General features: G+C 46.4%; 41 protein-coding genes and 1 tRNA gene. 19 read left to right on the top strand and 23 right to left on the bottom strand.

Annotated features, from left to right (window positions below; genetic code table 11):
- Positions 1-783 precede the first annotated feature (783 nt).
- The 3 genes from dnaK to groL all read left to right on the top strand — a co-directional run bounded on the left by dnaK (position 784) and on the right by groL (position 4,815).
- Positions 784-2,721 (top strand): molecular chaperone DnaK, encoded by a 1,938-nt coding sequence (gene dnaK, locus SGI98_06825; protein ID MDZ4743117.1) that lies wholly within the window; start codon positions 784-786, stop codon positions 2,719-2,721.
- Positions 2,722-2,838: 117 nt separating this feature from the next.
- Complete coding sequence (groES, locus tag SGI98_06820; protein MDZ4743116.1) at positions 2,839-3,126, top strand: co-chaperone GroES; 288 nt, start codon at positions 2,839-2,841, stop codon at positions 3,124-3,126.
- Positions 3,127-3,168: 42 nt separating this feature from the next.
- Complete coding sequence (gene groL / locus SGI98_06815; protein ID MDZ4743115.1) at positions 3,169-4,815, top strand: chaperonin GroEL; 1,647 nt, start codon at positions 3,169-3,171, stop codon at positions 4,813-4,815.
- 104 nt (positions 4,816-4,919) lie between these two features.
- Here groL and SGI98_06810 read toward each other — a convergent pair whose 3' ends face one another.
- From SGI98_06810 to SGI98_06795, 4 genes are read right to left on the bottom strand one after another with little or no spacing between them, the layout of a single operon-like run.
- The gene (locus tag SGI98_06810) at positions 4,920-6,149 is read right to left on the bottom strand and encodes a competence/damage-inducible protein A (GenBank protein ID MDZ4743114.1); all 1,230 of its coding nucleotides are present in this window, start codon (positions 6,147-6,149) and stop codon (positions 4,920-4,922) included.
- A gap of 52 nt (positions 6,150-6,201) precedes the next feature.
- Complete coding sequence (gene lepB, locus SGI98_06805) at positions 6,202-7,383, bottom strand: signal peptidase I (protein ID MDZ4743113.1); 1,182 nt, start codon at positions 7,381-7,383, stop codon at positions 6,202-6,204.
- Between the two features lie 15 nt (positions 7,384-7,398).
- Positions 7,399-9,195 carry a translation elongation factor 4 gene (gene lepA / locus SGI98_06800; GenBank protein MDZ4743112.1) on the bottom strand — a complete coding sequence of 599 codons (1,797 nt, stop codon included), beginning with the start codon at positions 9,193-9,195 and terminating at the stop codon, positions 7,399-7,401.
- 44 nt (positions 9,196-9,239) lie between these two features.
- Positions 9,240-9,980 carry a pyridoxine 5'-phosphate synthase gene (locus SGI98_06795; GenBank protein MDZ4743111.1) on the bottom strand — a complete coding sequence of 247 codons (741 nt, stop codon included), beginning with the start codon at positions 9,978-9,980 and terminating at the stop codon, positions 9,240-9,242.
- Between the two features lie 23 nt (positions 9,981-10,003).
- Between SGI98_06795 and SGI98_06790 the strand changes: the two genes are divergently transcribed.
- The 3 genes from SGI98_06790 to SGI98_06780 are packed head-to-tail and all read left to right on the top strand — an operon-like array spanning position 10,004 to position 11,577.
- Positions 10,004-10,732, top strand: a complete 729-nt coding sequence (locus SGI98_06790) for a hypothetical protein (GenBank protein MDZ4743110.1) — start codon at positions 10,004-10,006, stop codon at positions 10,730-10,732.
- Positions 10,733-10,772: 40 nt separating this feature from the next.
- The gene (locus SGI98_06785; GenBank protein MDZ4743109.1) at positions 10,773-11,075 is read left to right on the top strand and encodes a YhbY family RNA-binding protein; all 303 of its coding nucleotides are present in this window, start codon (positions 10,773-10,775) and stop codon (positions 11,073-11,075) included.
- Positions 11,076-11,103: 28 nt separating this feature from the next.
- Positions 11,104-11,577 (top strand): cyclic nucleotide-binding domain-containing protein, encoded by a 474-nt coding sequence (locus SGI98_06780; GenBank protein MDZ4743108.1) that lies wholly within the window; start codon positions 11,104-11,106, stop codon positions 11,575-11,577.
- A gap of 130 nt (positions 11,578-11,707) precedes the next feature.
- On the opposite strand, the gene SGI98_06775 is transcribed toward SGI98_06780, so the two are convergent.
- Genes SGI98_06775 through SGI98_06765 form a run of 3 tightly spaced genes read right to left on the bottom strand, consistent with a single transcriptional unit; the run spans position 11,708 to position 13,902 of the window.
- Complete coding sequence (locus SGI98_06775; protein ID MDZ4743107.1) at positions 11,708-12,289, bottom strand: hypothetical protein; 582 nt, start codon at positions 12,287-12,289, stop codon at positions 11,708-11,710.
- Positions 12,290-12,303: 14 nt separating this feature from the next.
- Positions 12,304-13,086, bottom strand: a complete 783-nt coding sequence (locus SGI98_06770; protein MDZ4743106.1) for a sulfite exporter TauE/SafE family protein — start codon at positions 13,084-13,086, stop codon at positions 12,304-12,306.
- A 39-nt stretch (positions 13,087-13,125) separates the two neighbouring features.
- Positions 13,126-13,902, bottom strand: a complete 777-nt coding sequence (locus tag SGI98_06765) for an AraC family transcriptional regulator (protein ID MDZ4743105.1) — start codon at positions 13,900-13,902, stop codon at positions 13,126-13,128.
- Positions 13,903-14,042: 140 nt separating this feature from the next.
- Between SGI98_06765 and SGI98_06760 the strand changes: the two genes are divergently transcribed.
- From SGI98_06760 to SGI98_06750, 3 genes are all read left to right on the top strand, one after another.
- Positions 14,043-14,972 carry a phytanoyl-CoA dioxygenase family protein gene (locus SGI98_06760; protein MDZ4743104.1) on the top strand — a complete coding sequence of 310 codons (930 nt, stop codon included), beginning with the start codon at positions 14,043-14,045 and terminating at the stop codon, positions 14,970-14,972.
- A 191-nt stretch (positions 14,973-15,163) separates the two neighbouring features.
- Complete coding sequence (locus SGI98_06755) at positions 15,164-17,329, top strand: thioredoxin family protein (protein ID MDZ4743103.1); 2,166 nt, start codon at positions 15,164-15,166, stop codon at positions 17,327-17,329.
- Positions 17,330-17,434: 105 nt separating this feature from the next.
- Positions 17,435-18,688 carry a hypothetical protein gene (locus tag SGI98_06750; GenBank protein MDZ4743102.1) on the top strand — a complete coding sequence of 418 codons (1,254 nt, stop codon included), beginning with the start codon at positions 17,435-17,437 and terminating at the stop codon, positions 18,686-18,688.
- A gap of 948 nt (positions 18,689-19,636) precedes the next feature.
- Here SGI98_06750 and SGI98_06745 read toward each other — a convergent pair.
- Positions 19,637-19,713, bottom strand: a tRNA-Pro gene (locus SGI98_06745).
- A 96-nt stretch (positions 19,714-19,809) separates the two neighbouring features.
- On the bottom strand, positions 19,810-20,607 hold the full coding sequence (locus SGI98_06740; protein ID MDZ4743101.1) for a SprT family zinc-dependent metalloprotease: 798 nt from the start codon (positions 20,605-20,607) through the stop codon (positions 19,810-19,812).
- A 133-nt stretch (positions 20,608-20,740) separates the two neighbouring features.
- On the opposite strand from SGI98_06740, the gene SGI98_06735 reads away from it, so the two are divergent.
- Positions 20,741-22,546 (top strand): ATP-binding cassette domain-containing protein, encoded by a 1,806-nt coding sequence (locus SGI98_06735; protein ID MDZ4743100.1) that lies wholly within the window; start codon positions 20,741-20,743, stop codon positions 22,544-22,546.
- A gap of 144 nt (positions 22,547-22,690) precedes the next feature.
- Here SGI98_06735 and SGI98_06730 read toward each other — a convergent pair whose 3' ends face one another.
- Together SGI98_06730 and arsC are read right to left on the bottom strand one after the other, a co-directional pair.
- Positions 22,691-23,422 carry a YebC/PmpR family DNA-binding transcriptional regulator gene (locus SGI98_06730; GenBank protein MDZ4743099.1) on the bottom strand — a complete coding sequence of 244 codons (732 nt, stop codon included), beginning with the start codon at positions 23,420-23,422 and terminating at the stop codon, positions 22,691-22,693.
- A 123-nt stretch (positions 23,423-23,545) separates the two neighbouring features.
- Complete coding sequence (arsC, locus tag SGI98_06725; GenBank protein ID MDZ4743098.1) at positions 23,546-23,890, bottom strand: arsenate reductase (glutaredoxin); 345 nt, start codon at positions 23,888-23,890, stop codon at positions 23,546-23,548.
- A gap of 159 nt (positions 23,891-24,049) precedes the next feature.
- Here arsC and SGI98_06720 point away from each other — a divergent pair, with 159 nt between their 5' ends.
- The 3 genes from SGI98_06720 to SGI98_06710 are packed head-to-tail and all read left to right on the top strand — an operon-like array spanning position 24,050 to position 26,814.
- Positions 24,050-25,024 carry a D-2-hydroxyacid dehydrogenase gene (locus SGI98_06720; GenBank protein MDZ4743097.1) on the top strand — a complete coding sequence of 325 codons (975 nt, stop codon included), beginning with the start codon at positions 24,050-24,052 and terminating at the stop codon, positions 25,022-25,024.
- A gap of 56 nt (positions 25,025-25,080) precedes the next feature.
- Positions 25,081-25,434 carry a ribosome-associated translation inhibitor RaiA gene (gene raiA, locus SGI98_06715; protein MDZ4743096.1) on the top strand — a complete coding sequence of 118 codons (354 nt, stop codon included), beginning with the start codon at positions 25,081-25,083 and terminating at the stop codon, positions 25,432-25,434.
- Between the two features lie 27 nt (positions 25,435-25,461).
- Positions 25,462-26,814 carry a replication-associated recombination protein A gene (locus SGI98_06710; GenBank protein ID MDZ4743095.1) on the top strand — a complete coding sequence of 451 codons (1,353 nt, stop codon included), beginning with the start codon at positions 25,462-25,464 and terminating at the stop codon, positions 26,812-26,814.
- On the opposite strand, the gene SGI98_06705 is transcribed toward SGI98_06710, so the two are convergent.
- The 7 genes from SGI98_06705 to hisA form a co-directional block, all read right to left on the bottom strand.
- Entirely contained in the window at positions 26,805-27,569 is a 765-nt protein-coding gene (locus SGI98_06705; GenBank protein ID MDZ4743094.1) for an MBL fold metallo-hydrolase, read from the bottom strand. The genes SGI98_06710 and SGI98_06705 overlap by 10 nt on opposite strands.
- Before the next feature lie 54 nt (positions 27,570-27,623).
- Entirely contained in the window at positions 27,624-28,916 is a 1,293-nt protein-coding gene (locus SGI98_06700) for a pitrilysin family protein (GenBank protein MDZ4743093.1), read from the bottom strand.
- Entirely contained in the window at positions 28,870-29,562 is a 693-nt protein-coding gene (locus SGI98_06695) for a TIGR00730 family Rossman fold protein (GenBank protein MDZ4743092.1), read from the bottom strand. Before SGI98_06695 ends, SGI98_06700 begins: the two co-directional genes overlap by 47 nt.
- Before the next feature lie 14 nt (positions 29,563-29,576).
- Positions 29,577-29,969, bottom strand: coding sequence for a hypothetical protein (locus tag SGI98_06690; protein ID MDZ4743091.1), 393 nt, complete (start codon positions 29,967-29,969; stop codon positions 29,577-29,579).
- A 400-nt stretch (positions 29,970-30,369) separates the two neighbouring features.
- A complete protein-coding gene (locus SGI98_06685; GenBank protein MDZ4743090.1) occupies positions 30,370-30,591 on the bottom strand; it encodes a hypothetical protein in 222 nt (73 codons plus the stop codon).
- A gap of 5 nt (positions 30,592-30,596) precedes the next feature.
- Positions 30,597-32,651, bottom strand: a complete 2,055-nt coding sequence (locus SGI98_06680) for an ATP-dependent helicase (GenBank protein MDZ4743089.1) — start codon at positions 32,649-32,651, stop codon at positions 30,597-30,599.
- A complete protein-coding gene (hisA, locus tag SGI98_06675; protein MDZ4743088.1) occupies positions 32,648-33,373 on the bottom strand; it encodes a 1-(5-phosphoribosyl)-5-[(5-phosphoribosylamino)methylideneamino]imidazole-4-carboxamide isomerase in 726 nt (241 codons plus the stop codon). Before hisA ends, SGI98_06680 begins: the two co-directional genes overlap by 4 nt.
- 379 nt (positions 33,374-33,752) lie before the next feature.
- Between hisA and SGI98_06670 the strand changes: the two genes are divergently transcribed.
- The 4 genes from SGI98_06670 (at position 33,753) to rpe (ending at position 37,562) form a co-directional block, all read left to right on the top strand.
- Complete coding sequence (locus SGI98_06670) at positions 33,753-34,448, top strand: winged helix-turn-helix transcriptional regulator (GenBank protein ID MDZ4743087.1); 696 nt, start codon at positions 33,753-33,755, stop codon at positions 34,446-34,448.
- Between the two features lie 114 nt (positions 34,449-34,562).
- A complete protein-coding gene (gene argC / locus SGI98_06665; GenBank protein ID MDZ4743086.1) occupies positions 34,563-35,645 on the top strand; it encodes an N-acetyl-gamma-glutamyl-phosphate reductase in 1,083 nt (360 codons plus the stop codon).
- A 14-nt stretch (positions 35,646-35,659) separates the two neighbouring features.
- Positions 35,660-36,871: a bifunctional glutamate N-acetyltransferase/amino-acid acetyltransferase ArgJ gene (gene argJ, locus SGI98_06660; GenBank protein ID MDZ4743085.1), complete on the top strand. Its 1,212-nt coding sequence runs from the start codon at positions 35,660-35,662 to the stop codon at positions 36,869-36,871.
- The gene (gene rpe / locus SGI98_06655) at positions 36,846-37,562 is read left to right on the top strand and encodes a ribulose-phosphate 3-epimerase (protein ID MDZ4743084.1); all 717 of its coding nucleotides are present in this window, start codon (positions 36,846-36,848) and stop codon (positions 37,560-37,562) included. The genes argJ and rpe overlap by 26 nt, the downstream gene beginning before the upstream one ends.
- Here the strand turns inward: rpe and SGI98_06650 are convergent.
- From SGI98_06650 to SGI98_06635, 4 genes are all read right to left on the bottom strand, one after another.
- Positions 37,559-39,229 carry a hypothetical protein gene (locus SGI98_06650; GenBank protein ID MDZ4743083.1) on the bottom strand — a complete coding sequence of 557 codons (1,671 nt, stop codon included), beginning with the start codon at positions 39,227-39,229 and terminating at the stop codon, positions 37,559-37,561. The two genes, rpe and SGI98_06650, sit on opposite strands and share 4 nt — an antisense overlap.
- A complete protein-coding gene (locus SGI98_06645; GenBank protein ID MDZ4743082.1) occupies positions 39,226-39,735 on the bottom strand; it encodes a DUF1844 domain-containing protein in 510 nt (169 codons plus the stop codon). Before SGI98_06645 ends, SGI98_06650 begins: the two co-directional genes overlap by 4 nt.
- A gap of 69 nt (positions 39,736-39,804) precedes the next feature.
- Complete coding sequence (gene glf / locus SGI98_06640; GenBank protein MDZ4743081.1) at positions 39,805-40,968, bottom strand: UDP-galactopyranose mutase; 1,164 nt, start codon at positions 40,966-40,968, stop codon at positions 39,805-39,807.
- 20 nt (positions 40,969-40,988) lie between these two features.
- Positions 40,989-41,819 carry a prephenate dehydratase domain-containing protein gene (locus tag SGI98_06635; GenBank protein MDZ4743080.1) on the bottom strand — a complete coding sequence of 277 codons (831 nt, stop codon included), beginning with the start codon at positions 41,817-41,819 and terminating at the stop codon, positions 40,989-40,991.
- Positions 41,820-42,083: 264 nt separating this feature from the next.
- Here SGI98_06635 and ppdK point away from each other — a divergent pair, with 264 nt between their 5' ends.
- The gene (gene ppdK, locus SGI98_06630; GenBank protein MDZ4743079.1) at positions 42,084-44,933 is read left to right on the top strand and encodes a pyruvate, phosphate dikinase; all 2,850 of its coding nucleotides are present in this window, start codon (positions 42,084-42,086) and stop codon (positions 44,931-44,933) included.
- A gap of 294 nt (positions 44,934-45,227) precedes the next feature.
- On the opposite strand, the gene SGI98_06625 is transcribed toward ppdK, so the two are convergent.
- On the bottom strand, positions 45,228-46,313 hold the full coding sequence (locus tag SGI98_06625) for a polyprenyl synthetase family protein (GenBank protein MDZ4743078.1): 1,086 nt from the start codon (positions 46,311-46,313) through the stop codon (positions 45,228-45,230).
- A 126-nt stretch (positions 46,314-46,439) separates the two neighbouring features.
- Here SGI98_06625 and SGI98_06620 point away from each other — a divergent pair.
- The coding region (locus SGI98_06620; GenBank protein MDZ4743077.1) for a hypothetical protein at positions 46,440-47,329 on the top strand (890 nt) is incomplete at its 3' end.

The following is a 47,329-nucleotide window of genomic DNA, read 5'->3' as shown; positions in this document are numbered from 1 at the left end:
TGGAAGCAATTTGCGCCGCGCCGAATTCATCATAGCTTTTATTTTCCACGAACTGATCATAAGGCAGTGGGGAAAGGGTGAGCAACTCTTATCTCAAGGGGGTGAGGGAAGACGATGGTAATCAGAGAAAAAATGGGCAGCTCCGCTCTCTGAACTTTCTGCCGCTTCAGCCTTTCAACTTGCTCCTGATGGCTTTTCCCCTTTCTCATCGTATCCTTCAACATCCTTACGACTTTAGAAATGTGCTACAGTAATGGAACATCACGAAAACTGCGACCATCTGTGATTTAAGAGACCTCTACACAAGCTTACTGAGCGGGGGACATCGCGGTTTTGATATTCTTCAAGTTGCAGCTTCTCTCGAACTCAAAACCAAAGAGTTTCTCACCTTTGACGTAAACCAAAAGAAACTTGCTGAGGCGGAAGGTTTGGTCGTGCCTGTATGATGAAAGGCTAGGGCTAAGATGCTGCGACTTTAAAAACTCTGGTGACTTTTCTTAATTTTAGGGGACGAATGCGGAGACGAGATTCTCGAATGATTGCATATTGCTCGGGGTAATTTCGTGAAATAATCGTGACATGGAAAGAGTTTGAATCGGGACATAACTGCGACAATGTGACACGTGCGTGAGTCATAAGCACACGATATTATGATTTTATCGATTATGTCATAAATATTATAAGTTATTGATATTGAGTTATTTAACATAATTAATTTGAATAAATAATACTTGGCACCCTACTAGCGTATAAGAGTCCAAAAGAAGGAGAGGATTTTATTTTATGCCAAAAGTTTTAGGAATTGATTTAGGAACTACCAACTCATGTATGTCTGTAATGGACGGGGGTGAACCCCGCGTGTTGGAAAATTCAGAGGGCGCACGTACGACACCCTCAATCGTTGCTTTCTCGAAGAATGGGGAACGTTTGGTCGGTCAGGCAGCAAAACGCCAGGCTGTGACCAATTCCAAGAATACCATCTTTTCAGTCAAACGTTTTATGGGCCGCAAATATGCGGAAGTTAAAGATGAAATGGGTCGTGTTCCTTATAAGATTGTAGAAGGTAAAAATGGTGATGCCGCCATCGAAGTCGATGTAAATGGTGAAAAGAAGACTTATAGCCCACAGGAAGTCTCCGCCATGATTTTGAGCAAACTCAAAGCGGATGCGGAAGCCCGTTTAGGCGAAAAAATCACTCAAGCAGTTATTACTGTTCCTGCCTATTTTAATGACAGCCAACGCCAGGCCACCAAAGATGCAGGTGCGATCGCTGGACTCGAGGTCCTCCGTATTATCAATGAACCCACAGCCGCTTCACTCGCGTACGGGCTGGATAAGAAAAAAGATGAGAAAATAGCTGTTTACGATCTTGGTGGTGGAACATTTGATATTTCCGTCCTCGATATCGGTGAAGGGGTTTTTGAAGTCAAAGCGACAAATGGCGACGCACACCTCGGGGGTGATGACTGGGATAACACCATTGTTGATTGGCTTTTGAATGAATTTAAGGCTGATAGTGGGATTGATCTCCGCAGCCAGGCTGACTCTATACAACGCCTCAAAGAAGAGGCTGAAAAAGCCAAGATCGCCCTTTCATCGACCATGGAATATGAGATTAGCTTGCCCTTTATTACTGCTGATGCCAGCGGTCCCAAACATATCCAAAAGAAACTCACCCGTGCCAAACTCGAACAATTAACCGAGACCTTGAGTGAACGTACGATCAAACCGGTCGAAGCCTGTTTGCGCGATGCGGAACTGACCATGTCAAATATTGATGAACTCGTACTCGTCGGGGGTATGACCCGTATGCCAAAGATTATCGAAATCGCAAAACGTCTCGTTGGCAAAGACCCCCACCAAGGTGTTAATCCTGATGAAGTCGTCGCCATTGGGGCTGCCATCCAGGGAGGTGTGTTGAAAGGTGAAGTCAACGATGTTCTCCTTCTGGATGTGACTCCTTTGACTTTGGCGATCGAAACCGCCGGGAAAGTGGCCACACCGATGATTACCCGCAATACCACTATTCCGACGAAAAAATCACAGATTTACAGCACTTACTCTGACAATCAATCAGCCGTGGATATCGTGGTCCTCCAGGGTGAACGCCCCATGTCAGACGATAATAAGAGACTCGGGCTCTTCCGCCTTGATGGTATCTCCCCAGCAGCCCGTGGCACACCTCAGATCGAAGTCACCTTTGATATTGATGCAAACGGGATATTACACGTTTCCGCCAAAGATCTCGGAACAGGGAAAGAACAAAAGATATCGATTACCGGTTCAAGTGGGTTGTCCAAGGACGAAGTCGAGAAGATGAAAAAGGATGCCGAGCTGCATGCCGCCGAAGACGAAAAACGTAAAGAAGGCGTGGAAGTAAAAAATACCGCTGACAGCATGGCTTACCAAGCCGAGAAGATGCTCAAGGATAATGCTGATAAAGTGGGTGCAGACGATAAAAAAGAAATAGAAGATGCGCTCAGCAAAGTGCGCGAAACACTCAAAGGTGAAGACCTCGAGTCAATCAAAGCAGCACAGAAGGAACTCGAAGAGAAGCTCCATAAATTTTCAGAGCTCTTGTACAAGCAATCCGCTGAGGCTCAAGCCAAAGCGGGTGAGGCAACAGGCGGCGGTGCCGCCGAGCAATCTGCTGATGCAAAGCCTGAGGCTAAAGACGATGTCATTGACGCGGAGTTCAAGAGTGTTGACGACAAAAAATAATCAATCCATGCCGTTTTTTACCAAAAGCGGCATTTTATAATTTTCACAATATATCCATTCCCGAGTGGGAGTGGATTAATTTACAAAACACAAAAACACGATTAGGAGAAGAATACTATGGCGTTTAAACCACTCGGTGACAGGGTTCTTTTGAAACCCGTCGAAGAAAAAGAAACCAAAAAAGGTGGAATCATTATTCCTGATTCAGCCAAGGAAAAACCCCAAGAAGGGGAAATTATCGCTCTCGGTACAGGCCGTATCGATGAAGATGGTAAAAAGGTTGAATTCAGCGTGAAAAAAGGCGACCGCGTCATGTACGGAAAGTACAGTGGACAGGAAGTCAAAATCAACGGTGCTGAACATATCATCATCAAGGAAGAGGATATCCTCGGAATTATCGACTAATCGTTTCCAAAACAAAAATTTAAAAGGAGATAAATAAAAATTATGGCAGCTAAACAAATTATTTTTGATGAACAGGCTCGTCAGAGCCTCGCCCGTGGTGTCGAAAAACTCGCTAAAGCGGTTAAAGCGACCCTCGGACCTGCAGGACGCAACGTTGTCCTCGATAAAAAATTCGGTTCCCCCAATATCACCAAAGACGGTGTGACGGTGGCTAAAGAAATCGAACTCGAATGCCCTTTTGAAAACATGGGTGCACAATTGGTTCGTGAAGTCGCCAGCAAAACAAGCGACAACGCCGGTGACGGTACGACCACTGCGACTGTTCTTGCTGAAGCGATCTATCGTGAAGGTCTGAAGAATGTCACAGCTGGAGCCCATCCAATGGAAATCAAGCGCGGAATCGACAAAGCTGTTGAAGCTGTCGTTGCTGAGCTCGATAATATTAAAAAGAACGTCAAGGACTCCAAGGAAATCGCACAGGTCGCTACTGTCTCCGCAAACTGGGATAAGACTGTCGGCGAAATCATTGCTGATGCCATGGATAAAGTCGGCAAAGATGGTACGATCACAGTTGAAGAAGCCAAATCCATCGAAACCACACTCGACGTGGTCGAAGGTATGCAATTCGACAAAGGATATCTCTCTCCTTATTTCGTGACTAAACCTGACGAAATGGAAGTTGTATTTGATGATGCTTACGTCCTGATCCATGAGAAGAAAATCTCTTCACTCAAGGATTTCTTGCCGTTGCTCGAAAAGATTGCCAAAACAGGCAAACCTTTCCTCGTCATCGCTGAAGAAGTCGAAGGCGAAGCCCTCGCGACCCTCGTCGTGAATAAAATCCGTGGTACACTCCAAGTCTGCGCTGTTAAAGCTCCTGGATTTGGCGACCGCCGCAAATCCATGCTCGAAGACATCGCTGTCCTTACTGGTGGCAAAATGCTCTCCGAAGACCTCGGCATCAAACTCGAGAACGTCGGCCTTGAAGACCTCGGTCGTGCCAAACGCCTCGTTGTTGACAAAGAAAACACAACGATCGTCGAAGGTTACGGGAAACAAGCTGATATCAATGCTCGCGTGAATCAAATCCGCAAGCAGATCGAAGAAACCACAAGCGATTATGACCGCGAAAAACTCCAAGAACGCCTGGCTAAACTCGCCGGTGGTGTGGCTGTGATCAATGTCGGTGCCGCTACTGAAACCGAAATGAAAGAGAAAAAAGCCCGCGTCGAAGACGCTCTCCATGCGACACGCGCTGCCGTAGAAGAAGGCATCGTCGCTGGTGGTGGTGTAGCCCTGATTCGTTGCTTACCTGCTCTTGACAAAGTCAGAGCAAAAGGTGATGAGAAAATCGGTGTCGATATCGTCCGTCGCGCACTTGAAGCCCCTCTGCGCACCTTAGCCTACAATGCAGGTCTCGAAGGTTCACTCATCGTCAATGAAGTCAAGAATCGTAAAGGTTCTGAAGGCTTTAATGTCGCCACTGGTGAATATGTCGACCTTATCGCTGCAGGTGTCGTTGATCCGAAAAAAGTGACCCGTAGCGCATTACAAAATGCTGCTTCTATCTCTGGTCTCTTGCTGACAACCGAAGCGTTGATCTGCGAATTGCCCGAGAAGGATAAATCCCCAGCCGGAGCTCCCGGTGGTATGGGCGGAATGGGTGGTATGGGCGGAATGGATTACTAATCCGACCCTCACACACATTTCTTTATCAAAAAGAAATAATTCTAAAAAACGCATCTTGGAAACAAGGTGCGTTTTTTTGTGTGGTTATAACAAGCTAATGAAGTCTATTCCAGATCAAGTCCTGTGAGGACACGGCGGAGGCGGTCGAGGGCAAATTGCGCGACCATTTGTTTAAAGCTTTCGCGGTTAAGGAGATAATGACAACTCCAGACTTTAGTGAAATCTTTGGTCGCTAACCCGATATAAACAAGACCGACAGGCTTTTCAGGGGTGCCTCCATCGGGGCCTGCGATTCCCGTCACGGAGACAGCGATGTCTGCTCCGAGCAATTTGCGGGCACCCTCGGCCATTTGTATGACGACAGGCTCGGAAACCGCGCCATAGACATTTAAATTACTGGCGTCCACATTCAGGACATTTTGCTTCACTTCATTTGAGTATGAGACGATTGACCCTGTAAATACAGAGGAGCTACCCGGAACATTCGTCAGGCGATGGGCGATATATCCACCTGTGCAGGATTCGGCAGTGGCCAGCTTTACCCCCATTGTTTTCGCTATATGAATAACTACTTCCTCCAAAGACTCATTATCTTCTGAGAAAATCAGTTCCTTAAAAGTCTCCCGTGCAATTTGCGAGGCTTCTTGGACAACTTCCGGTTCAGGAGAGATAAAACGGAGATCGACTTCTCCAACACGGGCACAATAACCGATTTCAAGATTCTTCAAGTGGGCGAGGGGAGGTTCGATTTCTTTGGCCACAGAGGATTCAGCAATCCCAGTCATCCTCAAAATATGACAGTCGAATTTTGAATCCTGAGCAATCAAGGTATTTAAAATCGGAAGGACTACATTTTCAAACATTGGTTTGAGTTCACGGGGAGGCCCGGGCAAAAGGAAAATATGTTTCCCATTTTCCGTAATATATATACCCGGTGCGGTGCCATGTGCATTATCTAAAATTTGGGAACCTTCGGGGTAATCGGCTTGACGGTAATTCATCTGGGCCAAGGCGAGGCCGCGTTTCAAGAAGAAACCATTGAGCCATTCAACAATTCTCGCATCCCTCAGCAATTTGCGCCCGAGTTTCTCAGCGATAATATCACGGGTGATATCGTCGGAAGTGGGTCCGAGACCACCGGTAATAAAAATCACATCGGCCCTCGAAAGGGATTCCATAAAAACTTCGCCTATGTCTGAGCCGTCAGGAACCGTTACTTGACGGGAGATTTTTAAGCCCAGCGGGGCAATTTGCTGTGCCATGTAACCGATATGCGTATTCGTAACTAATCCGAGGAGAAGCTCTGAACCGGTGTTAATGACTTCGACATTCATAAAGTTGAAAGTCAATGTACTCGGACGTATTCTATTTGGCAATGCGAGTTTCTTACTTGATCAAACCCCAACGTGAACCAAAAGGATAGAATACGAGCAGGGCTTTGCCGACGACATTTTCGGCAGGAACAGACCCCCAACCACGGCTGTCCCAGCTATTGGGGGAATTATCACCTAATGCCAGATAACTCTGTGGGGGGAGAAGGTAGGTGTCCGAATCACGGGCTAATATATTACTATTAGGTAAATGAACATAACCGCTGTAACCGTTTTGAGGAGAATAAATACGGTCATACATGTCATTAAAGTGTGCTATTTTTCCATTCACTAAGAGATGGGGATTTGTAATCTGGACGAGGTCACCGCTCACAGCAGAAAGACGTTTAATATAGTATTCCGCCCCCATCACCCCGCGCATCCTTTGGCTCATCGTGATGTCATTAATATTATCTGTGAGAAAGACAAAAACATCGCCACGAGCCGGTTTTCTAAAATTATATATGATCTTGTCCACAAAAACAAAGTCCCCGGTTTGAACACAGGCACTCACAATCGACTCACCTGGTTGATAAGGGGCTGCACCCCTTTTCATAAATGCCTTCATAATGTAGTCGGAAGGCATCCAAACCCAATATTGGTCGTTATCAACAGTCACAGAAGAAAATTGGAGCCAATAGAGGAAAAGGAAATTATAGGGTTTTATTTGGATATTCCGGACGGAAATATTGCCATCGTGGCTGGTGAATTCCAAACGGCCGGAATTTTTTGCAGGAATATTGATATAACTTTTCCCGTATGCAAACTTTTCCCATATTCGGGTAAATACACCGGGGTACTCTGTCTTGGGAATATTCTCCGACTGCACATCAATGCCAAAGAGGGTAGGTTGCATCGAGGCGGTAGGTATCTGGAAGGGCTGGAGGAAATAGGTGCGGATCGCAAAAGCCAAGACAAATGCTACAAGCAAGACCTCGATATTTTCGCGCCATGAAGCATCAGGGCGACGGGGAAAGTATTTTTCGATTGTCTTATTCGTTGTTTCGGCGGTCTTTTGGATTTTTCCTTTATCATTGGACCGTATCACGACATCTACTTCAGCTAATACATTAAAGATATCGATTTGATCATCCGACTTTAATAAATCTTGTTCATACCGCATATTCCGATAAAGGAATTTGCGCATCTCCTTGAGCATCGACTTGGAATAGGTGGGTAGGGGGGACGTTGATGCCATGGCTGGATATAGGAGTTAATCGTTTTTAAGGACTTGAATGAATGCTTCTTGGGGAATATTAACCTTCCCGAATAGTTTCATCTTTTTCTTACCTTCTTTTTGTTTATCGAGCAATTTGCGCTTACGACTGATATCACCACCATAACATTTTGCCGTTACATTCTTCCTCAAGGCAGCAATGGTTTCACGTGCGATGATTTTCCCACCAATGGCAGCCTGGATCGGGACAGTGAACATTTGGGTAGGGATGACTTCTTTAAGTTTTGAAGCTAATGCACGTCCCCGAAACTCAGCTTTAGAACGGTGGACGATACAAGAGAATGCGTCCATGGGCTCACCATTGATGAGCATATCCATCTTCACCAGGTCGGAAGTGCGGTATTCATCATGTTCGTAATCCATCGAACCATAACCCCGTGTCATACTTTTGATTTTGTCATGGAAATCAACCAGGATTTCATTCAATGGCATATCACAATTCATCATCACACGGCGAGAATCAATGGATTCGGTGTGTTTGATATCACCACGTTTTTCCATGACGAGCTGCATCATATCCCCGATATTTTCATTTGGGCACATGATATAGGCTTTCACATACGGCTCTTGAATCTCTTCAATTACCGACGGGTCTGGCATTTGTGCGGGGTTATCGACTACGATGTCTGTACCATTTGTCCTGATTACCTTGTAAACAACACTGGGGTAGGTCGAAATGATGTCCATGTTGTATTCCCGGCGGAGGCGTTCCTGAATAATCTCCATGTGCAAGAGACCGAGAAATCCGCATCGGAATCCAAACCCGAGAGCGATGGAGTTCTCCGGCTGGAAGACAAATGAGGAGTCATTGATCGAAAGTTTCTCCATGGAGGATTTAAGTTGCTCAAAGTCCGCGGTATTGATCGGGTAGATGCCGCTAAAAACCATCGGATGGATTTTCTGGAATCCCGGTAATGGGTCGGTCGTAGGTGTATAAGCATCGGTGATGGTATCCCCGATATTAATTTCCCGGGCACTTTTAATATTTGGAATGATGTATCCTGAATATCCGGCTGACAGAACATCTGTCTTTTTCATTTTCGGCATGAAAATACCGACTTCTTTTACTTCGTACTTACGGCCTTCACTCAGGAGCATGATATTCATACCCGCTTTGATTTCTCCGGAAAATACACGGGTATAAACAACCCCCCCGCGGTAAGTATCGAAAATGGAGTCGAAAACAAGGGCGCGCATGTCCGGACGATCCCAATCTTTGGGTGGGGGGATCCGTTTAATCACAGCCTCGAGGATATCCTCGATCCCGATTCCGTTTTTTGCACTGGCCAAAACAGCGTCATCGGCAGGAATAGCTAAAATGTCTTCCAACTGTTTTTTCACCATGTCTAAGTCGGCATTGGGAAGGTCGATTTTATTAATGACGGGGATGATTTTAAGATTCTGTTTCATGGCCAGATGGGCATTGGCCACTGTCTGTGCCTCGACCCCTTGGGCTGCGTCGACAAGGAGTAATGCGCCTTCACATGATGCAAGACTGCGGGAGACCTCATAGGCAAAGTCCACATGCCCCGGGGTATCCACCAGGTTGAGACGGTATTCATGGCCGTCCTTTGCCTTATAGAACATAGTCACGGGGTGGGCTTTGATTGTAATCCCGCGTTCTCGCTCCAAATCCATCGAGTCAAGGTGTTGGTCCTGCGACTCACGTTTGGTGATGGTATTGGTCATCTCAAGCAAACGGTCGGAAAGAGTGGTCTTTCCGTGGTCGATATGCGCCACAATACAGAAATTTCTAATATATTCACAACCCATAGGGAGGCAATTTGATACGCTGAAGCAAGGCATCCTGCAAGTGCTTAATTTTTGATTAAATCTTTTAATTCTCTCACAGCTTGTTTCATCCCGACGATAAGGGCACGGGAAATAATCGTGTGGCCGATATTGAACTCATTTAAATGGGGTAATGTGAGTAGGGGAGTAATATTTCGATAATTGATCCCGTGCCCTGCATTGACAATGAGACCTCGTGAATGGGCGAATTCCGCTGCCTCCCGCAATTTGTCCAGTTCGCGGGCAATTTGCTCAGGGGCTTCAGCGGTCGCATATTGGCCAGTGTGGAATTCCACCATGTCCGCATGGAGTTCCGCAGACCGGGCAATTTGTGCGGGTTCAGCATCGATAAAGAGGCTGACTTGAATGTTGTTTTTACGGAAAGTACTGACCATATTGGCAAAATCGTCATTAAGAGCTAAAAGATTTAGTCCGCCTTCCGTGGTCACTTCTTGGCGTTTCTCTGGCACCAGACAGACGCTGTCGGGCCTGATCTCCAAGGCCAGATCGACAATCTCTGGCCAATGGGCCATTTCTAAATTCAGGCGGGTATCGACTTCTTTCCGGATATCGTAAACATCATGATCTGCAATGTGGCGGCGGTCCTCACGGAGATGAATGGTGATACCGTCAGCTCCTCCCTGGATGGCGGCGAGGGCGGCCTGAACGACGTCGGGTTCAACATAAGGCTTTGTATGCGGGATTTTACTGTAACGGGCCTGTCTAATGGTGGCCACATGGTCGATATTGACTCCGAGTTTTATCACGCTATGATTTTTTGCATCAATATATGAGATTAATCAATAGAAACTTTTTAGTCGCTGGTGTCATCGCCTGCGCCGCTCTGACTCTTTCCAGTGTGACCCATGCACAAATGCCACCGGTTAATGCTCCCGCCGTTGATCCCGTGGATAATTTACTTAAGACTCCTGAAATGCGCGTGGAGCTGACGACTCAATACGAGAAAAACCCACAATCATTCACTGGCAGCAAATTACTCGCGACGGCAATCAGTTACGCCAGCCAGAAAAAACTCCCTGAGTCCCGTGATACATTCCTTAAATACCTCGAGAAAAATACGGATAATCCCCGTGCCTACCGTGGTTTAGGAAATGTTTATCTCATGATGGGAAGCACTAGTGAGGCCATCGGTTATTATAAATTAGGATGGAAACTCAAAGATGCGGATTCCCTCGCTGCCCTTTCTGTCGCTCTCCTTTCCACTCAAAGACTTGATGAACTTGATGCCATTCAGTCGGATATGCTAGCGAATAAAACCAAAAACATCGAAGTCGTTAATGTCCTAATGGCAAACGCCATCGAAAATAAAAACGACAAAGACCTCTTTAATCAAGCGATTGCAGGAATCACGGGAGATCAGATCCTCTCCCGTGAAGATACATCACTCTTTATGTTAAAAGGATTTTATAAATTTAATATGGCTAAAGAAGCCAAACAACTCGAGGCCAAGTGTCAGGCTAAGGGATACGATATTACGAAGGCCCAATCCAAACAATAAACACTGTATTCACAAGCTCGCCCCAAAGAAAAAATACCCTATGCCCGAAAACTCCCTCACTCAAATCCAATTACGCAAATTGCGTTCAAAAGCCCAGACGATTGACCCGACGATTATGGTTGGTAAAAACGGGTTATCCGAAGATTTTTATGGGGAACTGGACCGGATGCTGGATCAGAGGGAACTCGTGAAAGGAAAATTCATCCAATTCAAGGATGAGAGGAAAACACTCGCCCCAAAAATCGCCCAAGCCATGGAGGCCCATCTCGTGACACTCGTGGGTAATGTCTTTGTTATTTTTCGGCAAAACCCTGATCAGAAGAAACGTAAGATATCCATTTGATCCTGTACCTAAAGGCAAAAATAGTATCATGTTTACACCCCTCATTGAGCATCTGGAAAACTATCCGCTATTCGGAGGGCTCTCAGATGAGGAATTAAAGTTTATGACGGGGTATTTGAAAGAAGAGTCCTTCCTGAAGGGGGAAAAGATTATCAGGGAAGGGGAAATCGGGGACCGGGTTTATTGCTTACTTACTGGAGAAGTGCAAGTCCTCAAGCAGCTCGAAGGTCTTAATGACCTCATTGAAGTCGCCAAACTCCCCGAAGGGGCCACTTTTGGTGAAATGGAGCTCATTGACACTCAATCCCGTTCCGCCACCATCAAAACCCTTACTCCATGTCGAACTGTCAGCCTATCCAATAAAGATCTCCTCCATATACTCCGCGATAACCATCATATTTTCACCGTCATCATGATGAATCTCGCCCGCGATCTCAGCCGCCGCATCCGCATCCTCGACCAAAAACTATGCGAACTGGCTAAAAAGCAGGGAATTTGTTAGGAGCCAATAGAATTTCCTCAGTCGTATGATGTACACATGATTTATCTTCGTATAGGGGAGTTTCAGGCGTTTTATGTACTTTGCTATATATAAATTGTGCATATATTAATATGCGTCGAAATACCGATTATTACAGGGTTTTATCAGTTTTTTTAATTGCCTCCGATATCTCAGCTTGTGCCTTATCCCAGCATGTATCAAAAATGATTTCCCATTCCAGCCTTAGAATTTCTTTGAGTTGTGGTTCGAGTTCCCTCTCCCCAAATTTATACATTTCCATTTCTTTAATCAGGAGATAGGGATCCCACATTGGCTGACGGGCATAGAGATCATAACGGAGAGACACTTTCTTATGGAGATCAGCATAAAAGCCAAGCTGATCGACCCGATCTTGGAATTTTCGGGCAAGGGAAAATTCACCTTCGCGGCGGTAACACATGGACTGGATATACCATGAATAAGAATCAGAAATACCTGTAATCAAGTCTCTTGCGAACTTATTACAGTCATATAGATAAAAAAGAAGAGATTTTACTATTAATGAGTAATTAGTTACCATATCAGTCTCTACACCAATTATTTCTGATATTTTGCTCTTGGTAATTCTATCTTTGGCTTCCCATTGAAAATCAGTAACAATTACTTTATCCAGTAAATCGCCAAGCTGATACTTAATCAGTAACCGGTCAGTGTGTGATGAATAAAATTTCATATGGATCGTGTTATTTATGGGGTAAAGAATTGTTTATAAAAGAGATTCAGAGTGATAATACAGCCAATCAAAACGACAAACAAGCGGACAAACTTTTGATTGACACTTTGGGCGATAACCGCCCCTAGATAACCACCTGTAAAAGCTCCACAAGCTAATAAGATGACATTCATCCAGGCAATTGGCGCAAAGAGAATAAAATACACTGCTGCGATGACATTAATAGCAAATGCGAGGATGGTTTTAACTGTATTCATCTCATGGATGTCCTGAAATCCCAGTATACTCAGAGATGCTAACATCATAATCCCGATACCGGCCCCAAAATATCCCCCATAAATAGACACCAAGAGTTGGATCCCGATTGAGATGATCCACCATTTTTTTGATTCCTCCAAATTTTTCGGGGCACACTTTGTCGGATTAAATATCTTTTGAAGGAGTCCTTGGAACCCAAAAAGTACCGTTGCACCCATGATCAAAAATGGTGCCAAAATCCCAAAAGTCTTCTCGGGCGTCTGCAAGAGGAGAACCGCGCCAAATAATCCTCCGATCACACTGACCGGAATAAAAGTCTTCAGCCATAAAGTGACAGTTCCAATCCTTTTCCGGTACCCCCCGATGCTACTAAGGATCCCTGCCAACAAGGCCACTGTGCTCGTGGCGTTCGCCTCGATCGGCGTCAATCCAGCAGCAAGAAGAGCCGGATAAGTAAGAATGGTTCCCCCACCCGCTACCGAATTCATCAGCCCGGCAGCAAATCCCGCTATGATAATGATGATTTGGCTAGAATCCATAGGTTAAATTTTTGATTTCAGTCAAGGATAGATAAAAACTCATGGTGTCGGCAAGTAAAGTCGATAAGCACGCGGGCTCATTCCCATAACAGAACGAAAACGTTTGGAAAAGTGGAATTCATCACAAAAACCAAGTTCATCCGCGATAGCCTTATTGCTTAAACGATCATGAATGATCAGGGATACTGCCTTTTCCATGAGTATACGCACATGGTAGCGGCCAGGAGATAACCCTGCCAGTCCAGTAAATCGTTTTCTGAATGTCTCATATGAGAGATTCATCCGGCGGGATATACTATTATAATCAATATCAACTTGTTGATAATTTATTATGAGGCTTTTTGCACGATCTAACCATACAGCATCTTCAGTAAGCTCATGATTTTGATAACCCTCTAAACAATCAATTTCAGAAAGTATTCCAGATAGTTTGAGCACCTCACCTAGGCCTTGACGTTCATTTGAACATTTCGGGTTTCCGATTAATTCAAAGAATCGATTACGCCAGTATGAAATCGGTTCAAGCTGTCGAACGGGATTTTGAGGATCAAGGATTCCTCGTTTTTCTAGGAAGTCGAATTGGGGACCGGAAAATATGAAATGGATCTCCTCCCAAGACTCTTCATCGATCGGTTCATAAAAATGTGAGACTTTTGGAAAAAGATAAAGGAGACTTCCTTCTTTAAAACTAATATCATGACTGAGATTATCTCCAAACCTCCCCTTTCCTTTTAAAATATAGACAACGGCATATTTTCCCAAAAGACGCATTTTTTTCTTACTTATACCCGTGGCTTTGGGGATGTAACCACTCATGGATATGCTTCCAAGCTTTGTATTATGATGATTCAGGAGTCGCTCATGAAAATTCATACTATTCATTATAATACCATTTTATACATATAGAATACCAAACAAGCCATTCATTTTTCAAGTAAACAAGATAATATTTATCGATGAATACATCTATTTTAACACAAAAGAACCATGGGGAAATCATCAATGCTTCTCCCGAGCATTTTGGTTCTTTAAGAGATTCATCAGATATTTTTAGTAATCCTTTAGAGATACGTCAGCGCATGTCAGAAGATGGTTATCTCTACTTCAAAGGTGTTTTAAACCACGATGATGTTATTGAGGCACGTCGTGAACTTTTGGAGAAAATGGCCAAGGACGGTTTTGTGCATCCCGATTTTCCGTTGATGGAGGGAATCTCTCATCCAGAGAAAAAAATCGGTTTTGCTCCTGAATATGCCATGGGCAGTGTTGCTCTTAAAAACGTCGTTTTTGGTCAGACGATGATGGCCTTTTACCAACGGTTACTTGGGGGAGAAGTGAGACATTTTGATTTTCGTTGGTTAAGGGCTGTTTCAGGCGGATTGCCTGGAATCAATCCTCATTGTGATATCGTTTATATGGGACGCGGAACAAGCAATTTATTCACAGCATGGGTGCCGTATGGCGATACCCCGATGGAGATGGGAACAATTATGGTCCTTGAAGACTCTCATAAGAAATCTCCCATGATCAAACGTTACTTGGATCGTGATGTAGATACATACTGTACGAATTTCAGTGATGCTAAAGATATCGAGTCCGGTAAAAAAAGTTGGCCGCAATTTACTTTTAGCGGCGCCTTGAGTAATAGTGCTGCAAGGCTACAAAATAAAATCGGGGGGCGTTGGCTTAGCGCTGATTTCAAAGTGGGTGATTTTCTTAGTTTTGGCATGCGTATGATCCATTCTTCGCTCGATAATCAAACGGAAAAGATACGCCTGTCTTCGGATACCCGTTATCAACTTGCTTCAGAGCCTATTGATGAACGATGGATTGGCGAAAACCCGATCGCCCATGGTGTGGCGGGAAAACGCGGACAGATTTGCTGAGTCTATTCATTTTATCTTTCCTCGTTTTAATTCACCATTTTACTCAGGTAGGAGCTATAAAATTCACCTAAGATACCCATGCTAAATCCTTGGGGGTAAAACAGGGGAATCACTGATTGGTTTAGTACAGCCGGAAAATCATGGTAATGTTTTTGAGTGGTTTTTCCTTAAATGGTGTATAATTTGGAGCTATGATTCTGTCTCTATCGAAAAGTTTTATTCGTTGTTTAAGCATCTCTGCTATCTTACTTTTTTCATTTACACAATTTGCTCCAGCCTCGAAAGCGCCGACTTCAGCGGAATTGGTTCAGGAGAATCTTCTCTCGGAGTTTGAGACTGTTTCCCCCGGCCAAGAGTTCCTCGTTGGCGTGAAATTCAATATCAGAGACCATTGGCATATATATTGGTCAAATCCCGGGGAAAGCGGGATTCCTACGGATATCCAATGGTCTTCATCGACCGCTGGAGTCACTTTCTCCCCCACTCTCTATCCGATTCCTTCATGGTTTATTTATGGGGGAATTGTTGGGTTTGGTTATGGGAAAGAAACGATCCTTATGTCCCGGGTGAAAATTCCCGATACTGCTAAGCCCGGTGAAAGAATCGAGATAAAAGCTAAAACCGAATGGCTCGTTTGTAACGAAACCTGTATTCCAGGAGGAGCCCTACTTTCCATTTCCCTTAAAGTTTCAGGACATCCATTATCCACCAAAGATGCGGTGTTGTTTCAGCAATATGGAGAAAAACCGAAGGATGGGGCAAAGCTCGGCAAATTGCTCAAGTTACCCGACGGACATTATGATGCTCTGGTGGTTATTCCCTTCGATTTAGAACATAATAACGGTAGTTTTGAAAAAATAAAATTCTTCCCCTTCACTGAAAATAACGGCCCGCAAAATGCTGAAATCATCGTGAAGGAAGATGCGCAATACTCACCTATGATGGTCGTCGCAATACCGATTACTCCTCATCAGAACGTTGCATCTTTGGACTTAAAAGGGATTCTTGGCATCGATATAAAGGATTCAAAAGGAAAAATCACCAAATACGCCTATGCCATTGATTTACCATTAGTTTTCACATCGGCAGCCATTGATCAAGATCATTTACCTCAATCCGCTGATTCAAATCAGAGTCTCCCCTACCCCATACAAATTGCATTTATGTTCCTACTCGCCTTTGCTGGTGGGATCATCCTCAATATCATGCCTTGTGTATTACCTGTCATTTCCCTGAAAATAATCAGTTTTGTCCAGCATTCACAAGATTCTAAGGGGCAAACATTCAAACTAGGTCTCTGGTTCGCTCTTGGAATACTGATCTCCATGTGGGGCCTTACTGCTGCAACACTGGCTGTACAATTTGCAGGCCATCAAATCGGATGGGGATTCCAGTTCCAAAGTCCTGCTTATGTATTAGCCATGATCACGCTTTGCCTATTAATCACGCTGAATTTATTTGGTGTTTTTGAGGTCCTATTTTTTCCTACCGCTAGTACGATGCAGCTTGCCCAAAAAAGCGGCGTTTCTGGGGCTTTCTTTAACGGGGTCTTGGCTGTGGTTTTAGCCACACCTTGTACCGCACCATTCATGGGGGCTGCACTGGGATTCGCTTTTGTCCAACCAGCTTGGGTCATTATCCTGATTTTTACGGCGATTGGCCTCGGTTTGGCCACCCCCTATGTCATCCTCTCCGCATTCCCCTCACTCCTCAAATTCCTCCCCAAACCCGGTGCGTGGATGAATACCGCCAAACAATTCCTCGGATTTCCAATGCTGGCGACTGCTATTTGGCTTATCTGGGTATTTAATGCACAACAAGGGCGCGATGCGACGACACTCGTTCTCTTTTTCCTTCTCGTAGTCTCCTTTGGATTTTGGATTTATGGGAAATTTCAAGTCACAGGGAAACAATCAGGATTTTTAATCGCCTTACTCATTACCTTGGTTGGATTTTTGACATTGGTTATTCCCGCATTAAAAACGAATCCTGAAAAGCCAGGAGAAAATACTGTCTCATCATCACTCAAGTGGAGCCCCCAAAGGGTCCAAGAAGCACTCAAAAACGGACAAGCTGTCTTTGTGGATTTCACGGCGGATTGGTGCCTGTCTTGTAAGGTAAATGAACGGGCTGTTTTAAAGACCGAAGAAATTCAAGATTTATTTAAAGATAAAGACGTCCTTTTCCTTATTGCTGATTGGACGAGTTATAACCCCCAAATTACAGCTACACTCAAGGAATTCGGGCGATCAGGGGTTCCTCTCTATCTCTATTACCCCCCCGGTCTATCCCAACCGGTCATTTTGCCAGAGGTTTTAACTAAGGAAATTTTACGTAAAACAATCTTGGAAAAATAATACCCAGAGTATTCCGCCCATTAAGATCAAAATAATCCAGAATGAGCCCATACTGGATTTGATGCAGGCTTTCCTTTTAGGATGGGTAAACCCAAAATGATACGCATGTCTCAGACTAATACTCCCGAAGTTTCGACAAAAGACCGGGAACGCCTCCGTCGACTCGCTGGCAGGGTCATGGAGTTGGCCACGACACCTCATATGGATGAGCTCCGGCGGCTTTGGAATAAGTTCAATCGCCTCGAGCCCGAGCGTCCCATGATTGTTATCGAAGCCGGATTGGCCATTACCCCCAGAGACATCCACTGTGAAGGTGAATGGGCAAAACAACAAGAACGAGGGCTACTCGACCAGATTTGCCATGTGGAACGGGCCAAGGATGATTACTTGCTCGCCCCCCGAGTTACCTATGGCAGTGTCGTTCATCAAAGCGATTTTGGTGTCGAGGTCATCAAACGTAAGGGTGATGACGGTGCTGGTCACGGCAGTGAAGTCTGGGATGCACCCATTAAGGATTTAACCAAAGACCTCGGCAAACTCAAATTCCGCGAGCTCACCTATGACCGTGATGCCACAGGATCCATGCGCCTCCTCATGGAAAGCATTTATGGCGGGGTCGCTCCGATCAAGTTACGTTCGGATTACTGGTGGACACAAGGATTGACCATTGTCGCTATTGATTTGATCGGGCTGGAGCCATTGATGTTATCGATGTATGATACCCCTGATGAATTACACCAACTCATGGCCTTTTTACGTGATGACCATATCAGGATCCAACAATGGCTCGAATCAAATGGACTCTTAACACTGAATAATGATGAAAGCTTCGTCGGCTCCGGGGGCGTCGGATATACGGATCTGCTCCCACAAAAAGACTGGCATGATGGCGATAAAGTCAGGATCAAAGACCTTTGGGGGCTCAGTGAATCCCAAGAAACCGTGGGCGTAGCCCCCGATATGTTTGAAGAGTTTATTTTCCCCTATCAACTCCCGGTGATCAGCCGATTTGGCCTCTCTTCCTACGGTTGCTGTGAAGGTCTAGATAAAAGAGTCCGGATAATCAAACAAATCCCCAACCTCCGCCGTATTTCTGTTTCTCCATGGGCTAAACCGGATATTATGGCTCAACAACTCGGGAAAGATTATATCTTCAGTGCCAAACCAAACCCCTCCTTTATCAGTGCAAACTGGGATGAAAAAGTCATCGCCCAAAATCTGCGCGACTTCCTCATCCCAAGCAAAGGCTTAGCCGTCGAACTCACCATGAAAGACCTCCACACACTCAACGGGGAACCCGACCGTATCGGACGTTGGGTCGCCCTCGCCCGCAATATTGTCGATGAGGTCTATGGTTAAGGAACTGTAAATGATGCAAACAATAGCGAGCCATATATCAGCATGCCAAGTCGGGAATAAACTTTCAAAAAGAGTCGGTGTCTCGCCCGGATGGAAGACAATCGGAGGCCTGCGGCCTCAAATATCGGTGTCCAAATTTTCTCATCAAGAAGTGGCGTAAATTCGAGATAAACCGATGCATGCTCGTTCCAGTGGAGTTCGAGTGCTTAGGCCTTTGCTAACGGTCAAAGGGAGGTGGGAAAAGTCAGGGCCTTATTTACAAAGGCACACCATAGTCCGGGTGAACTGAGAAAAGTTACAAGACACAAAGTGGCAGTTAAAAACGAAGAGGATTTTAAAAATCTTCGTGTCTTTCGGGAGCTTCGTGGTAGAAAAAGATCCTGTGATAATCTACGCTAATCTGCGGTTAAACTCTGCTCTGCCTTACACCAGCAGCACGGGCAATTTGCGCGGGGTCAGGGATTATGATCCATTCGGGGATAGGGGTCAGGATAGGGGTCATGCTGAGATTTGAGGATAGGGGTCATGCTGAGATTTGAGGATAGGGGTCATGCTGAGATTTGAGATTATTCTTTTTTTGAGTAATCAATGGTGATTTAAGGATTGCAGCGGGGAGCAAAGCTCTTTGGATTGGTGAGATTCTGATTTGTCAACGTCTCTCTACTCCGCACAATTCAGCGGTCCAGTCCTGGCCCCAGACGACAACCCTCCGTCAAACGCCGATGAATCGCTCCGTCACACATCCTGCTGATGTGGGGGGCGGAGAGCGGGCTTCGTCGGTTGATCGAAATGCCCCCGCAGGAGTCGCGACGTCGCTCGCGCCTTGGATCCGAAGGGACGGACATTATAGAACTTTAGATTAATTGTCTCCCTCAGACGGTCAATTGAAAGGCGGGAGAACGCGGGAAGGTGAAGTACCCCCCCCCACTCCTTCAGAACCTAAAAATCTGGTCGGGCTGGTGGGATTTGAACCCACGGCCTCCTCGTCCCGAACGAGGCGCTCTACCAAGCTGAGCCACAGCCCGATGCTGTGTGAAGCAGTGGTCTGACTTTCGCAAATCGCCCCAGCAAAGTCAATAGGCTGGATCATAAGACTCCCCCCGCCCGCCGGTGGGTTTCCCCTACTCAAAGGTACCTAAGACTTTATTGTCATTCAGCCATTTTTCGGCTTTGCGGTAATCAGGACAAGCCGTCTCGACTTGTTGCCAGAAGCGGCGGGAGTGATTCATCTCCCGTAGGTGCATGAGCTCATGGATCAGGATGTATTCTTGGACGAATGGAGGGGTATGGATCAGCCTCCAGTTAAGCGAAATGGTTTTACGGGTAGAGCATGATCCCCAGCGGGTGCGTTGGGCCCTGATCGTGACCCGCGAAAATTGTACGCCGAGGGTGTGGGCTAACTGCGCAAGTTGCGCGGGTAATTCCTTTGCAGCAATTTGTTTGAGATAACTTTCGATGACTGGGCGGAAATCGCCGTGTTCACTGTCCCCGCGCAATTTGATCTGGTATTGAGCAAATGCCAGCACGGGATGGCCGGATTCATCACGGGTTACGTGTAAGGGAGTGGGTTCACCCCGGAAAAGGAGGATCGAACCATTTTCCCACGTTTTCTGCGGTTTTGGAGATAAAACAACTTTATCATAGTGTTTCGTGATCCAATCTCTATTTTTCGACACAAAAGCGCGGGCTTGCCGCATGGACCCCATACGGGGTACGGTCACGCGCAGCACCCCATTATCCCTGAAACGCATGATATAATTCCGCGCTTTCGGATTGGGGACAAAGAGGATAGTGACCGTGTGTCCATTAATGACGATTTGATCGGAGGGTGGTTTTTGCACTGCTGGCGGGGGGGCTACCGGGAAAAGCCCCATTTCGGTCTGGAGATATTTCCTGAGTTTCAGCCACCGGTTATTCATTACACGGGAGATAATCCTGCACCGGCAGGAAAAACAATCCTATTTTTTATACCCCATTATCTGTCTCGAAAAGTGGAAATCACAAAAAAGCAGCTTCACAGGCGGGCTGCTTCCGCTAGAGTCCGTGGACTTTATGCCCTTGATCCAATTAAAACAAGTCACACTCCGTTACGGTTCAATCCCCCTCTTGGATGAAGCGGACCTCCAAATCGATGACCGCGAAAGGGTCTGTCTGATCGGGAGTAACGGTACGGGAAAAACGAGCCTTATGCGGTTGATTACCGGTGAGGAAAAACCCAATGGCGGGGAAATCGTCCTTTCAGCAAAGACATTTATCACGCGTCTAGACCAGAAAATCCCCGATGACCTCACAGGCCCTGTCTCCGATGTGATCCGTTCAGGCATGCGCCCGGATACACATGAAGAGGACTGGAGCATTGATCTCAAGGTCGAGAATATCATGCGCCTGACGAATATAACTGATGACACCCATTTCGAAAGTCTTTCGGGGGGGCTCAAACGCCGGGCGTTATTAGCGCGTGCGCTGGTGGATGAACCCGACCTACTCTTGCTCGATGAACCGACTAACCATCTGGATATCGAATCGATCATCTGGCTGGAAAAATTCCTCGTAGAAAAGAAGATTACCCTCTCTTTTGTCACTCACGACCGTACATTTCTGCAAAAGACAGCGACCCGGATCATCGAGCTGGACCGGGGGCACCTGACGAGCTGGGCCTGTGATTACCATACTTACCTCGAACGCAAGGCGGCCTGGCTCGAGGCTGAGGAAAAACAATGGGCCAGCTTCGATAAGAAACTCGCCCAAGAGGAAGTCTGGCTCCGGCAAGGGGTCAAGGCCCGCCGTACCCGCAACGAAGGCCGTGTGCAAGCCCTCATGAAAATGAGGAATGAACGCACCCAACGCCGGGAGCGCGACGGTAAAGCGAGGGTGGAGCTCCAGAAATCCGATCTCTCCGGGCAAAAAGTCATTGATATGGTCAATGTATCATTCAACTACGGTGAGTCCGCCATTATCTCCACATTAACAACCACCATCTGGCGCGGGGATAAAATCGGGATCATCGGTGCCAATGGCACGGGCAAGACGACCCTTCTCAAGCTTCTCCTCAAAGAAATCGACCCACAGATAGGAACAGTCAAACACGGGACAAACCTCCAGGTCGTTTATTTCGACCAGATGCGTGCCCAAATCGACGAGAGTAAAACCCTAGCCGAAAATGTCGCCGGCCACTCTGAAATGGTGACATTCCAAGGGCGCAATAAACATATTAATAGTTATCTCAAAGATTTCCTCTTTGACCCGGAAAAAGTACGCATGTCCGCAGGAATGCTTTCCGGGGGTGAACGCAACCGTCTCCTTCTGGCCAAGCTTTTTCTGAACCCTGCCAACCTCATGATCTTGGATGAACCGACTAATGATCTCGATGCGGAGACTCTCGAACTGCTTGAGGACCTGCTCGTGTCGTACGAAGGCACCCTGCTCTTGGTCAGCCATGACCGATCCTTTCTCGATGAGGTCGTGACCAATACACTTGTTTTTGAAGGTGACGGACAGGTCGGAGAATATAATGGCGGTTACGAGGATTACCTCAGACAAAGACCAAAGCTCCCGACAGAAGCAGAGGCGCTAAAAGCCTTTTCAGCCCCTAAATCAAAATCAAAAAAAGATAAACCCCGGAAATTCCTTAACCGGGAACGTCGCGAACTCGAAGAAATGCCCGTCGTGGTCGAAAAGCTGGAAAAAGAGCATATGGTCCTAAATCAAAAACTCGGTGCCCCTGAAACCTATAAGAATGAACCCCAGCTCATTCCTATTCTGGAAGGGCAAATTGCGGCATTGGACAAAAAAATCAAAGAAGCCTATGCACGCTGGGAGCATCTCGAAGTAATCCAGAAAGAATGTGAGGAAGAGTGACGTTCGACCAGCATAATCAGTCAGCCCTAAACTTTTTCCAGCGGTAAGACGATAGGTACTATGTGCGAAGTGCTAGGTTAGAAGACTGTATCTGTGGATATATATTAGGAGCAACTTCCGCACTGAGAACTGCCTCCTAACCCCCTACTTAATCGCTGCCCAGACACGGTGGACGTCATCGTGGTCGTCGAGGGCCTGGAGGAATTCACCGACTTCGGCAAGTTGTTCCTCAGTGATTGTCGGGAAATTCTTCGGGAGGTACCCCATTTCACTGGTCACCACAGTCCACCCGTTTTTGGCTAGCCACTGGGATGTATTGTGAATCTCGGCTCTTTCCGTGATGAATCGCGCCCCGCAGACACCTTCAGGAATATCATTATTCTGCGCATGTCCGATGGTTTGGAAATCGTTGGCACCTGCTTCGATAGCGGCTGACTCGATATCGGTAGCTGGATCAGGGCAGTGAGCCTCGACTAGGCCGACATGGTCAAAGAGGAATTTATTACTCCCGCTGATCCCGAGTAGACCATCACGGAAAAGAACCCTGATTTCTGGGGCTGTACGATTATGGTTATCGGTGAGGGCCTCGACAATGACTGGAACCTTGTGTGGGGCGTACCCCTCGAAAACAATGTGCTCCAGGGTGAGTTTTTCTTCACCGGTGCCGGCACCTTTTTTAATGGCGCGTTCTATGGCATCCCTAGTGACACTTTCCCTGCGGGCTTTCTCCATCGCTGCGGTTAACCGGGGATTCGTGTCCGGATCGGAGCCGCCAAGCTTCGCAGCAATCATGATTTCCCGTACAAATTTCATCGTTGCCTGTGATTTTTTCAGTGAGGCAACCGCCCGTTTCGCATGTAACCATTGTCTTCCCATGTGAGATGATATAGACAACTCCGTCCAAAAGCGCAAAGCAGAAAGATAACACGCCCGAGGGATTCAGGACTTCACACAAAAATGGTGGGGCTTCGAGGGATTTAAAGCCATTGGGCATTTCCCCTAAAGGATCAAGTCGATCTGTGAGGCCGGACGCCCAATCACGGCTTTCTGGCCATGGACGACAATAGGGCGCTGGAGGAGGATAGGATATTCCGCTATTGCCCCGATCAAATCATCATCACTGGCTTGATCTAAATCGTGTTTGGTATATTCATCCTCCCCGGTCCGGATGATGTCTTTGATCGGTAACTTGAGTTTTTTTAATAAACCCCTGATTTCATCTACGGAGGGTGGCTCCTTGAGGTATTCCCTCACTTCAAAAGCAATTTGCTTTTCTTCCAGGATTTTTAGGGCCTCACGGCTTTTACTGCATCGGGGGTTATGATAAATGATAATGGGAGCCATGATTTTAGAATATTTGAATAACCCTCTTTTAAAGAGGATACCCCCTTGTTTGCAACCTCCCTTTGTGCGATTTTCCGGGAGGTATTGCTTTTCAAAAGGGTTTGGAAGGCTTAAACTTTTGTTTGTTCACTTTTTTAAAAAAAGAATGGAGTTTTTATTATGTCCCAGAGTCTGAAACCGCTTGCCGTTGTACTCGATTCCTATCCCTTGGATAAAGGTGATGTCGCTTGGGACGGGATTGCCGGCCTCGTTAATTTGACACGCCACGATCAGACTATGCCTTCACAAGTCATTGAACGCATCCAGAATGCGGAAATCGTGCTGACAAACAAGGTCCGCATCAGGGCTGAGCATATGGCGGCTGCTACTCACCTGAAATATATCAGTGTCTTGGGCACAGGTTATGATTGTGTCGACCCGGTGGCTGCAAGGCAAAAAGGGATTCCTGTGTCGAATGTCCCATTTTACAGTAGTGCATCGACCTCACAAACTGCCATCGCATTATTGCTTGAATTAGCCCAATCGATCGGACTCCATGACCGTTTGGTGCATGAAGGAAAATGGGCCAGTTGCCCTTATTATTCATTCTGGGAAAGTCCCTTGATCGAACTTGAGGGTAAGACACTCTGCATCGTCGGGCTAGGTGCCATCGGAGGCCGGGTCGCAAAAATCGCCCAAGCCATGGGAATGGAAATTATCGTCGCCCTCACCTCGGGACGAGAACCAAAAAAGGATTGCCCCTATCGCGAGCTCCCGCTCAAAGAAGCATTTCAAGCGGCTGATTTTATTACCCTTCATTGTCCCCTCACCCCACAAACACGTTCGTTGATTAATACAGAAACGATTTCCTATATGAAAAAGTCCTGTAGGATCATTAATAATTCACGTGGCCCCCTGATTGATGAGAGTGCTTTGGCACATGCCCTTTCGACCGGGCAAATTGCTGCAGCCGCCGTTGATGTCCTCGGGACCGAACCCCCGATCGCGGCTAACCCCCTTTTAAAAGCACCAAATTGTATTATCACCCCTCATATTTCATGGGCCACAACTGAAGCGAGGCGCAAATTGCTCGAAATAACGGCGCATAATATCAGCAGTTTCCTCCAAGGCACACCGGTTAATATCGTGAATTAATGAACATTTTTTCTTAATTCAGTTGAATGTAATCCAGTAAAGATTAAATTAATGATATGCACATTCATATTACGCCTAGACACATAAAACTCACTTCTGCAATCCACTCGTTTGTGGCTGAAAAAATCGGTCATGCCGAGGATGTCGAAACTGACCTGATCGCAGCCCATGTCGTTCTCTGGGACGATGAAAAAAGTAATCCGAAGAAACGTTTTGTCGTGAAGGTCCATTTAAGCCTTCCCGGACCTGACATCCACGCAGAGGACCGCGAAGACGATCTTTATAAAGCCATCGACAAGGTCTCAGATATTATTTTACAGCAGCTACGGAAACGTAAAACTAAACTCAAACAAAACAAACGCCATAAAGTCCAGATATCCAAAGAGCGTGAAAAAAGTGGACGGAGTTAATCACCCCCCCCTCCCACGGTTGACTTCATGAGCGAGGAACTCTTCCAGTCCAAGGATACTCCTGCCCATGATCCCATGAACGGGGCCGCACCCCTGGCGACAAGGATGAGGCCGCGTTCATTGGACGAATATATTGGCCAATCCCACATTGTGGGCCCGGGCAAGTTACTCCGGCGCTCGATCCAGGCTGACCGTATAAATTCCGTAATTATTTTCGGGCCTCCGGGTACGGGCAAAACATCCTTGGCCCATGTCATTGCTTCCACGACCAAATCAAAATTTGAGTCGATCAATGCGGTCGAGGCTGGAACAGCGGAAGTCAGGAAGATACTCAGTGTCGCACTTAACCGCCTACAAACCTCGGGACAACAGACCATCGTCTTTATCGACGAGATCCACCGTTTTAATAAAGCTCAACAGGATCTCCTTTTGCCTGAGGTCGAGCGCGGGGTCATTCGATTAATCGGGGCGACCACCCTGAACCCCTATTTCGCCGTTAATGCCCCGTTAGTCTCACGTTCCCTTGTTTTTGAACTTAAATCGCTGACGGAAGACGATCTGCTCGTGGCCATGCAAAAGGCTTTAATGGATGAACGTGGATTAAAAAACCTCCCGGTAATGGTAACTGAAGAGGACCTCCGGTATCTGGCCCGCCTGTGTGAGGGAGATGCCCGAAAGGCATTAAACTCTCTGGAGATTGCCGCGCGTACGACCGAGCCTGCGTCATCAGGGGAAATCGTCCTCAACCAAATCATTTTTGAAGATTCCATCCAGCGGAAATCCCCTGTTTATGACCGGGACGGTGATCAACACTATGATACCATCTCGGCATTTATTAAGAGCATGCGTGGCAGCGACCCCGATGCGGCACTTTATTGGCTCGCAAAAATGCTGGAGGCTGGTGAAGACATCCGGTTTATCGCCCGGAGGATCGTGATTTGTGCTGCCGAAGATGTCGGTATGGCTGACCCCCAAGCACTCCTTATCGCTTCGGCAGCCCAGCAAATTACTGAGTTTGTCGGAATGCCCGAGGCACGGATTCCCCTGGCAGAAGCGGTCATTTATATATCCACAGCTCCAAAGAGTAATTCCTCCATCACTTCGATTGATGAGGCCTTATCCGTAGTGCGGAAGGAGAAAATCCAAGAAGTCCCTGATCACCTCAAGGATGGTCATTATTCCGGTGCTGAAAAACTCGGACACGGTAAGGGGTACAAATACGCCCATGACTACCAAGACGGATATGCTCCACAAGATTACATGCGTGAATCAAAAAGCTTCTATAAGCCCAGCGGACTCGGGTTTGAAAAAAAGATCCAAGAACGCCTTGATGTCTTCAAACAAAGGCGAATTGAAGCCCTTAAAAAAAATCAGGGTTGAATCAGTTCTGGAATTTTCTCAGGGGGATTTGCATACAACCAGACTTCCATCTGGGGGGGGAAATCATTTTTAGAAATGGATATTTCATTTGTCGGGAATCTTTTTACAGGCTTATTTTTGACAAAATCTTCTACCGAGTACAAGGGCACGACAGTTAAGGGGGTTTTGTAATGAATCGGGATGACGATTTTCGGTTTGATCTGGGCTAATAATTCCTCCCGGTCTGAATCCCCGATGGGGAGGATCAATACATCCACTGCACCGATTTGTTGAAGCTGTTTTTCCTTCAGACTCTTTTGCCCTAGATTACCCAGATGGCAGAACTTCACCCCGTCGAGTGAAAATGTATAAATCATGCTTTTATTACCGATTTGGGCAGTGGATGTCTCGTCTTTAATTCCTGGAGTACCTTTAAAAATAATCCCATTACCACGGTTTGTCCCCTCACCCGTGGAGCTTCTGAAAATAATAGGATTTCCGGCGATGAAATCAGTATTATTATGATCATCGTCCTCATTACTGACGAGTACGATGTCCATGGGGATATTTACGGGTAAAGGATAACGGTTTGTCTTGTTGTCAAAGGGGTCGATCGCAATACGAATCCCGACGGATGAAATCAATGTGACAAAGGATTGGCCGTACCATTTTATTTTCACAATCTTCGCAGGCGGTGGTACTGGGGCATCCTCGGCTTTTATATAGGGAGCGAGTAAGAAAAGAATAATGGTGAATAAAAAAAAGTTTTTTTTCATAGGGATTATGACGTTCATGTCAGGGGATTGATTCAATCAAAAAGAATTATTATATTAATTCAAATCAATAATCTTGTGAAGGGTCGGTTTATCAGCAGATTTCGGCCCGATAACAGCTAAAGCACATTGCTTTGGTGTGAAAAGTAAATTTGCGACTTCCTGGATGTCGCTGATGGAAACTTCTTCAAGCTTCTTCTTGATTGCCGGACATTCCTGGACACGACCATAGGCTAAATATGATTCCCCCCCCCAAATCATCTGGTCGGTGGTGCTTTCTAATCCCATGCTCATCATGCCGATGGTATAATCCTTGGCTTGGTTTAACTCTTTTAACATCACTTTTTTCGTCTTAATCCTATGAAGCTCACGCCCAATCAAAGCTAAAGCCCTCGCATATTTGTCAAAGGGAAGACCACCAAAAATAGTCAGAGCCCCGGTATCAGAAAAAAGGCTTTGGCCACTCCCGATCGAATAAGCCAGTCCGTGTTGCTCCCGGATCACTTGGAAAAGCCTGGAACTCATATTTTCCCCAAGGATAACATTTAATAACTTTGCGGCATACCGCATCGGATGAGAGCGGGACAATCCCCTGAAACCCAAGACGGCATTCACCTGTTCAATCTCCTTTTCTTCATAGAGGAAAGCAGGAGGATAATTCTTATTTGGAAATTTTTTAAAACCGGCTTTTTGTCCCGCTGGCAATTTTTTAAAAAAATCACCAAAAAGGCTTTGAGCCTCATCGACATTAAATTTTCCGGCAAGGGAGACGACCGTGTTGTTGCGGTTATAACGTGAATGGAAATACCCGATTAAATCCCGGCGTTTCAGTGATTTGACAGATTTAACCGTGCCCGCAATCGGACTACCGAGGGGATGTGCAGGCCAGAGGAGGGCTTGGAGGATCTCTTGCACTTTTTGTGAAGGTTGATCTTGGATCATGGATAACTCTTCAAGAATAACCCCCCTCTCCTTTTTAATCTCTTCAGGGGAAAATACCGACGACTGGTACATATCCGTGAGGACATCTGCCACACGGGAAAAGTGGTCTCCCGTGACGCGTGCATAATAACATGTATTTTCTTCGGTGGTGAAAGCATTCAGGTATCCCCCTATTCCTTCCACTTCTTGGGAAATCTGGTGGGATGAACGTTTTTTTGTCCCCTTAAAAATCATGTGCTCAAGAAAGTGGGATATGCCTTCCTGTCCTTTTGTTTCATGGCGGGAACCTACTCCAGCCCATATACCCATGGAGACAGTTTCCATGTGGGGCATTTCCCTGAGAATGAGGGTGCCGCCCCCTTTAAAGCTTAATATCTTGAACATCATCATTAATTTTCGCGCAACCATTAAGGTCACAGTGATAATCCATCACCGCTTTGAAGGCTTTATCCACAGAATCGGTGACGACAAATAAATTCTCGTCCCCTGGAGTGATATATTTATCCTTAAGAAGCTGGCCTTTGATCCATTTGACTAAACCACCCCAATATTTTGTACCAAATAAAACAATCGGACGCCGTCCTACCCTTTTTGTTTGGACAAGAGTTAAAAGCTCAAAGGCCTCATCCATGGTTCCGAATCCTCCCGGAAAGATCACAAAAGCCATGGAATATTTCACAAAACAGATTTTCCTGACGAAAAAATAATGGAAATTCACCGGGAAATTAATATAAGAATTTGAAGATTGCTCATGGGGTAACTCAATATTCAATCCCACGGAGATACCTTTGGCATTTGCCGCCCCACGGTTGGCAGCCTCCATGATTCCCGGCCCCCCACCGGTCACTACAGCGATATGGTTCCAGGCGAATTTGTAGGAAAGTTCAACGGCCTGTTTATAATAAATATTTGTCGGTTTTGTCCTCGCGGATCCGAAAAAACTTACGGCCGATCCGATCTGGGACATTTTTTGGAAGGCCACAACAAACTCGGCGGTAATCCGAAAAACTCGTGCTGTTTCCTCATTATCAAAATTTAAATCAACTGAATACATTTTTTGTTCAGGAGTTAAGGGATAATAAATATTTTACCGCTATAGGGGCATTTAACCTCTGTTCCACTCGGTAAACCACTCACGTCTATGGGCTCATCATACACAGCATAGGGACTAATCACATATCCAGGTTTTGCAGTTCTTAATCCTACTGCCTTACTCCCGGATTGATCCGTCGCCTTTTTCGGGCGTGATTTTGCCGGTGGAGGTGTATAAGCTTTATTGGCCGACGTCACAGGAGTTGTCTGGCCTACGTTATAAACTTCATGGGGAGCAGAATTTGTAACGGTCTGAGTAATATTAGTCGTAGTGGTCACCGTCGTTTTAGTTTTACCTGCTGTGGAAACTGCGGCGTTAGGCTCTTTGACGGAGGTACTTTCACAACCGGCAAAAAGGGATAATATCATTCCAAAAATCATCAATTGTAAGTAAGCTCTAAGTTTCATATGCTATCCTGATTAAATCTCATTATAATCCCACCCACCTGTGACATGGGATAAGAGAGGGAGTACAATTTTGTACACTATCGTGAAGCTGCCTCCTTGGCAAACGCTTTCAACAGAATAAGGATGTTTGAATAGGAAATATCCATACCAGCTCAGGTTCTTCTGTCATGAGGTTCATAGCCGCACCGGATGACTACTTGCAAATCCGAACGTGTCGGTCACATTAATATTCTTGACACGAGGGCCGGTCTACCTATTTGGCGTCATATAAATAAATTCATTATTAGCTTTTCCATAAAAGTCCAAAATTTAACTCTCCGGTAAAGAGTGTTTCGATCATTTTCAGATTATCCGCGCCTGATCAGTTTTTTAGTCGGATAATATAATCAAGATGCCGGTGCAAAAGGTATTCGAGCAAATTGCCTGAAAAATGGAGATGAAACATAATCGCGGGATGAATCTCCAACATCCCGATGACTTTCTCATCACAATTTTTATAAAACTCTTCCCATACGGCTTCAAAATCCCCCACGGTCTGAAAAAAAATCAATCCGAGAATGAGTTTTACTGGAGCCCGCGGCATACCCGTTAGCCTCCTAACCCCACATACCCGCTTTTTATCCGCCACTCATCAAAGAATCCTTTGGGAATCTCCGAAATAAAACGCGACGGCCCTTGGAGCATGTCGCTATAATTCATTGTCTGGCGGATGATCGGGTATAAGATGTAGAGTTCGTCTTTGGCCCTCGTCACAGCGACATAAAACAGCCGCCGCTCCTCTTCCTCGGCGCTGGTTTCCGAGTCGAGAGATTTTGCACTCGGGAACATCCCGTCAGCCGCCCCGATGATAAAAACGACCGGCCATTCCAGTCCTTTTGCCTGATGAACCGTGCTTAAGCGTACGTACTCATCATTTCGGAGGGGATTTGCCGATGATGACTCCATCTCGACAGAGGTCATGAGGGAGAGTTGGCCCAGGAAATCCGAGGCGGATTCGAAATTCCGGGAAAAAATGGCCAATTGATTCAAATCTTCCAAGCGTGATTGGTAATTAGTAAATTCCGCTTTTAAATAATCATCGTAATAGGCTTCGATGACGATTTTGATTTGTTGGGGAACCTTCCCACGGATATTTTCATCATTGAGTTCTCTAAGGGTTTTGACCACTTGTGACCAAGCGCGGTAAGCTTTTGCCGGGACAGACGCGCCCACTTTCCCTTTTGTAATATTGAGCCAGAATTGTTCTGAAAAATGTTTGGTGGCCAATAAATCATTTGGATCAGGAATGACTCCTGCACTGGCCAACGTCCATAATTTATCAGCCGTTTTCTGTCCGATACCCGGTAACATCTTGAGGATCCGGCGGAAGGATAACTCGTCAGAGGGGTTCACCGCCACTTTCAGAAAGGCGGCGACATCCTTGATATGAGCCTGCTCGAAAAACTGGATCCCGGAGGTGATTAAATAGGGGATCTGGCGGCGGGTGAGTTCCATCTGGAGCTCCATTGCGTGGAAATGGGAGCGATAAAGGACTGCACAATCATTCAGAGAAATCCCCTCGTCCCTGATCTCCATGAGGCGTTGGGAGATGAAGGCTGCTTGTTCCGAGGAGTTACTTGCCGGGATCACCACGGGGCGGACACTGGTTTTGCGGACAGGCCGGAGTTCCTTTTCAAATTGCTGAGTATTTCCTTTAATCACTTGATTGGCTAATGCGAGGATTTCAGGGGTACTACGGTAGTTAATCTCGATTTTGTAGACGCTGGCTCCCTGATAACGATCCGGAAACTTCAGGATATTCGTAAAATTCGCCCCCCGCCATGAATAAATACTCTGGGCATCATCCCCGACAACCATGATATTCTGGTGTGCTTTGGCTAACATCTCGATCATCTGGAATTGGACAGCATTCGTATCCTGATACTCATCGACGAGAAGGAATTGGAATTGTCTCTGGTAGAGATCAAGCACATCCGGATTTTTCTCGAATAACCCGATGATATTCAGCAGCAAGTCATCATAATCCATGCAATTTGCACGGACTTTACGTTCATGATATACGGGGTAAAGCTTTTCTATCGTAGTGGCTACATCCTCAAAATAGGCAAATTGCCGGTCAATAATGCTACGCAGGGGCGATTGAGTATTATTGGCATAACTGAATATTTCCAGGATCACATCGGCTTTTGGGAATTTCTTATCTTTCTTGTCGATTTTTAAGTCGTCAATACACAGGTTAAGCATGCTTTTTGCGTCATCCCGGTCGATAATGGTAAAGTCATTCTGGTAACCAAGCAGAGTCGCGTGGCGGCGGAGAATCCGGTTACCGACATGGTGGAATGTCCCGCCCCAAAGCTTTGAGATATTCTGGGGAACAAGTTGCTCGACGCGGTGCAGCATTTCACGTGCGGCTTTATTTGTGAATGTGAGAAGGAGGATATTCTCTGGGGCGACACCATTATCGATAAGATAGGCGACCCGGTAAGTCAGTGTGCGTGTCTTCCCACTGCCCGCCCCCGCAATCACCAGCATCGGCCCCGGCGGAGCCGTTACAGCCGTGTATTGTTGTTCATTAAGCTCCTGCTTGTAATCAATCGATAACGGCCGATGCTCATGGCGGATTTCATATTCGCGTTCACTCACGTTTTTTGGGCGAGGCTAAGGATTTCGGGCAGGTGCACATGGCCATCATAGAGGGCTTTGCCGACAATCACGCCATACAGGCCTTTGATCATCCCCAGATTTGTAATGTCTTCCTTCACACTGACGCCACCGGAGGCGATGACTTTTGCATCGACAGACTTGACCATTTCTTCCATCGCTGGGAGGTTTGGCCCCTTGAGCATTCCATCCGTCGAAATATCAGTATAGATAATGGTCTCCACTCCTGCGGTTGAAACTGCTTGGGCAAGATTGATCGGATCCCAAGTACCTGACTCTGTCCATCCTTTTACCGCTACTTTGCCGTCCTTCGCATCAATCCCGACAGCGACACGGTCCGCTCCAAACTCCTTGACCAAGGAACCGACGAATTCAACACTTTCACAGGCCTTGGTTCCCACAATGACCCGCGCGACACCGGCATCAAAAGCCTTTTTTGCCCTTTGGAGGTCCCTGATCCCCCCGCCCATCTGGCAAGGTATCTTTATAGCCCGGGTGATCTCACAGACAGCCGCTAAGTTTTTACCCTCTCCGGTGAATGCCCCATCCAAATCTACGATGTGAAGGTATTCACCCCCTTGTTCTTGCCAAAAGAGGGCTTGGGTGACCGGTGACTCCGAATAGATGGTTACGTCCTCGGCCTTCCCTTGGCGCAGCCTGACGACCTTACCGTCTTTTAAATCGATTGCAGGAAATATGATCATAGGTGGCAGAATCTATCGTGCAATAGGTAGATTGTTAATGAAAAAAACAAAAAAAGATCAGGATTCCCGTCTTTACTGACTATTGGGAACAGGATGATTTATGTCTTATTTTGATTTTGAATGTATTCCAGATGATTTTCTCGGGGGTTTTAATCGCAATTATCACCACTGAGCGGAGGGTTTTCTTTTGATGTACCCTATCATAAAACGACTATTACGTAAAAATTAAAAATAATCATTCTAATCAATAAAATCAGTATTAAAATAATACTTTTTTGAAATTTTGAAAGTTTAGTCAAATCAATTTTGATTTTTTATTTTCACTAATTTTTTAGTTTATACTTGAAATCAAGTAATGCTCAAACTAATCAATAAAACCATGAAGAGTCGTTTGCTGAAAAGAGTTGTCAAAAGTCAAAAATATCAAATCTTGACATCCATCAAGAAAAGTAATGGGGGACTGTCCGTTGCTGAACTTTGTGAAAAGATTGGTTTATCTTACATGGGGATCAAGCAGCACTGTATATCTCTTGAGAAAGACGGGTACCTTGATTGTTGGAGACGTCCAAAAGGAATGGGTCGTCCTGAGAAAGCCTACCGCCTGACGGCTCTGGCCCAAGAGTTCTTCCCGACACAATTTACCGAGCTCACACTGTCGATATTGGCAGCATCTGATAAAATGTTTGGTCCAAGCTCCGGTGACAAAGTCCTCTATTCGATTTATCAGGACGTCGCAGAAGATTACCTCAAAAAAATCAAAGCCAGCGATCCTATTAACAGGGCTCATCAATTAGCTTCACTCCGTGACGATGATGGTTATATGAGCGAGGTTATTTTTAAGGAAGAAGAGCAGACTTTTGAGATTGTCGAATACAACTCCCCTGTTATCGGGATCTCTGATCATTTTCCTATTATTCAATCCTTAGAAGAGCAACTTTTCCAAAAAGTCCTCGGAATGCCAGTGAAGCGTTCGGAACAAAGAACATCAGGATTGTATAAGTGTACCTTCCAGATTGATTCCCCGATTAAATTCCATACCCAAGACAAGATCATGCAGCAAGTCGCTGTAGCTTAAGTTTTTTACGCATTTTGCGTAAATAAAGATAAGTCTTGGTCTTAATACTTATCGGATTTTTTTCTAATTTTCTCTAGAGATTTCGACTGATTTTCTGTTGTAATCTTTAGTCTAGTGAAAAACAAAATCAAAGTTGCTGTCATCGGTGCTTCTGGGTATTCGGGGGAACAATTAGTCGCCCTCCTCGTCAATCATCCCCATGTCGAATTAACAACAGTTACTTCACGCCAGTATGCCGGCAGAAATCTCAGTGACGTTTTCCCCTCCCTACATTACCGGGGTGACCTTTGTTTTACTGAACCCGATATTGATGCTATCAGCAAAAATGCTGAAGCGGTATTCCTCGCCCTCCCCCATGGAGTCGCGTCGGATTTTGCCTGTCCTCTTGTGGAAAAGGGTTTGAAAATATTCGATCTGAGTGCTGATTTTAGGCTCAGATCAGCTGACACTTATCAGGAATTCTACCAGCACGACCATCCAGCACCGGCCCTCCTCCAAAAGGCCGTCTACGGTTCCCCTGAAATATACCGTAAAGAAATCAAGTCATCCTCCCTCATAGCTTGCCCTGGCTGTTATCCCACGAGTATATTATTGCCGACTATCCCGCTCTTGGAAAAAGGATGGATTGATCCTGAGCGGATCACAGCCGATAGTCTCAGCGGTGTGTCCGGCGCGGGGCGGAAGGCGGAGTTAGACTACCTCTTTGTGGAGTGTAATGAAAGCCTCCGGGCTTATGGTGTACCAAAGCACCGGCATTTATCCGAGATTGAGCAAGAGCTCTCACTTGCTCAAAAGAGGGCTTTCCCGGAAATAGCAAAACCTGTAGTCATTAGTTTCACCCCCCACCTGATGCCAGTGAGCCGTGGAATATTGACCACCCTTTATTTTGAAATGAGTCCGACCTTTAAGGATTTATTCCTCTCAGATAAGGCAAATGCTTCCTTAGGAATCACAAATCTCTATCAAGAAAAATACGGGAATGAACCCTTTGTATCATTTCTCGGTGACACCCGTTTACCGGACACAAAAAATGTCGTCAGGACAAATTTTATCGAAATATCATTCAAACTGGACTGGCGGATGAATCGGATATTGGCCTTTTCAGCCATTGATAACATAGTCAAAGGAGCCTCAGGCCAAGCCGTCCAGGCCTTTAATATTTCTTATCAACTACCAGAAACAACCGGACTGATTTAAAAAACTTATCTCTTATGGAAAAATTCACTGAAATCAAAGGTGGCATCACCGCCCCGCTCGGATTTACCGCCTCGGGTATTTATGCCGGAATCAAGGCCACAAATAAGACCAAGAGGGATATCGCCGTCATTTTCTCGGAGGTACCCTGTGTTGCAGCGGGAAAATTCACAACAAATCAGGTCAAAGCCGCACCGGTCAAAGTTTCAATCAAAAATGTAAAAAATAAACAGGCCTATGCCATTATCGCCAATAGCGGCAATGCGAATGCTTGTACAGGCGTCCGAGGTGTCGAAGACGCAAAGAAAATGATTTCTGCCACCGCAAAAGCTTTGGGGGTAAAGGATTCCGAGGTCTTGATCTGTTCCACAGGACGGATTGGTGTTTTTATGCCCATCCAGAAAATCGAGGAAGGAATCACCAAAGCCGTCAAAAAACTCTCCCGGAATGGGAGCAAAGATGCTGCCGAGGCGATTATGACCAGTGATTCTTGTAAAAAGGAAGTCGCCTTATCATTTCAAATCAATGGTAAACGCGTCACCATTGGTGCCATCGCCAAAGGTGCGGGAATGATCGACCCGAATATGGCGACCATGTTATGTTTTATCACGACAGATGCCTCCATTGACAAAAAATCCCTCGATAGGGCACTAGGTATAGCGGTGGAACAATCCTTTAACAGCATCACCGTGGATGGTGACATGAGCACGAATGATACGGTTTTGCTCCTCGCTAATGGTCTCGCAGAAAATGAGGCACTCACACCTGCCCATCCTGAATTTTCAAAATTCCAGAATGCACTTAATACCATCACACGCAAACTCGCCCTGATGATCGTGGCCGACGGAGAAGGAATCTCAAGGGTTGTAGAAGTCGTTGTCAAAGGGGCCAGTAGTCATCGTGATGCAAAACTCGCCGCCGAAAGTGTCGCAAACTCAAGTCTCGTCAAATGTGCTTGGTGCGGTGGCGACCCAAATTGGGGAAGGATTATGGATGCCATCGGTTATTCCTCAGCCAAGATCAAAGAGGAATGCGTGGATATTTATTATGACGGGTCATGTGCCGTGCAAAATGGTATCGTTTCAAAAACACCGGTCGAAAAACTAAGGAAAATCGTCAAAAAACCACGTTTCACCATCACCATTAACCTTCATTTGGGATCGGGCGAACATACGGTTTATGCCAGTGATATCACGGAAAAGTATGTCGAACTCAATAAATCCGAATAATCCCATGAATGATTGTAAAAAACTCCGTATAGCCCCATCCATTCTAGCCGCTGATCCCGGGCGTCTGGCTGAACAAGCCCGTGAAGCCGAAAAAGCCGGTGCCGACTACATCCATGTGGATATAATGGATGGGCATTTTGTGCCCAATCTCAGTTTCGGCCCGAATATCGTCGGGGCCCTCCGAAAGGCTGTAAAAATCCCGCTGGATGTGCATTTGATGATTACACAACCAGATCGTTATATCCGTTCCTTTATTGAGGCGGGGGCTGACATTGTCACAGTCCACCTTGAAGCGCCCCACCCCGTGTCGAAAACCTTAAAAACCATTCGTGAGATGGGCGCAAAATGTGGATTGGCCATTAATCCCCCGACCATCCAAGACAGGGTAATCCCTTTTCTTAAGGAAATTGACCTTTTGTTGTGCATGACGGTTAATCCCGGTTTTGGTGGACAACCATTTATCAAAGAGGTCATGGAAAAAGTACGCTTTTTCCGAAAGATCATTGATGCCGAGCTGATCAATTGCCAAATCGAGGTCGATGGCGGAGTCAACCAAGACACGATCAGTCTCTCGGCTGCAGCTGGGGCAAATGTTTTTGTCTGTGGTACATCCGTTTTTGCCAATGACATTGAGTCATCGATTAATAAACTCAGGAAAAACGCCGTCGAGGCCTCCCCTCAAACCCTTTAATTTTTCCGAGGCTTGTCGAGTACCCAGAATATCCTGAATTGATATTTTGTCATGGGCCCGGAATAAGCTTGCATGAATAAATGGCCGTCAAGGGATGAATAATCCTCCCTCATCTCGTCCATTAACCGGCTAATGGTCGAAAACGCGTAACCTTCCGTATCGATGACATTCTGGTCATTAATATCTTTAAAGCCTAAAATACGGAGGGAATCCGACAAAACTCTGGGGGTATCATAACCGATGACGATCTGTACATGTCGTTTATCTAATATTTCCAAGCTATCTTTGACCTTCAGAGCAGAATAAAAACGGGCGGAATCTACTATCCCGTCAATACTCTGGTGACTGCTACTGGCAACAATGGGATTACCCGTCCAGTAAAGCAAATAGGGTGACCACCACCAAGGTGCCATGATAATGAGGTTTTGATTTTTGGGGATAATCTGGGATAAATAACGGAGATCCTGCTGTTGGACGACCAGTGAATCGGGATCGGGCCTCCTCATGGATTCATTGCCTAGATACCTCACACAAGGTGAAATCAAGATCAAGAAGAATATCCATTTCCAAACTCGTCCCTTCATCGCCCCGAGTAAAGGGGGAATCGAAAGGGAGAAAAGTAACCCCGCACACGATACCCATCGGCTGTGATAAAAAGATAACAGTAGCAGTGAGAAAAAAAGGATCCCTGTGATCATCGTGTAAAAGAGTGGCAGCTCCCGTTTGCGGAATCCATGGATGAGTAAAAGGGGGCTTAACCAGATTAACCAACCAAAGTAAGTGGATAACTTCCCCGCACTTAATCCCTGAAGCTCCCCTATTGTCTGATACCAATTCATCAAGAAAGGATTTGCTGCAAAATCCGAAAACCGGATTTTCCAGCCTTCAATCGTCAGCATTAAAAAGATGATCATAACTAATGCCGCCAAGAAATAATGTTTCTGACGTAAAGGGTTTTTAATCAAAAACACAATAATAACGATCGTGAGTAAACCGATAATCAGGGGTTCGAACAAAGAGACCCAGAGGGCAGCACCCCATGATAAACCAGTGATCAAAGCGTAAACATGCGACAGATTCCGATGGTTCTGGAAATCACCATCACGTTTATTTTCCCTGATCCACAAGTAAAGCATGGTAATGAAGATAAGGATAAAAAGCAGGATCAGGCTCTGGTGATCAGGCCTCCCGAGCTGAAAGGCAAATATCAACGGTGGGGAAAAAATAAATGCGGTGATCAACATACCTCGTGCACTTCCCTGTAACACCTTTGCCGACCAGAACCATAGATAAATAAAAGCAATGAGCCCGATCACCGGGGAAACAAAGGCCCCTGCATAATCCAAGGAGGGGGTAAGATTGAAGAAAGAAAATATTTTACTTAATATCAGGATCGCATAATCCAGAAGAAGCGTCGTATGGGGGCTAATACCATAAGGGGCATTCTCAAAGGCATGTGTATGTATCACCCACTGGTTTGAATTCTCTAGCAGCAGGACACGGTACATCCTCGTGTAACAATCAGCATCAATAAAAAAGATCTGCCCTCCAAAAAAGACAAAATCCCAATTTAAACAGCAAAGGGAGAAAAAGTAGAACGAGCAGAATAGAAAAAGGAGGCCCTTGCCTCCTTCCTTGATGATATTTTTTAGTCTACCAACAATCACAGACTTCCGTAAGATTTCGAATATCTCTTTTTAGGACTGTCATCCTCTCCTTCATTGTCATTATCTTTTTGGAATGCGGAAGGAAGTGGTTTTGGATCGGTTTCCCCGGAAGGTTTTGGTTTCTGAACCGGCACTTTTTCCGTCTCGGGAAGTTCTTTTGCCTTGGGTGCTGGGGTATTCTTTTCCCCTTCACCATTGAGGGATTCACGGGCCCCGACCCCTGCGACTTCGACAAAGGCCAAACGGACAGCTTGTAATGCCTGTTTTAAAGCATCTTCTTCTTCAGGCGTGCGGTTCCCTCTGCTTTTGATCTCAATAATCTCCAGCTGGTCAATGCGCAGTTTTGCCACTTCAAGATTCACCTCCCCTTTTCCAGTCGAAGGATGGGGGATTTTTCCGAGGAAAAATAGGGTTTCTTGGGCCAGCATCATGATGAACTCAATGAAACGGGCTGTGATTTCAGAATTAGGTTGCGGATCTTCAGCGTCTTTTTTAAACCATGCCATATCCTTTGAATCTATTGGTTGCGGAAGATTTTGTAAATTTGAAAGTAAAGTAATTTACGAGGTCGCAGACTAAGCGGGATATTTTGATGCGAGTTTTTCGTATTCCGCCAGAGCCATCCCCACGACCTGATCCATATTATAATACCGGTAGGTAGCTAAGCGCCCCACAAAACTGACATTTTTCTCGGCCTCCGCTAGTAAGGCATACTTCTGGTATAATACCGCCGTTTCAGGTGCCGGGATCGGGTAATAAGGCTCTTTGCCGGGACCAAAATCTTCCGGGTATTCACGGACAATGGTCGTCGCGTCACACTCTTGCCCGGTGGCGTGTTTGATTTCCACTATCCGGGTGAAGTCCTCGTCATTTGGGTAATTTACCTGCATAGCCGGTTGCCAAAATCCGGGTTTTCCCGCAATTTGCCCACGATCGGATGCCACAAGTTCATCCTCCGTGAATGATTCATTTTCAAAACGAAGTGAGCGGTAAGGCAATTTGCCCAAGCGGCAGTCAAAGTATTCATCCACCGGGCCGGTGTAGATCATGTGTGCAAATTGCACTTCGCTGAGGACGTCACGGTAATTCGTATTTAGCCGCACCTCCACCCCGGGACTGGCGGCGAGCATGCGTTCAAACATTTTTGTATAACCTTCTTTCGGGAGGGCTTGGAATTCTTCGGTTAAATAACGGTCGTCCCGGTTTATCCTGATGGGAATCCTCCCGCAAACACTCGCGTCAAGGTCTTTGGGGTCCCGCTTCCATTGTTTGAGAGTATACCCCTTAAAAAACTTCTCATAAAGTTCCCAGCCCACTTGGGAAATGATGACTTCCTCAGAGTTTAGCGGTTTTTCTATTTTCACTTTTTTACTTTCCAAATAAGCTTGGAATTCTTCGGGAGTCGATGGGGATCCGGTTAATTGCTCAAAAGTATTCAGGTTAATCGGGAAATTCCAATACCTGCCATCTGTATAACTCAGGATTTGATAGTTAACGGCATGCCACTCGGTGAATTGTGAAAGGTACTCCCGTATACGCGGGGAATTCGTCCGGAAATAATGTGGCCCGTATTGGTGGATCAAAACCCCGGCATCATCTAGTCGGTCATAAGCATTCCCCCCGATATGATTCCTCTTATCCACAATGAGGCACTTCTTGCCATGTTGTGAAGAGAGCCTTTCGGCGAGTACCAGTCCGGAAAATCCTGCGCCCACGATCAAGTAATCATATATTTTCATGGGAAAGGTAATATCAATATCTAGACTTTGACCATGGCATAATGCCCGACAGGCTGGAGTAGGTCTGTCACCGGCCCGAGTTTCACGAGCAATTTGTCCAGAGCATTGGTTCGGGATGGGATCTTGAGCTCCACCATAAAAATATATTCATCCAGACGGTTAAAAATCGGACGGGAATAAATCCGCGTCATATTGATCTTTTCGCTTTTGAGGACTGTCAAGACATCACATAAGGCCCCGGGCTTATCCCTAGTCTCAAAAAAAAGTGTCGATAATCCGGGTTTATTCTTGGGAGTAACCGGTTTACCAATAACAAAAAACTTTGTTTGGTTTACCGCATGTTTCCCCACATCCTTCGTAATAATCTTCAGTTGATAGAGCTGGGCTGCCTCGATACTGGCGATGGCCGCCCCTTGCGGATCCTTGATGGCTTCTTGTGCGGCCACCGATGTGCTCCCACAAACTACCCGTTCAGCCTTTGGTAAATGCTTTCGTAACCAAGAGTTACAATGATCAAAGGGAGCCCGGTGTGAATAAATCCGTTTGATCGCACTGGCAGGCAATTTGCCCTTTGCCATCAGGAGTAACTCGATACGCATGAGTAACTCCTCACGGACAAGTGCCGATGCCGGATTCCACTTCGGAAAACGGATCATCTCATCGACAGTCAAGTCGATCATGCCTCCTGAACCATTCTCGATAGGGACAATAATGACATCCGCCTTTTGCCTGCGTAAAGCGTCAAAACAGTCAAAAGCGGTTTTCCCGGACTGCATCTTGGCCTTGGGAAAACGCCGGCGCGCAGCAATTTGCGAAAAACTTCCTTCTTCTCCAAAAAATGTGATATTCATAGTCAACCTTTATAGACTCTAGACACAAAGCCACTCAGGCCTACAAAACAACCCTTTTTATTCCGTTTTTCATTCTGGATATCCAAAGACTGAACTGAATAATGCCCGGTTCATACCCTGACAATATGGAATCTGACATTATTCATCCCCTCTATAGGCTAAATCCCCTCTTGCGGAGTGTTGACAGACTCCCGTGCTCTGCTATTTTCGACCTCTATTTTGGCAGTAGAAATAAAAACAACAAAACGGCTAAGTGGAAAATTTATGAGCAAAAAGGCAAAAAAAACATCAAAGTCAAAATTGGCCTCCAAGGCCAAACCCTCCAAAAAACCGTCCTCTGTAAAGAGTCCAGGTTCTAAAGCTTCTTCCAAACTCGTCTATTATTTTGGCGGTGGTAAGGCTGAAGGCGGCGGGACAATGAAATCCCTCCTCGGTGGTAAAGGTGCTAACCTCGCGGAAATGACACGCATCGGGCTTCCCGTTCCTCCGGGATTCACCATCACTACCGAAGTCTGTACTTATTATTATGACAACAAGAGGACATATCCAAAAGCCCTCAAAGCCCAAGTGCGCGAAGCCGTTGAAAAGATGGAAAAAAACCTGAATAAAAAACTAGGTAATCCTTCCAAACCCCTCTTGGTCGCTGTCCGTTCTGGTTCCCGTGAATCCATGCCCGGCATGATGGATACTATTTTGAACCTTGGCTTGAATGACGCCACTGTCGCCGGTCTAGCCAAACTCAGTAATAACGAACGTTTCGCCTACGATTGTTACCGCCGCTTTGTCCAAATGTACGGTGATGTCGTTATGGGTGTCCAAAAACGCGCTGGTGAAGAGCATGAACCCTTCGAAACAGCTATTGAAGAACTTAAAAACGAGCTTTTCCCGAATGAACACGAAGTCGAAGACACCCGTCTCGATGCAGCAGCCCTCAAAGAGCTCGTGCGCCGTTTCAAGAAACTCGTGCACGACCGCACCGGTAAAGACTTCCCTTCGAACCCTTGGGACCAACTCGACGGAGCCGTTGGCGCCGTTTTTAACTCATGGATGAATGATCGTGCTATCGTTTACCGCCGCAAATACAATATTCCTTCGGAATGGGGTACTGCCATCAATGTCCAAGCCATGGTCTTTGGAAATACCGGAAACGATTCCGGATCCGGTGTGGCCTTCACACGTGACCCAGCCAACGGTGAAAAAGTCTTCTACGGTGAATTCCTCATTAATGCCCAAGGTGAAGACGTCGTCGCAGGTGTCCGCACACCTGAACCCGTCAAAAAACTCAATGACATCATGCCCAAGAGTTATGCCGAGCTCGAGAAGGTCCGCAAGACCCTCGAAGCCCATTTCCGCGACATGCAGGATTTTGAGTTCACGATTGAAGAGGGTAAACTTTTCATGCTGCAAACCCGTAACGGGAAACGGACCGGCCTCGCCGCTCTGCGTATCGCTGCTGAAATGGTGAAGGAAAAATTAATCACCACTGAAGAAGCTGTCCGCCGTATCCCAGCCGATTCCCTCTCCCAGGTGCTCGCACCGATCTTTGATGCGGAAGCTGTCACAAAAGCAGAGCTCCTGAGTAAAGGCCTGCCTGCAGGTCCGGGTGCCGCCAGCGGAAAAATCTATTTTAATGCTGAACGCGCCGTCGAAGCTGCTGAACGCGGGGAAAAAGTCCTCTTGGTCCGTGTCGAAACGTCCCCCGAGGACCTGCGCGGTATGATCGCTGCTGAAGGTATCCTCACCGCCCGTGGTGGTGTCAGCTCCCACGCAGCCCTCGTCGCCCGCCAAATGGGTAAAGTCTGCGTATGCGGTGCCGCTGACCTGCTCGTGGATTATGATAAACTGACTTTGACCGTCAAAGGACGTACATTCAAAGCGGGTGACTTTATCTCGATTGACGGAACGACCGGTGAAATCTTCGCTGGCCAAGTCAAGACGGCCCCTTCCGAAGTCATCCAAGTGCTCTTGAATAAGACACTCAAACCTTCCGACAGCTACACCTTCCAGGTCTTTAACCAACTCATGACATGGGCTGATAAATACCGTAAGCTCGCTATCCGCACAAATGCCGATCAACCTGATCAAGTCGAAAACGCCATCTCCTTCGGCGCCGAAGGAATCGGTCTCTGCCGTACAGAACACATGTTCTTCGAAGGTGACCGTATCAATAGTGTCCGCGAAATGATCCTGGCCACTAATCTGAAAGAACGTGAACATGCAATAGCCAAGCTTCTTCCTTTCCAAAGGGAAGATTTCGTCGGACTCTTTAAGTCCCTCAAAGGACTCCCGGCCACCATCCGTTTGCTGGATCCCCCCCTTCATGAATTCCTTCCTCACGAAGGCAGCATGATCCGTGAAGTCGCCGAGAAACTCGGTAAGAGCGCTGATTGGGTCCATGCCCGCGTCGCCGCCTTGCACGAAGCTAACCCCATGCTCGGTCACCGCGGTTGCCGTTTGGGAATCACCTATCCGGAGATTTCTGAAATGCAAGCCCGTGCGATCTTTGAAGCCGCTGCTGAAGTGCAGAAAAAAGGGATCAAGGTCAAACCCGAAGTCATGATCCCGCTCGTCGGGTTCCCCAAAGAACTGGAGCTCCAACTCGAGATCGTCCACCGTATCGCCAAACAAGTCGGCGAAGAGCAAAAGGTCAAGTTCGACTATATGGTCGGCACCATGATCGAAATCCCCCGTGCAGCCCTCATCGCCGATGAGATCGCCAAGCAGGCGGAATTCTTCAGCTTCGGCACCAACGACCTCACCCAGACAACTCTGGGCATGAGCCGTGACGACGCCGGTAGCTTCCTCCCTCAATATCAAGAACTTGATATCGTGAAAAATAATCCTTTCGCCTCTATCGACCAGACAGGCGTGGGTAAACTCATGAAAATCGGGATCGAAGGTGGCCGCGCCACCCGCCCGAATATCAAGATCGGTATCTGCGGTGAGCATGGTGGTGAACCTTCCTCAGTGAAGTTCTGCCACAAACTCGGACTCAGCTATGTCAGCTGTTCTCCATTCCGCGTGCCGATTGCACGTTTGGCCGCTGCCCAAGCAGCCCTCGAAGAAGCCTCAGAAAAGAAAAGTGCTAATAAGAAAAGTGCCAAAAAGAAATAAGTAAAACCCGAGAGTAATCCGTTTTTAAAATCCATCAGCCCCGGTGACCATCCATTTGTTCACCGGGGCTTTTTTGTTTATCAAGATATACCCCTACCGATCTAAAGCAAATTGCTCCAGCATCCACCTGCGGCTATCTCATTTCGAATTTCTAAATACAGTCAAAGATATCCTATCCAGCATGCAATTGTCCCTAATGATTACGGATAACCATTCCTATAGCGGGGAAAGTCCATCACCATATCTATTAGGATAAAACTTTACCTCGGACTAACCCGTTGCAGCACTCTGTCCCTACGCCTTGAGTTTCATGGTGCGGGAGCGGAGATAGTCGATGAAGTTAATGAGGGAGGTCTTGAACTCGGATGGGGCAAATGGCGTGAGTGCATTATGCGCATCGTCGAGGTGATTGCTAATAATCTGGATTGACTCAGAAAAAGCACCGGACTCCTCGATCATACGGGCAAGTTGCTTCCGGGCTTTGTCCGTGTGGTGGAGCATGAGTTCACGGACTTCTGCTTGGGCTTCTTGATTTGCATGGCTGAGGAAAATGAGGATGGGCAGGGTTAATTTCCCTTTATCTAGATCGGTCCCGAGGGATTTTCCGATTTCATTCTCCTTCCCGTAAATATCCACACAATCATCCCAAATCTGGTAGGCAACGCCGAGTTTTGTGCCAAATTCCCGCATCGCTGCAACTTGCTCCAGAGTAGCCCCGCTGATTTTAGCGGCGAGCTCGGTACTGGCCCGGAAAAGGGCCCCGGTTTTCATTTCGATTAATTTAAAATATTCCGGAATCGTCATGGTATAGTCATAACGGCGTTGTGTCTGGAGGATTTCCCCTTGGCAAACCTCATTCGACTCAAAAGAAATCCGTCGGCAAATCTCATTATCTGTAAAATATGTGGCCTCCATCAATGCATGGGCAAAAATCGAGTCCCCAACAAGAACCGCTGTTTCAGCCCCCCACTTTCTTTGGACGGTAGGTTGACCGCGGCGGACACTGGCCTCGTCGATAATGTCATCATGCACCAAGGTCGCCAGATGGATGAGCTCGAGGATCATTGCTAGTTTATCGTGCTCTGGGGTTTTGACCCCGCAAGCCCCTGCGGCAAAAAAGACCAAGGCCGGACGGATTCTTTTCCCGTGCGTGGAAAGCGTATACTGGATATAGGACTGCACTCCGGCATCAAATCGCTCCACTTGCTTGAGGACTAAATCCTCCACTTTTGAGATAGGTTCGCGGACACAATCAAAGATCGCAGCCAGTTCCGGGGATTCTTTAGTGATGAATTTTTCGGGGTGCTGAACGGCTTTCTCGACGACGTGTTGTCTGATTCTTGAGACCGTTTTTTGAACGAGAGATTTCACTGTAGACATAAATTAACGCCTAGTCGGGAAGAGTCAACACGAACTTTCAGAAAATATTGAAAGTTCATGGTTATAGTCAAAAATTAGCAAAATGAATTGTGGATGATTTTTAAAAAATCAGATAGATTGACACGTGTGATTCAGCCCTATCGTCCTGATACAGAATATGCTAAAAGGCTTGCGTTAGCCTTTATTGAATCATTTTTGATTATTTTACTATTTTTCTTGCTCTTCCCGATGCTCCGAAAGATGACCGCTTCCCATATCCAGCCCATTCAAACGACGCCGGCTGTTTTAACGATTGATACAACACGGACAGCCCCACAAATGCCTGTTCAAAAGCCTCCCATGATGCAGAAACAGCCGGAATTCATGCCGACCGATCCTGCCCAAGCCAGTAAAGTGGCTCCCAAAGACCCAAAATTCTTTTCTGCTGAAAATACAATAGCCGCGAGCAGTTCCCAGGGAAAGGAAGACAATACAAATCCCAATCAAGAAGGGGCAAAAGTTCCCGGGCTTGGTTTTGTAAACCAGAAACAATCTGCCGCACTGGAAGGATCAGGGGGTCCCCCCCAGAAAGCCCAACCAGCTCAACCCCAGCAGCCTTCTCCCCAACAACAATCACAGCAGCAAGCCAAAGAGCAATCACAGCAGCAACAGGCCAAGCCCGACCAACAAACTCCGCCCCAACCGCAGCCAAAACCGGTCGAAACACAACCCCAGCAGCAGACACAACAACCCCCTGCCCAAGAAAAACAGCCCGAGAAAACCCAAGACCAACAAACTGCTTCACCTAACCAGGTAAAACCCCTCGATACCCCGCCCAAAAATCCCACGCCGGATGTTAAACAAACAGACCAGACAGCCGCACCGAAACCGGATCAGGCAGCCTTAATGTCTTCCGATTCAAAAACCGCCGAATTAGTAAAATTTAATGAAGCCCCGAAACTCAGACCGGAGAAAGTCGCTGATACAGCGACAGTATCCGCTCCCGAGGCCGCACAAACAGCGCCAAAACCCCAAAT

This window comes from Verrucomicrobiota bacterium (assembly GCA_034440155.1).
Taxonomy (GTDB): Bacteria; Verrucomicrobiota; Verrucomicrobiia; order JAWXBN01; family JAWXBN01; genus JAWXBN01.
Note: the sequence above shows the minus strand (reverse complement) of the source record. Positions and strands in the feature narration are given on the sequence as shown.

Bases quoted from the DNA above. Each gene is read 5' to 3' on its own strand.
- SGI98_06755 (MDZ4743103.1), top strand. From the start codon at position 15,164: ATGATTCTGTCTCTATCGAAAAGTTTTATTCGTTGTTTAAGCATCTCT.
- argJ (MDZ4743085.1), top strand. From the start codon at position 35,660: ATGGAAAAATTCACTGAAATCAAAGGTGGCATCACCGCCCCGCTCGGA.
- SGI98_06770 (MDZ4743106.1), bottom strand. From the start codon at position 13,086: ATGGATTCTAGCCAAATCATCATTATCATAGCGGGATTTGCTGCCGGG.
- lepB (MDZ4743113.1), bottom strand. From the start codon at position 7,383: ATGGCATCAACGTCCCCCCTACCCACCTATTCCAAGTCGATGCTCAAG.
- SGI98_06700 (MDZ4743093.1), bottom strand. From the start codon at position 28,916: ATGGTTGCGCGAAAATTAATGATGATGTTCAAGATATTAAGCTTTAAA.
- SGI98_06735 (MDZ4743100.1), top strand. From the start codon at position 20,741: ATGCCCTTGATCCAATTAAAACAAGTCACACTCCGTTACGGTTCAATC.
- SGI98_06730 (MDZ4743099.1), bottom strand. From the start codon at position 23,422: ATGGGAAGACAATGGTTACATGCGAAACGGGCGGTTGCCTCACTGAAA.
- SGI98_06720 (MDZ4743097.1), top strand. From the start codon at position 24,050: ATGTCCCAGAGTCTGAAACCGCTTGCCGTTGTACTCGATTCCTATCCC.
- SGI98_06645 (MDZ4743082.1), bottom strand. From the start codon at position 39,735: ATGGCATGGTTTAAAAAAGACGCTGAAGATCCGCAACCTAATTCTGAA.
- SGI98_06760 (MDZ4743104.1), top strand. From the start codon at position 14,043: ATGAATACATCTATTTTAACACAAAAGAACCATGGGGAAATCATCAAT.
- SGI98_06635 (MDZ4743080.1), bottom strand. From the start codon at position 41,819: ATGAATATCACATTTTTTGGAGAAGAAGGAAGTTTTTCGCAAATTGCT.
- dnaK (MDZ4743117.1), top strand. From the start codon at position 784: ATGCCAAAAGTTTTAGGAATTGATTTAGGAACTACCAACTCATGTATG.
- ppdK (MDZ4743079.1), top strand. From the start codon at position 42,084: ATGAGCAAAAAGGCAAAAAAAACATCAAAGTCAAAATTGGCCTCCAAG.
- SGI98_06625 (MDZ4743078.1), bottom strand. From the start codon at position 46,313: ATGTCTACAGTGAAATCTCTCGTTCAAAAAACGGTCTCAAGAATCAGA.
- SGI98_06710 (MDZ4743095.1), top strand. From the start codon at position 25,462: ATGAGCGAGGAACTCTTCCAGTCCAAGGATACTCCTGCCCATGATCCC.
- lepA (MDZ4743112.1), bottom strand. From the start codon at position 9,195: ATGGGTTGTGAATATATTAGAAATTTCTGTATTGTGGCGCATATCGAC.
- groES (MDZ4743116.1), top strand. From the start codon at position 2,839: ATGGCGTTTAAACCACTCGGTGACAGGGTTCTTTTGAAACCCGTCGAA.
- SGI98_06765 (MDZ4743105.1), bottom strand. From the start codon at position 13,902: ATGAGTGGTTACATCCCCAAAGCCACGGGTATAAGTAAGAAAAAAATG.
- SGI98_06790 (MDZ4743110.1), top strand. From the start codon at position 10,004: ATGAGATTAATCAATAGAAACTTTTTAGTCGCTGGTGTCATCGCCTGC.
- SGI98_06690 (MDZ4743091.1), bottom strand. From the start codon at position 29,969: ATGATATTATCCCTTTTTGCCGGTTGTGAAAGTACCTCCGTCAAAGAG.
- groL (MDZ4743115.1), top strand. From the start codon at position 3,169: ATGGCAGCTAAACAAATTATTTTTGATGAACAGGCTCGTCAGAGCCTC.
- arsC (MDZ4743098.1), bottom strand. From the start codon at position 23,890: ATGGCTCCCATTATCATTTATCATAACCCCCGATGCAGTAAAAGCCGT.
- SGI98_06785 (MDZ4743109.1), top strand. From the start codon at position 10,773: ATGCCCGAAAACTCCCTCACTCAAATCCAATTACGCAAATTGCGTTCA.
- SGI98_06775 (MDZ4743107.1), bottom strand. From the start codon at position 12,289: ATGAAATTTTATTCATCACACACTGACCGGTTACTGATTAAGTATCAG.
- glf (MDZ4743081.1), bottom strand. From the start codon at position 40,968: ATGAAAATATATGATTACTTGATCGTGGGCGCAGGATTTTCCGGACTG.
- SGI98_06705 (MDZ4743094.1), bottom strand. From the start codon at position 27,569: ATGAAAAAAAACTTTTTTTTATTCACCATTATTCTTTTCTTACTCGCT.
- SGI98_06670 (MDZ4743087.1), top strand. From the start codon at position 33,753: ATGAAGAGTCGTTTGCTGAAAAGAGTTGTCAAAAGTCAAAAATATCAA.
- SGI98_06740 (MDZ4743101.1), bottom strand. From the start codon at position 20,607: ATGAATAACCGGTGGCTGAAACTCAGGAAATATCTCCAGACCGAAATG.
- SGI98_06780 (MDZ4743108.1), top strand. From the start codon at position 11,104: ATGTTTACACCCCTCATTGAGCATCTGGAAAACTATCCGCTATTCGGA.
- SGI98_06685 (MDZ4743090.1), bottom strand. From the start codon at position 30,591: ATGCCGCGGGCTCCAGTAAAACTCATTCTCGGATTGATTTTTTTTCAG.
- hisA (MDZ4743088.1), bottom strand. From the start codon at position 33,373: ATGATCATATTTCCTGCAATCGATTTAAAAGACGGTAAGGTCGTCAGG.
- rpe (MDZ4743084.1), top strand. From the start codon at position 36,846: ATGTCGAACTCAATAAATCCGAATAATCCCATGAATGATTGTAAAAAA.
- SGI98_06810 (MDZ4743114.1), bottom strand. From the start codon at position 6,149: ATGAATGTCGAAGTCATTAACACCGGTTCAGAGCTTCTCCTCGGATTA.
- SGI98_06750 (MDZ4743102.1), top strand. From the start codon at position 17,435: ATGTCTCAGACTAATACTCCCGAAGTTTCGACAAAAGACCGGGAACGC.
- raiA (MDZ4743096.1), top strand. From the start codon at position 25,081: ATGCACATTCATATTACGCCTAGACACATAAAACTCACTTCTGCAATC.
- SGI98_06695 (MDZ4743092.1), bottom strand. From the start codon at position 29,562: ATGTATTCAGTTGATTTAAATTTTGATAATGAGGAAACAGCACGAGTT.